Source organism: Mesorhizobium sp. WSM4815 (genome assembly GCF_055811575.1).
Genome location: NZ_JBVVQS010000066.1, coordinates 1 through 41,812 on the forward strand (window position 1 = coordinate 1; position 41,812 = coordinate 41,812).

At 62.3% G+C, this 41,812-nt stretch carries 39 protein-coding genes and 1 pseudogene; 22 read left to right on the forward strand and 18 right to left on the reverse strand.

Annotated features, from left to right (window positions below; translation table 11 throughout):
• Positions 1–103 precede the first annotated feature (103 nt).
• Entirely contained in the window at positions 104–838 is a 735-nt protein-coding gene (locus tag AC0L2B_RS01250; RefSeq protein WP_473743854.1) for a 16S rRNA (uracil(1498)-N(3))-methyltransferase, read from the reverse strand.
• A 31-nt stretch (positions 839–869) separates the two neighbouring features.
• The gene (locus tag AC0L2B_RS01255) at positions 870–1,547 is read right to left on the reverse strand and encodes a hypothetical protein (protein ID WP_473743809.1); all 678 of its coding nucleotides are present in this window, start codon (positions 1,545–1,547) and stop codon (positions 870–872) included.
• 87 nt (positions 1,548–1,634) lie between these two features.
• Between AC0L2B_RS01255 and AC0L2B_RS01260 the strand changes: the two genes are divergently transcribed.
• Positions 1,635–2,333, forward strand: a complete 699-nt coding sequence (locus AC0L2B_RS01260; RefSeq protein WP_473743856.1) for a type 1 glutamine amidotransferase — start codon at positions 1,635–1,637, stop codon at positions 2,331–2,333.
• A 284-nt stretch (positions 2,334–2,617) separates the two neighbouring features.
• Positions 2,618–2,749 (forward strand): hypothetical protein, encoded by a 132-nt coding sequence (locus tag AC0L2B_RS01265; RefSeq protein ID WP_258124092.1) that lies wholly within the window; start codon positions 2,618–2,620, stop codon positions 2,747–2,749.
• 5 nt (positions 2,750–2,754) lie between these two features.
• Here the strand turns inward: AC0L2B_RS01265 and AC0L2B_RS01270 are convergent, their stop codons facing one another.
• The 3 genes from AC0L2B_RS01270 to AC0L2B_RS01280 are packed head-to-tail and all read right to left on the reverse strand — an operon-like array spanning position 2,755 to position 5,553.
• Positions 2,755–3,528, reverse strand: a complete 774-nt coding sequence (locus tag AC0L2B_RS01270) for a metallophosphoesterase (RefSeq protein WP_473743858.1) — start codon at positions 3,526–3,528, stop codon at positions 2,755–2,757.
• A gap of 35 nt (positions 3,529–3,563) precedes the next feature.
• The gene (locus AC0L2B_RS01275) at positions 3,564–4,700 is read right to left on the reverse strand and encodes an alpha-hydroxy acid oxidase (protein ID WP_473743811.1); all 1,137 of its coding nucleotides are present in this window, start codon (positions 4,698–4,700) and stop codon (positions 3,564–3,566) included.
• Positions 4,701–4,749: 49 nt separating this feature from the next.
• On the reverse strand, positions 4,750–5,553 hold the full coding sequence (locus tag AC0L2B_RS01280; protein WP_473743812.1) for a FadR/GntR family transcriptional regulator: 804 nt from the start codon (positions 5,551–5,553) through the stop codon (positions 4,750–4,752).
• A gap of 198 nt (positions 5,554–5,751) precedes the next feature.
• Between AC0L2B_RS01280 and AC0L2B_RS01285 the strand changes: the two genes are divergently transcribed.
• The 4 genes from AC0L2B_RS01285 to glcF all read left to right on the forward strand — a co-directional run bounded on the left by AC0L2B_RS01285 (position 5,752) and on the right by glcF (position 11,557).
• Positions 5,752–7,083, forward strand: a complete 1,332-nt coding sequence (locus AC0L2B_RS01285) for a DUF3422 family protein (RefSeq protein ID WP_473743813.1) — start codon at positions 5,752–5,754, stop codon at positions 7,081–7,083.
• A gap of 157 nt (positions 7,084–7,240) precedes the next feature.
• A complete protein-coding gene (locus tag AC0L2B_RS01290; RefSeq protein WP_091597500.1) occupies positions 7,241–8,737 on the forward strand; it encodes an FAD-linked oxidase C-terminal domain-containing protein in 1,497 nt (498 codons plus the stop codon).
• Positions 8,738–8,958: 221 nt separating this feature from the next.
• Positions 8,959–10,164, forward strand: a complete 1,206-nt coding sequence (locus AC0L2B_RS01295) for an FAD-binding protein (protein ID WP_473743815.1) — start codon at positions 8,959–8,961, stop codon at positions 10,162–10,164.
• 10 nt (positions 10,165–10,174) lie between these two features.
• Complete coding sequence (gene glcF, locus AC0L2B_RS01300; RefSeq protein ID WP_473743816.1) at positions 10,175–11,557, forward strand: glycolate oxidase subunit GlcF; 1,383 nt, start codon at positions 10,175–10,177, stop codon at positions 11,555–11,557.
• Here glcF and AC0L2B_RS01305 read toward each other — a convergent pair.
• Complete coding sequence (locus AC0L2B_RS01305) at positions 11,524–12,444, reverse strand: bifunctional 5,10-methylenetetrahydrofolate dehydrogenase/5,10-methenyltetrahydrofolate cyclohydrolase (protein WP_287246565.1); 921 nt, start codon at positions 12,442–12,444, stop codon at positions 11,524–11,526. The two genes, glcF and AC0L2B_RS01305, sit on opposite strands and share 34 nt — an antisense overlap.
• 260 nt (positions 12,445–12,704) lie before the next feature.
• Positions 12,705–13,448 carry a L,D-transpeptidase gene (locus AC0L2B_RS01310; protein WP_473743818.1) on the reverse strand — a complete coding sequence of 248 codons (744 nt, stop codon included), beginning with the start codon at positions 13,446–13,448 and terminating at the stop codon, positions 12,705–12,707.
• A gap of 213 nt (positions 13,449–13,661) precedes the next feature.
• Between AC0L2B_RS01310 and AC0L2B_RS01315 the strand changes: the two genes are divergently transcribed.
• Entirely contained in the window at positions 13,662–14,297 is a 636-nt protein-coding gene (locus tag AC0L2B_RS01315; RefSeq protein WP_473743820.1) for a DNA-3-methyladenine glycosylase I, read from the forward strand.
• A 53-nt stretch (positions 14,298–14,350) separates the two neighbouring features.
• Here the strand turns inward: AC0L2B_RS01315 and AC0L2B_RS01320 are convergent, their stop codons facing one another.
• On the reverse strand, positions 14,351–14,602 hold the full coding sequence (locus tag AC0L2B_RS01320) for a hypothetical protein (protein ID WP_473588026.1): 252 nt from the start codon (positions 14,600–14,602) through the stop codon (positions 14,351–14,353).
• Positions 14,603–14,805: 203 nt separating this feature from the next.
• On the opposite strand from AC0L2B_RS01320, the gene hisS reads away from it, so the two are divergent.
• From hisS to AC0L2B_RS01340, 4 genes are all read left to right on the forward strand, one after another.
• Complete coding sequence (gene hisS / locus AC0L2B_RS01325) at positions 14,806–16,338, forward strand: histidine--tRNA ligase (RefSeq protein WP_473743822.1); 1,533 nt, start codon at positions 14,806–14,808, stop codon at positions 16,336–16,338.
• A gap of 178 nt (positions 16,339–16,516) precedes the next feature.
• A complete protein-coding gene (locus tag AC0L2B_RS01330; protein ID WP_473743824.1) occupies positions 16,517–17,638 on the forward strand; it encodes an ATP phosphoribosyltransferase regulatory subunit in 1,122 nt (373 codons plus the stop codon).
• A complete protein-coding gene (gene hisG, locus AC0L2B_RS01335; RefSeq protein ID WP_473743826.1) occupies positions 17,635–18,336 on the forward strand; it encodes an ATP phosphoribosyltransferase in 702 nt (233 codons plus the stop codon). The genes AC0L2B_RS01330 and hisG overlap by 4 nt, the downstream gene beginning before the upstream one ends.
• A 193-nt stretch (positions 18,337–18,529) precedes the next feature.
• Positions 18,530–20,302 carry an AMP-binding protein gene (locus AC0L2B_RS01340; RefSeq protein WP_473743828.1) on the forward strand — a complete coding sequence of 591 codons (1,773 nt, stop codon included), beginning with the start codon at positions 18,530–18,532 and terminating at the stop codon, positions 20,300–20,302.
• A 60-nt stretch (positions 20,303–20,362) separates the two neighbouring features.
• On the opposite strand, the gene AC0L2B_RS01345 is transcribed toward AC0L2B_RS01340, so the two are convergent.
• The 5 genes from AC0L2B_RS01345 to AC0L2B_RS01365 all read right to left on the reverse strand — a co-directional run bounded on the left by AC0L2B_RS01345 (position 20,363) and on the right by AC0L2B_RS01365 (position 25,693).
• Positions 20,363–20,887 carry a hypothetical protein gene (locus AC0L2B_RS01345; protein WP_473743831.1) on the reverse strand — a complete coding sequence of 175 codons (525 nt, stop codon included), beginning with the start codon at positions 20,885–20,887 and terminating at the stop codon, positions 20,363–20,365.
• 388 nt (positions 20,888–21,275) lie between these two features.
• The gene (locus AC0L2B_RS01350; RefSeq protein ID WP_473743834.1) at positions 21,276–22,697 is read right to left on the reverse strand and encodes a TRAP transporter large permease; all 1,422 of its coding nucleotides are present in this window, start codon (positions 22,695–22,697) and stop codon (positions 21,276–21,278) included.
• Positions 22,694–23,341, reverse strand: coding sequence for a TRAP transporter small permease subunit (locus tag AC0L2B_RS01355; protein WP_473743836.1), 648 nt, complete (start codon positions 23,339–23,341; stop codon positions 22,694–22,696). Before AC0L2B_RS01355 ends, AC0L2B_RS01350 begins: the two co-directional genes overlap by 4 nt.
• 70 nt (positions 23,342–23,411) lie before the next feature.
• Entirely contained in the window at positions 23,412–24,542 is a 1,131-nt protein-coding gene (locus AC0L2B_RS01360) for a TRAP transporter substrate-binding protein (protein WP_473743838.1), read from the reverse strand.
• Positions 24,543–24,784: 242 nt separating this feature from the next.
• Positions 24,785–25,693: a hydrogen peroxide-inducible genes activator gene (locus tag AC0L2B_RS01365; protein WP_027152430.1), complete on the reverse strand. Its 909-nt coding sequence runs from the start codon at positions 25,691–25,693 to the stop codon at positions 24,785–24,787.
• 159 nt (positions 25,694–25,852) lie between these two features.
• Here AC0L2B_RS01365 and katG point away from each other — a divergent pair, with 159 nt between their 5' ends.
• Positions 25,853–28,054: a catalase/peroxidase HPI gene (gene katG / locus AC0L2B_RS01370; protein ID WP_473743840.1), complete on the forward strand. Its 2,202-nt coding sequence runs from the start codon at positions 25,853–25,855 to the stop codon at positions 28,052–28,054.
• Between the two features lie 72 nt (positions 28,055–28,126).
• On the opposite strand, the gene AC0L2B_RS01375 is transcribed toward katG, so the two are convergent.
• Entirely contained in the window at positions 28,127–28,804 is a 678-nt protein-coding gene (locus AC0L2B_RS01375; RefSeq protein ID WP_027152432.1) for an MIP/aquaporin family protein, read from the reverse strand.
• 288 nt (positions 28,805–29,092) lie between these two features.
• On the opposite strand from AC0L2B_RS01375, the gene AC0L2B_RS01380 reads away from it, so the two are divergent.
• The 5 genes from AC0L2B_RS01380 to AC0L2B_RS01400 all read left to right on the forward strand — a co-directional run bounded on the left by AC0L2B_RS01380 (position 29,093) and on the right by AC0L2B_RS01400 (position 34,825).
• Positions 29,093–30,382: an RsmB/NOP family class I SAM-dependent RNA methyltransferase gene (locus tag AC0L2B_RS01380; protein ID WP_473743843.1), complete on the forward strand. Its 1,290-nt coding sequence runs from the start codon at positions 29,093–29,095 to the stop codon at positions 30,380–30,382.
• Positions 30,383–30,478: 96 nt separating this feature from the next.
• On the forward strand, positions 30,479–30,937 hold the full coding sequence (locus AC0L2B_RS01385; RefSeq protein ID WP_473743844.1) for a PaaI family thioesterase: 459 nt from the start codon (positions 30,479–30,481) through the stop codon (positions 30,935–30,937).
• Positions 30,938–30,941: 4 nt separating this feature from the next.
• Positions 30,942–31,604 (forward strand): 5'-methylthioadenosine/S-adenosylhomocysteine nucleosidase, encoded by a 663-nt coding sequence (locus AC0L2B_RS01390; protein WP_287053078.1) that lies wholly within the window; start codon positions 30,942–30,944, stop codon positions 31,602–31,604.
• Positions 31,605–31,660: 56 nt separating this feature from the next.
• Complete coding sequence (guaA, locus tag AC0L2B_RS01395) at positions 31,661–33,253, forward strand: glutamine-hydrolyzing GMP synthase (RefSeq protein WP_023800374.1); 1,593 nt, start codon at positions 31,661–31,663, stop codon at positions 33,251–33,253.
• Positions 33,254–33,571: 318 nt separating this feature from the next.
• A complete protein-coding gene (locus tag AC0L2B_RS01400) occupies positions 33,572–34,825 on the forward strand; it encodes a tyrosine-type recombinase/integrase (protein WP_473743847.1) in 1,254 nt (417 codons plus the stop codon).
• Here the strand turns inward: AC0L2B_RS01400 and AC0L2B_RS01405 are convergent.
• Complete coding sequence (locus AC0L2B_RS01405; RefSeq protein ID WP_473493420.1) at positions 34,806–35,165, reverse strand: helix-turn-helix transcriptional regulator; 360 nt, start codon at positions 35,163–35,165, stop codon at positions 34,806–34,808. The genes AC0L2B_RS01400 and AC0L2B_RS01405 overlap by 20 nt on opposite strands.
• A 951-nt stretch (positions 35,166–36,116) precedes the next feature.
• On the opposite strand from AC0L2B_RS01405, the pseudogene AC0L2B_RS01410 reads away from it, so the two are divergent.
• The 4 genes and pseudogenes from AC0L2B_RS01410 to AC0L2B_RS01425 form a co-directional block, all read left to right on the forward strand.
• Positions 36,117–36,230: pseudogene (locus AC0L2B_RS01410) on the forward strand (IS3 family transposase); the annotation flags it as partial.
• Positions 36,231–36,270: 40 nt separating this feature from the next.
• Positions 36,271–36,534 (forward strand): hypothetical protein, encoded by a 264-nt coding sequence (locus AC0L2B_RS01415; protein WP_473513792.1) that lies wholly within the window; start codon positions 36,271–36,273, stop codon positions 36,532–36,534.
• A 561-nt stretch (positions 36,535–37,095) separates the two neighbouring features.
• Positions 37,096–37,272: a hypothetical protein gene (locus AC0L2B_RS01420; RefSeq protein ID WP_473513790.1), complete on the forward strand. Its 177-nt coding sequence runs from the start codon at positions 37,096–37,098 to the stop codon at positions 37,270–37,272.
• A 49-nt stretch (positions 37,273–37,321) separates the two neighbouring features.
• Positions 37,322–37,825: a hypothetical protein gene (locus AC0L2B_RS01425; RefSeq protein ID WP_473513788.1), complete on the forward strand. Its 504-nt coding sequence runs from the start codon at positions 37,322–37,324 to the stop codon at positions 37,823–37,825.
• Positions 37,826–38,048: 223 nt separating this feature from the next.
• Here the strand turns inward: AC0L2B_RS01425 and AC0L2B_RS01430 are convergent, their stop codons facing one another.
• Positions 38,049–38,714, reverse strand: coding sequence for a hypothetical protein (locus AC0L2B_RS01430; protein WP_473513786.1), 666 nt, complete (start codon positions 38,712–38,714; stop codon positions 38,049–38,051).
• Between the two features lie 324 nt (positions 38,715–39,038).
• On the opposite strand from AC0L2B_RS01430, the gene AC0L2B_RS01435 reads away from it, so the two are divergent.
• Positions 39,039–39,941, forward strand: a complete 903-nt coding sequence (locus AC0L2B_RS01435) for a DUF2971 domain-containing protein (RefSeq protein WP_473513784.1) — start codon at positions 39,039–39,041, stop codon at positions 39,939–39,941.
• Between the two features lie 198 nt (positions 39,942–40,139).
• Here the strand turns inward: AC0L2B_RS01435 and AC0L2B_RS01440 are convergent, their stop codons facing one another.
• Positions 40,140–40,946 carry a hypothetical protein gene (locus AC0L2B_RS01440; protein ID WP_473743850.1) on the reverse strand — a complete coding sequence of 269 codons (807 nt, stop codon included), beginning with the start codon at positions 40,944–40,946 and terminating at the stop codon, positions 40,140–40,142.
• Entirely contained in the window at positions 40,943–41,329 is a 387-nt protein-coding gene (locus AC0L2B_RS01445) for a hypothetical protein (RefSeq protein WP_473743852.1), read from the reverse strand. Before AC0L2B_RS01445 ends, AC0L2B_RS01440 begins: the two co-directional genes overlap by 4 nt.
• Positions 41,330–41,812 lie beyond the last annotated feature (483 nt).

Below are 41,812 nucleotides of genomic sequence, written 5' to 3' on the forward strand. Positions count from 1 at the left end.
CCCTTGCTCGATAGGATGGCAAACTGTTCGCGATGTCCTCGCACACCTGTTCGCGATGTCTCCGGTCCAAACAAAGGCCCACAAGGGGAGAAGGGAAGTGCCTTCACCAGTCCCCGACCGTCGCCTGTATCACCGCCAGCGCCGCCACCGCAGCCGTATCGGCGCGCAGGATGCGCGGACCGAGTGGAATCGCGGTTACGAAAGGCAGCTCCCGCAGCATCCTTCGTTCCTCGTCGGAAAACCCGCCCTCGGGGCCGACCAGCAGCCCGAGCTTCTTCTCCCGCACCGCCTGCAGCGCCGGCAGCGGATTGTTGGTGGAAGCATCCTCGTCGCAGTAGATCAACCGCCGCTCCTTGTCCCAGCCGGCCAGCAGGCGCTCGATTTTTTCCGCTTCGCGCACTTCCGGCACCGCAAGGATGCCGCATTGTTCGGCGGCCTCGACGACATTGGCGCGCAGCCGTTCGATGCCGGGCTTTGCCACCTGCGTGTGCTGGGTAATGACCGGTTGCAGGACGCCGGCACCCATCTCGACCGCCTTCTGCACCAGATAGTCGAGCCGACCCTGCTTAAGCGGCGCAAAGCAGTAGACGAGATCGGGCAGCGGCGGCTGCGGCCGCTGCAATGCCAGCACCTTCAGCCGCATCGTCTTTTTGGACCTGGCGGCGATAGAAGCCGACCATTCGCCGTCGCGGCCGTTGAACAACAGGATTTCGGCGCCCTCGCCGAGCCGCAGCACATGCATCAGGTAATGGCCCTGCTGCGGGCTCGCCTCGAACTCGATATCCGGTCCGAGGTCGTCCGGCACGAACAGCCGCTGCATCTTGTAATTGGCGCGCATCGCCGAGGAATGGGCGAGCCGGCTCTTGGCGTCAAGTCTCGGCCGACGGATGCCACACTGGCACATAGCCTTGCCTCAGCACGGCAACGGTGGTCGCCGGCGTGAGCAGGCGGATTGGACGGTCGGCAAAACCGCCGAACCCCACGGGATCGCCGTCCACCGGATCGCCCCCCACACGATCATCATAGCCTGCGAACGACCAGTGCAGCGCTTTGCCGCCGCGCATCGCATAGGCATTGCCGCCGTCCGCAACCATGGCGCCGTCCGGCAACCCGGCAAGCTCTTCTACGGATACGACCGGTGCCTGCCCACCCGACGCCAGCCGCTCCCTATGCAGCCGCTTGTCGACCTGTGGTGCGCGCGGCGCGGCAATGCCGAAGGCCATGCCGAAGCGCCGGACGAAGTCCCTGGCCCGCTCGCGCCGGCAGAAGAAGCAGGGCCGATGCCCGGCCGCGAGTGCGGTCACCTCGTCCAGGAAAAACAATTCGGTCCAGCCGGTCTTGCCACCGTTCCGGTTGCGGCCCATCGGCTCGCGCCGCACATTGCGGAATCCGCAGACGCAGATGATCCAGGCCTGCAGCGCCCAGCGTTTTTTCAGCAGCGTCTTCGTTTCGGGGTCATGGATGATGCCGCGATTGCCCATGAACAGGCCGCGCTCCGGCACGGCGTGGATGACGCCGAACGGGTCGACCCGATTCTGCAGTGGCATAGCTTTCTCCCCGAATACGTATCTTGGCCGGAATGACGGCGGCATGATATCGCTCGTCGCATCGTTTTCATGTCAGCAGGTTTTTCGATGCGGGTGCTGGTGGTCCAGAATTTCGACAGCGAGGGCCTTGGACAGATCGGCGCGGCGCTTGTCGAGGCAGGCGCCGATATCGACCTGCGCCGGCCCTATTGTGGCGAGATGCTGCCGCAGGACAGCGCTGCGCACGACGCCATGGTCGTGCTCGGCGGCGCCCAGAATGCGCTCGACGACGAGATCTGCCAGTATTTTCCTGGACTTCTCGACCTGACGCGCGATTTCGCCGGCAAGGATCGCGCCGTGCTCGGTATCTGCCTTGGCAGCCAACTGGTGGCGCGCGCCTTCGGCGGCGAGAACCGGATCGGCGGCGCCTCGGAATTCGGCTGGCACAAGGTCTCGCTCACGCCGGCGGCGACGGCCGATCCGGTGCTCGCTGCGCTGCCCGAAAATTTCCCGATCTTCGAATGGCACGACGACACCTTTGTCTTGCCCGAAAATGCCGTGCGGCTCGCCGGCAACGACGTCGCCGAGAACCAGGCGTTTCGCATCGGCCGCGCCGTCTATGGCTTCCAGTTCCATTTCGAGGCGGACCGGCCGATGGTCCGCGACTGGAGCGCATCTTTCGCATCGCTCATTGCCGAGCGGCACCCGGACTGGAGCGATCGGCTCGACGACGAAATGGCCCGCCACGGAGCGGCTGCCGATGCCGCCGGGCTGGCCATCGCCCGCGCCTGGGTGGCGACGATCTGATCAGTCAGTATCGACGTTGCATATTTGGCACGCCGGCAAAAATCCGCTGTGGACAGCATGTTTCGTGCTTGGCTTGTGGCCGCCCGCCACCCTAGAAGGCACCCGCTCTGCATCGTCCGTGCAACGCGATGAACCTTTTGGGTCACTCGCGCGACACATCGCCGATACAGAAAATGCCTAAAAGCAGCGAAATCGTCGAAACTTTGAGACGCTTTTTCCGTTTCAACCCATTCGTAACCCACCCCGTGCACAGATGCAGAAAGCCTAACCAAGAGATGACGTCCGTGAAAGCAGCGCTTCTGTCCTTTGTCATGTTGTCGGCCATAGTGTTGTGCGGCTTCGGCACCTACGCCGGCGACGCAGCCAACAACCACAACGCCGTCGACGGCTACGGCGTCACCGCCGCGCTTCGCTAAGCGCTTTAACCCCTCTCGCCTGACACCACCAGGATACGCTTGTCGGCACCGTCGACGACGAGCGCGCTGAGGTTTCCCGTCTGGTAGGCGAGCGTGTCGATATTGACGCGGTTGACCATCACCTCGGCCTCCGGCACCGGCGTGTGGCCATGCACCACGATCTTTGGATGCAGGCCGGAATGATTGTGGAAGACATCGCGGATCCAGATCAGGTCCTGCGCGCTCTGACTTTCCAGCGCAATGCCCGGCCGGATGCCGGCATGGCAGAAGAAGAAGTCGCCGAAGGTCAGTGAAAACGGCAGCGACTGCAGGAACTCGACATGGCTTTTCGGCACGGCCTCGACAAGTGCTGCATGGCCTTGCCGCAATGCCGCCTCGGACCTGCCGAACCACGCGCCGCCACCTTCATTGAGCGCTACGCCATAGGATTGCGCGGTCTGGATGCCGCCATAGCGCATGAAAAGCCCGTCCGCATCGGGAGTGTCGAGGAAGTCTAGGAAACCGATGTCGTGGTTGCCGGCGAGCATCAGGTGGCGCGGGTCGCGTTTTCGCACTTCGATCAGGAAATCGATGACGCCCTTGGAGTCCGGGCCGCGGTCGACATAGTCGCCGAGATGGACGACACGCCAGTCGGCCGGCCGCGCCTGGTGGATCTCGGCCGCAATCCGGCGGTACATGGCGGCGAGCAGGTCGAGCCGGCCATGCACGTCGCCGACCGCATAGATGCGCATGCCTTCCGGTCCGCGCGCGTCGAGAAAGTGGATGCCGGGGGCAGTCAATGCTTCCATCTCCGTGACCATGCCGCCACGGGAGTCTAACGCCGAAGCTGATCCTTGCCCATGTCGGTCACCAGACGCTTTCCGCACAGTGCCAGCGTTATGTCCATCTCCTTGCGGATGATTTCCAAGGCTTTGGTGACTCCTTCCTTGCCGAGCGCGCCGAGGCCGTAGAGGAAAGGCCGGCCGATATAGGTGCCCTTGGCGCCGAGACACAGCGCCTTCAGCACGTCCTGGCCAGAGCGGATGCCGCCATCCATATGCACTTCGATCGTGTCGCCGACCGCGTCGGCGATTTCTTCCAGCACCGAGATCGACGACGGCGCGCCGTCGAGCTGGCGTCCGCCATGATTGGAGACGATGATCGCGTCGGCGCCGGTCTTGGCCGCCATCAGCGCGTCCTCCTTGTCGAGGATGCCCTTCAGGATCAGCTTGCCGCCCCAGCGCTCCTTGATCCAGGCGACGTCCTTCCACGACAGATGCGGATCGAATTGCTCCGTCGTCCACGACGACAGCGAGTTGAGGTCGCCGACGCCCTTGGCGTGGCCGACGATGTTGCGAAAAGTCCGGCGCTTGGTACCGGCCATGCCAAGGCACCAGCCCGGCCTGGTCGCCACCTGCCAGACATGCTTCGGCGTGAAGCGCGGCGGCGCCGACAGCCCATTGCGGATGTCCTTGTGGCGCTGGCCGAGGATCTGCAGGTCGAGCGTCAGCACCAGCGCCGAGCACTTCGCCGCCTTCGCCCTGTCGATGAGACTGAGGACGAAATCCTTGTCGCGCAGCACATAGAGTTGGAACCAGAACGGCTTCCTGGTCACCGATGCGACATCCTCGATCGAGCAGATGCTCATCGTCGACAGCGTGAACGGCACGCCGAATTCCTCCGCCGCCTGCGCCGCCAGCATCTCGCCGTCGGGATGCTGCATGCCGGTCATGCCGGTCGGCGCCAGCGCCACCGGCATCGCCACATTCTCTCCGATCATGGTCGATTCCAGCGAGCGGTTGCTCATGTCGACCAGAACGCGCTGGCGGAACTTGATCTTTTGGAAATCCTCCTCATTGGCCCGGTAGGTGCTTTCGGTCCATCCACCGGAATCGGCATAGTCGAAGAACATCTTCGGCACGCGGCGGCGCGCCAGGTCCTTGAGATCGGCGATGGTGAGGATCATGCTCATAGGCTTCCCGCTGATGGTTCGCTAATTCGTCGCAATTCTTGGCCGGCGCTCACGAGCGTTTCCGTGCCGGCTCGCTGTCGCCGGCTTCTGAGCGCTGCATCAGCCTCAGACGCGACACGCGTTGCCAGTCGCCGCTGCGCTCGGCCTCGGCCATGGTGCGTTCGACATGGGTGATGTGGTCCATCGCAGCCTGCCGTGCGGCCGCCGGATCGCCGGCCTTGATCGCTGCGTAGATCGCCCGGTGCTGCGAAAGCAGCGCCTCGCGCGCGCCCGGCACGTTGAACACCAGGAGCCGGTTCTGGAACACGCCCTCCGACAGCAGCCGGTAGCACGAGCGCAGCGTGTGCAACAGGATGATGTTGTGCGCGCATTCGCAGATCGCGTGGTGGAACTCGACGTCGATTTCCGCCTCGTCGTCGAAATTGCCGGTCCGGTGCGCCTCGTCCATGCGCGCCATGATGCGATCGAGCAGCGCCAGGTCGTCTGATGTGGCGCGCCGCGCCGCATACTCGGCCGCCACCGCCTCGATCTCGCGGCGGTATTCCAGATAGTCGGTCGCCGCCTTGCGGTGCATGGAGATCAAGTCCGTCACCGGCTTGGTGAACAGCTGGCCGATGACGTCGGCGACATGGGTGCCGCCGCCGGCCCGGGTCGTCAAAAGCCCGCGCCCCTCCAGCGCCTTCAGCGCATCGCGCAGGATCGGCCGCGACACCTCGAACCTGCGCGCCAGCTCGCGCTCGCCCGGCAGCCTGTCGCCGGTGCGCAGAACGCCTTCGAGGATCAGACTCTCGATCTGCTGCACCACCTCGTCGGCGGTGCGGGAATGCTCGATCCTGGAGAAAATGTCGCTCAACGGGGATGGCCTGGGGAATGAACCGGTGTCGTGCAGGATAAAGCCTGTGTCGGCAACTGGTCAAATTATTTATCCAGTTCGCCCACTTGGCCGGGTCCGACGTCGTCCCGGCATATCGCTTTCGGCTAATTTGTCGTTTGCGTGCCCCGGCAATTGGCTCTAGAGGGACGCGAGTGCACCAGGCCCGGGGGACCAGCCGTGGCAGATGACCCGTCCAATCCAAAATTCCAGCCGCGCGTCGAAGGCAGCGTCATGGGCTTTCCCGCGCATGAGGGACGGCCTGGCGCGCTCGGCGAGGTTCACGCCCGTCCGCATCCGCTGGTCGAGAAGCCGCGCGTGCTGGTGCAGCTTTCGTTCATGACCGAAGCCGGCTCCGGCGTCGACCAGGCAGTGCTTTCCGAACTGTCGCGGCGCCTCGGCATCGCCGCGCCTGACCCTCATGCCCGCCACCACGCGATGAAGTGGGGCAAGGGCTCGCTGCGCTGGGAACGGCATACGGAATTCTCCACCTATCTATGGGAAGGACCGCTCTCCGAGAGCGGCCAGCGCCAGGAAGGTTCGCCTTTCGGCAACGGCTTTTCGCCGCCGGGAACGGTGATTTCCGGCATCAGGCTCGAAATCCGCAAATGGACGCAGGCGAGCGAAAGGCTGATCGCCGGCTTCGACCCGACCAGCCTGTGCTATTCGCTGGTCGAGCGCGGCAATGCCGCCATCGTCACCGATTTCCGCCAGGACGGTGACGGCATGACCCGCATGCTGGTGCTCGACCGCGGCCTGACGCCGGCACGCACCGGCGCGCTGGCGCAGCGGCTGATCGATATCGAAACCTACCGCACGCTGGCCATGCTTGGCCTGCCGCTGGCGCTGATGCTGTCCGGTCGCGCCCGCCGCATCGAAGACAGGCTGGCGCAGACCACATTGGAAATGAAGGTCGCCGAAACCCGCGACAACCAGACGCTGCTTGCCGACCTGACCGAGCTTGCCGCCGAACTGGAGGCCGATGCAGCCTCCAGCCTCTATCGCTTCGGCGCCAGCCGCGCCTATGACGGCATCGTCCGCGAACGGCTGGAGGCGCTGGAGGAAGAGGCGGTGCCCGGCTATGACACCTGGGGCGGCTTCCTGCAGCGCCGCGTCGCCCCCGCCATGCGCACCTGCCGTTCGGTCGAGGAGCGTCAGGCCAATCTGTCGACCAAGCTCACCCGTGCCACCACGCTGCTGCGCACCTGGGTCGACGTCGAGGTCGAGAAGCAGAACCGCGATCTGCTGGCGTCGATGAACAACCGCGCCCGCCTGCAGTTGCGGCTGCAGCAGACGGTGGAGGGTCTCTCGGTCGCCGCCGTCTCCTACTACGTCGTCGGGCTCATCGGCTACCTCGCCAAGGGCGCCTCGATCTTCGGCCATGCCGTCGCGCCCGAGGTCGTCACCGCCGCCTCGGTGCCGCTCGCCATCCTGCTGGTCTGGTGGGGCGTGCGCCGAGTGCGCCGCCTGCACTCCGAACCCGCCAAGCCGGCAGGCAATCTCCCACCTTGAGGGGGAGATGTCGCCGAAGGCGACAGAGGGGGGAGAAAGTCAGCGCTTCCCTCTCGCCGACCCGCGCAAGATCGTCCCGATTTCGGCCAAAGCAGGATTTGCAACAAGCGCCTGCCGCTGGTAAAAGATTTTTACCAGTCGATCGAAGGAACTGTCGATGTCCGGCCTGCTGATGCCGAAGCCAGACGACGCCACGATGCGCCGGCGCGACGAGATCGTCGCCGATATGCGCATCATCGTGCCCGGCGAGGGCGTCGTCGACGCTGCCAATTCGATGCGCGCCTTCGAGAGCGACGGCCTCACCGCCTATCGGCAGCTGCCGCTGGTCGTGGTGCTGCCCGAAACGGTGGCGCAGGTCTCGCGTGTGCTGAAATATTGCAACGACCGCAACATCCGCGTCGTGCCGCGCGGTTCCGGCACCTCGCTGTCAGGCGGAGCGCTGCCGCTGGAAGACGCCGTGCTGTTGGTGATGAGCAGGTTCAACCGCATTCTCGAGATCGATTTTCCCAACCGCATCGTCGTCGCCCAGCCGGGCGTCACCAATCTCGGCATCACCACCGCCGTCGAGCAGGAGGGCTTTTATTACGCCCCCGATCCATCCTCCCAGATCGCCTGCTCGATCGGCGGCAATGTCGCGGAGAATTCCGGTGGCGTGCATTGCCTCAAATACGGCCTTACCGCCAACAATGTGCTCGGCATCGAGATGGTGCTGATGAACGGCGAGGTGGTGCGGCTCGGTGGCAAGCATCTCGACGCGGAAGGCTACGACCTGCTCGGGGTGATGACCGGTTCCGAAGGGCTGCTCGGCGTCGTCACCGAGGTCACCGTGCGCATCCTGAAGAAGCCGGAGACGGCGCGCGCGCTGCTGATCGGCTTCCCGACCAGCGAGCAGGGCGGCCAATGCGTCGCCGACATCATCGGCGCCGGCATCATCCCGGGCGGCATGGAGATGATGGATCGTCCGGCGATCCATGCGGCCGAGGATTTCGTCCATGCCGGCTATCCCCTGGATGTCGAGGCGCTGCTGATCGTCGAGCTCGACGGGCCGGGCGTCGAGGTCGATCATTTGATCGGCCTGGTTGAGGCAATCGCCTATAGGAACGGCTCGACCACATGCCGCATCTCGCAATCGGAGCAGGAGCGGCTGAGTTTCTGGGCCGGCCGCAAGGCGGCCTTTCCGGCGGTCGGCCGCATCTCGCCGGACTATTACTGCATGGACGGCACCATCCCGCGCAAGGAACTGCCGCGCGTCCTGCACGGCATGCGGGAACTTTCCGAAAAATACGGGCTCGGCGTCGCCAACGTCTTCCATGCCGGCGACGGCAATCTGCATCCGCTGATCCTCTATGACGCCAACGTGCCGGGCGAGCTCGACAAGGCGGAAAGTTTCGGCGCCGACATCCTGCGGCTTTGCGTCAAGGTCGGCGGCGTGCTGACCGGCGAGCACGGCGTCGGCGTCGAGAAGCGCGACCTGATGCCGGAAATGTTCAACCAGATCGACCTCGACCAGCAGATGCGGGTCAAATGCGCATTCGACCCCAACCATCTGCTCAACCCGGGCAAGGTGTTTCCGCAGCTTCGCCGCTGCGCTGAACTCGGACGCATGCACGTGCATCGCGGCCAGACGGCGTTTCCGGATATTCCGAGGTTTTGAGTGGGCATGTTGGCGCTTGAACACCCCCCTCTGTCCTGCCGGACGTCTCCCCCTCAAGGGGGGAGATTGGCTGCTCGCGCGCCTCACCCTTCTTTCAACGTTGAAGATTGGCGAAGCCGGACGCGACATCTGATCTCCCCCCTTGAGGGGGAGATGTCCGGCAGGACAGAGGTGGGCGCGAAGGAACACAGCGTTCTCGAATTTGCACATGGCGCAACGCCATGACCACCTTCACCGCCGCCACCACCGCCGAAACTCTCGCCACCGTCGCCTGGGCGGCGGCGGAAGAAACGCCGCTCGAAATTCTTGGTCACGGCTCCAAGCGCGGCATCGGCCGTCCGCTGCAGACCGAGCACACGCTCGACCTGTCGAAACTGTCAGGCGTGACGCTCTACGAGCCGGCTGAACTGGTGCTGTCGGCGAAATCAGGCACGCCGCTCGCCGAGATCGAAAAATTACTTGCCGAAAACGGCCAGCAGCTGGCTTTCGAGCCATTGGACTATGGCCCGCTGCTCGGCGGCGAAAAGCGAACAGGCACGATCGGCGGCGTGCTGGCCGCGAACCTTTGCGGTCCGCGCCGGCTGAAGGCGGGGGCGGCGCGCGACCATATTCTTGGCATAGCAGCGGTTTCCGGGCGTGGCGAGGCGTTCAAATCGGGCGGCCGCGTGGTCAAGAACGTCACCGGCTATGACCTGTCCAAGCTCATGGCCAACAGCTGGGGCACGCTTGCCGTTCTTACCGACGTCACCTTCAAGGTGCTGCCCGCTGCCGAGACCGAAGTCACGCTGGCTGTGCGCGGCCTGCTCGACGATCATGCCGCGGCCGCTATGGCGCTGGCACTCGGTTCCAGCGCCGAAGTGTCGAGTGCTGCCCATCTTCCCGAACGCGTTGCCGCACGGGTCGCCGGCGGCGGTCTCGGCAGCACCGCCGCGACATTGCTGCGCGTCGAGGGGTTCGGCCCGTCGGTCGCCTACCGCATCGCAGCGCTGAAAGATCTGCTCGGAAATGCCGGCCCGCTCGAGGAAATCTCGGGCGAGGTCTCGCATTCTGTCTGGCGCGATATCCGCGATTGCGCGCCGTTTGCCGACGGCCTGGAAAAGCCGGTGTGGCGCGTGTCGATGGCGCCGGCGCAAGGCCACCAGATGGTGCTGGCGCTGCGCATGCAGGCGGCCGTCGATGCCTTTTATGACTGGCAGGGCGGACTGATCTGGCTGCGCATGGAGCATGGCGATCCCGAAGCCGATCTTCTGCGAGCAGTAGTGAGACAGTATGGCGGCGGCCATGCGACGCTGGTGCGCGCCGCCCCTTCGCATCGCGCCGCTGTGCCGGTGTTCGAGCCGCAGGCGCCGCACCTGGCAGCATTGTCGGCGCGGCTCAAAGCCGAATTCGATCCGAAGGCGATCCTCAACCCCGGCCGCATGGCTTAGGAGGTACGAGATGCAGACCAATTTCTCAGCTGCCCAGCTTGCCGATCCGCATGTCGCGGAATCGGAAAAGATCCTGCGCAAATGCGTGCATTGCGGCTTCTGCACGGCTACCTGCCCGACCTATGTGACGCTTGGCAACGAACTGGATTCGCCGCGCGGGCGAATCTACCTGATCAAGGACATGCTGGAGAACGGCCGACCGGCCGACAAGCAGATCGTCACCCATATCGACCGTTGCCTGTCCTGCCTCGCCTGCATGACAACCTGCCCGTCGGGCGTCAACTACATGCATCTGGTCGACCATGCCCGCGTCCATATCGAGGAAACCTACAAGCGGCCGCTGCCCGATCGGCTGACGCGCGCCATGCTGGCCTTGGTCCTGCCTTATCCCTCGCGGTTTCGCGCTGCGCTCAAGCTGGCAAAGCTCGGCCAGCCATTCGCCGGATTGCTGGAAAAGCTCCCGACGCTGAAGCCGCTGGGGGCGATGCTCAAGCTCGCCCCGGCGTCGGTTCCTGCGGCCTCGCCAATGGCTTCGCCGGGCATTCATGCCGGGCAGGGCACGAGCAAAAATGGCCGCGTCGCCATCCTTACCGGCTGCGCGCAATCCGTGCTCGATCCCGCCATCAACGACACGACGATCGCGCTGCTGACGCGGCTCGGCGTCGAGGTCGTGGTTCCCGAGGGCGAGGGCTGCTGCGGCGCGCTGGTGCATCACATGGGCCGCGAGGCGGCAGCCCTTGCCTCGGCCAAGCGCAATGTCGACGCCTGGACGCGCGCCATCGAGCAAGGCGGGCTGGATGCCATCGTCATCACTGCGTCGGGCTGCGGCACCACCATCAAGGATTATGGTTTCATGCTGCGCCTCGATCCCGCCTATGCCGACAAGGCGGCGCGGGTGTCGGCGCTGGCCAGGGACATCACCGAATATCTGGCAAGCATCGATCTGCCCGAGCCGGTGCGCAAGCCCGGCACCATCGTCGCCTATCACTCCGCCTGCTCGATGCAGCACGGCCAGAAAATCACCCGCCAGCCGAAGGAGCTTCTGGCCAAAGCCGGCTTCGTCGTGCGCGAGCCGCGCGAGGGGCATTTGTGCTGTGGCTCGGCCGGCACTTACAACATTTTGCAATCGGAGATTTCGGCTCAACTGCGTGACCGCAAGGTGAGAAATATCGAGGCGACCGGTGCTGAAATCGTCGCCACCGGCAACATCGGCTGCATCACCCAGATTGCGTCCGCCGCGAAACTGCCGGTGGTGCACACGATAAAGCTGCTCGACTGGGCCTATGGCGGGCCGCAGCCGGAGTGCGTTCCGGACAGCAGGCAGCCGTTGCAGCGGAGTGATCCACCGGCGCTGCCGGCTTATTCCGCTGCGAGCTTGTCCACCACGCCATAGGTCGCATGGTAGCGCGCGCGCTGGCGGCTGAGCGCCACCATCGTGTTGCGCAAAAGAATCGCCACGGTGATCGGGCCGACGCCGCCCGGCACCGGCGTGATCCAGGACGCCACATGCTTGACGCTCTCGGCGTCGACGTCACCGACGATGCGGCTCTCCCCGTCCGGTCCGATCTCGGAATTGATGCCGATGTCGATGACGGCCGCACCGGGCTTGACCATGTCGGCCTTGATCAGCCGCGGCTTGCCGACGGCGACGAACAGAGCATCGGCACGCCGCGCATGCGCGGCCACTGAGCGCGTCATGTGGTGGCACACCGTCACCGTCGCGCCCTCGCTCATCAGCAGGAAGGCGATCGGCTTGCCGACGATCTCGGAGTGACCGACGATGACGACCTCGAGCCCCTTGAGATCGAGACCGGTTTCCCTGAGCAGTTCGACCGAAGCGGCGGCCGTGCAGGGTGCGAGGTCGAGCTGGTTGTAGACGATGTTGCCGATCGACGCCGGATGCATGCCCTCGACGTCCTTGAGCGGATGCACCGCCGCTTGCAGCGTCTTGATCGGGATATGCACCGGCACCGGCCGCTGGATGATGATGCCGGTGACGCGCGGATCGGCGTTCAGGCCGTGGATCGCTGCTTCGAGTTCGCCGGCGGTGATGTCGGCGGGAAATCGTCTTTCCTCGAAACCGATACCGGCCAGTGCCGCCTTGGCGCGCTGGTTGCGCACATAGACATCGACTGCAGCCGTGTCGCCGACGGTGATCGATATCAGTTTGGCCGGAAAGCCTTCGGCGGTTGCGATCGCTGCATCCTCGCGCACCGAGGCGATGATGCGTTGGGCGACCGGACCGCCCCGGAGATAGCGGCTGTCGTCGGACAGGGACATTGTGCTTAAGCCTTTGTCTGGAAGCGTTGCAGCCGACATAGCAAAATACCGAGGAGAATGGCAGCGAGAATGCGAACCGCCATGCCGCGGGCGCGACGTACCACCCGATCCTGACAAACTAAACCATCCTATGGCGTCCCGGAAACAGAAAGGGCAGCGGCGGTTTGCCGCGCTGCCCTTTCGTGACCGACCGTATCCCCACACGGCCCGTCCCCCGTATTCCGATGGATCCCGAGACTTCTGGACAGACTCGGCAACAATTACATCACCACAACCGTCGTGCCAACATCGACCCGCTCATAGAGATCGACGACGTCCTCGTTGCGCATGCGAATGCAGCCCGACGACACCGCGCCGCCGATCGTCCATGGCTGGTTGGTGCCGTGGATGCGGTAGAGCGTCGAGCCGAGATAAAGCGCGCGCGCGCCGAGCGGGTTCTCGACGCCGCCGGCGACATAGGTCGGCAGATAACGGCCGTTGGCGGCCTCGCGCGAGATCATCTGCGCCGGCGGTCGCCATTCGGGCCAGACCTTCTTCTGCGAGATCTTGTGCTTGCCGGCCCATTCGAAGCCCGGCTTGCCGGTGCCGACGCCATAGCGCCGCGCCTTGCCGTTGTTCTCGACCAGATAGAGGAAATTCTCCCGCGTATCGATGACGATCGTGCCCGGCTTCTCCGGGCCGTCGTAGGCGACTTCCTGCGGCAGGTAGATCGGGTTGATCTGCGGGCGCGCGATGATGCGCTTCTTGGCCGGCGCTTGCATCGCGGCTGTGTGCAGCTGAGCCGGTTGCGCCTGCCGCTGAGAACGGCGCTGCGGCTTTTGCATCTCTTGCCGGTTCTGGCGGACGATGCCCGGCGCGCGGCCAAGCTGCAGCACCCAGGGCGCCGAAAGGTCGGGGCTCACCATCACTGGCGGCCTGTCGGCATAGCGATCATTGGCGCTGGAGGGCGTAGCGGCGGCCAGTACGGCAGCGGCGCCGAGCAGCGGGAACAAAAATGTCTTCATTGGAACGCACCCTGATCGTCGAACACGCCGGGGCGCACAAGCGTCCCCGATGTCGCGAACATTGGGCGCGGAGCAGCAACCGAAACATGAATCGGAATGCGTAAAATGCTGCATTGTCAGTAAAGCTTTCGGTGTGGTTACCGGCCGGTTCAGGAATCTGGTAAAGCCGCGGTAAAGGCAGCGCTGAGGCGCATTAACCAATGGAATTGTGCCATGGATGAGAAGACAGGCCTGCTGGCTGGACCCGATGGTATCGCGCGCTGCTTCTGGCACGGCAATCTGCCGGACTATTTGCACTACCACGATCACGAATGGGGCCGGCCGGTCGACGACGACCTCAGGCTGTTCGAAAAGATCTGCCTCGAAGGCTTTCAGTCGGGGCTGTCCTGGCTGACCATATTGCGCAAGCGCGAGAATTTTCGCGAGGCGTTCGCCGGCTTCGATATCGACAGGATCGCCGCCTTCACCGAACAGGATGTCGAGCGCCTGCTCGGCAATGCCGGTATCATTCGCCACCGCGGCAAGATCGTCTCGACCATCAACAACGCCGGGCGCGCGCGTGAATTGGCCGACGAGGCCGGCTCGCTGGCGGCCTGGTTCTGGAAGTTCGAACCCGGCCCGGACGAACGGCCCGAAATCGTCGATCTCGCCCATCTGCGCGCCAATCCGACCACGGTAGTCTCGGTGCGGATTTCGAAGGAGCTGAAGAAACGCGGCTGGAGCTTTGTCGGCCCGACCACCGTCTACGCCTTCATGCAGGCCATGGGGCTGGTCAACGACCATCTCGAAGGCTGTGTCTGCCGCGAGCAGGTCGAGGCGGAGCGCAAGGCGTTCAAAAGGCCGAAGTAGCGTCGTTCTTGCCTTCTCCCACAAGGGGAGAAGGCAAGGGGGCGCTCAACAACTCAAGCGCCGGCGCCGGCCAGAAAGAGCCCGGCAACGATAGCCGCTATCGTGGCAAACGCCGGATAGATCACGAGCAGGCTGGTCAGCAGCGCATCGCGCATGGTCGGCCCCGTACGCTTGTCTGCGGCAACCTCGAACGGTCCCGCCATTTGGGCTGCAGGTCCCGGTGCATGATGATCGGCCGGCCTCAGCTGGGCGGGCAGCTCGCGGGTGCGGCTGTCGTTGATGTCGAATTTCTGCGCCAAGGTCATGGCCCGAACCCCTTGTTTCGGCGCGCTTTATCGGCTGCGATTGTGTCGGCACGATGCCGCGCTTATGGCGGAATTGTTTCAGCTCCTTGCCTTCTCCCGCACGGGGAGAAGGCAAGGAGCAAACCCTTGCCGCGCCAAGCCCCATCGGTTAGGACACGCCCACTCGAAACAAGTCAGCTTTACCTAGCGAAAAGACCCATGCCATGGCCGACAAATCGGAAAAGATGAAAGCGCGGCTGCCGCGCGGGCTTGTCGATCGCGGCGCCGAGGATATCCGTGCCGTCGAGAAGATGATGGCGACGATCCGCTCGGTCTATGAGCTGTACGGCTTCGAGCCGGTCGACCAGCCGCTGATCGAATACACCGATGCGCTGGGCAAGTTCCTGCCCGATCAGGATCGGCCGAACGAGGGTGTGTTCTCCTTCCAGGACGACGACGACCAGTGGCTGTCGCTGCGCTACGATTTGACCGCGCCGATGGCCCGTTTTGTCGCTGAAAACTTTGAGCGCCTGCCGAAACCCTATCGCAGCTACCGCTCCGGCTGGGTGTTCCGCAACGAAAAGGCCGGCCCTGGCCGCTTCCGCCAGTTCATGCAGTTCGATGCCGACACGGTCGGCACGCCAGGTGTCGCGGCCGACGCCGAAATGGCGATGATGATGGCCGACGTGATGGAAGCGCTCGGCATCAAGCGCGGCGACTACATCATTAGGGTCAACAATCGCAAGGTGCTCGACGGCGTGCTCGAGGCGATCGGCCTTGGCGGCGACGAGAATGCTGGGCGCCGGTTGCAGGTGCTGCGCGCGATCGACAAGCTGGACAAGTTTGGACCGGAAGGCGTCAAGCTTTTGCTGGGCAAAGGTCGCTGGGACGGCGGTAAAGAGGGCGAGGGGGATTTTACAAAGGGGGCTGGGCTAGACGAAGTTCAAGCAGCGTTCATTGTCGCCGTCGTTCTTCACAACCAACACGTCGAGGCTGGGCTCAAAAACGATGTAGGAAAATGGAACAGGGTACTTGAGGCCAACCCCACCGCCGAAGCGGGATTTGCTGAACTCAAAGAGATTGAAGCGCTTGTCCTGGCTGCCGGCTATGGTCCGGACCGCATTCGCATAGACCCCTCCGTCGTCCGCGGCCTCGAATATTACACCGGCCCGGTCTATGAAGCCGAACTGCTGGCCGAAATTCCCAACGAAGAGGGAAAAATCGTCCGCTTCGGCTCGGTCGGCGGTGGCGGGCGCTATGATGGCCTCGTCTCGCGCTTTCGCGGCGAGCCGGTGCCGGCGACCGGCTTTTCCATCGGCGTCTCCAGGCTGATGACGGCGCTGAAGAACCTCGGCAAGCTCAATACATCGGACGTGATCGCGCCGGTCGTCGTGCTCACCATGGACAAGGACACGGACAGTCTCGGCCGCTACCAGAAAATGGTGGCCGAGCTGCGCGCCGCCGGCATCCGCTCGGAAATGTATCTCGGCGGCGCCGGCATGAAGGCGCAGCTCAAATATGCCGACCGCCGCGGCAGCCCGGTCGCCATCATCCAGGGCGGCGACGAGCGGGCGAAAGGCGAGGTGCAGATCAAGGACCTGATCGAGGGCGCCCGGATGTCGGCGGAGATTGTGGACAACGCCGAATGGCGCTCCGCGCGCCCGGCGCAGGTGACGGTGGCGGAAAGCGATCTGGTTGGCGAGGTAAGGAAGATACTGGCGGCGCAGGCGGCCGACCGTGCGAAGGGTGGCGCGTGAACACCCCCCTCTGGCCTGCCGGCCATCTCCCCCTCAAGGGGGGAGATGGGCAGCCGTACCGCCGGCACTTACCTTTCAACCTTGAAAATAGGGCGAAGGCTGCGACGAGACTAATCTCCCCCCTTGAGGGGGAGATGGCCGGCAGGCCAGAGGGGGGTGCCTCGCACCCAACCGATCAATGACCTCCCGCTACCCCGCCATCGCATCAGACATCACAAAACTCTTTGCTGCGCGAAACACGCATGCGGTCGAGGTGGCGGTGCTGCAGCCGGCCGACCCGTTCCTGGACATGGCCGGCGAGGATTTGCGCCGGCGTATTTTCCTCACCGAAAGCGAGACCGGACAGACGCTTTGCCTGCGGCCGGAGTTCACCATCCCGGTCTGCCTCGACCACATTGCCAGCCAAGCCGGAACGCCGCGCCGCTATTCCTATCTCGGCGAGGTGTTTCGCCAGCGCCGCGAGGGCGGAAACGAGTTTTTCCAGGCCGGCATCGAGGATCTCGGCGACGGCGACATCGCACAGGCCGATGCCCGATCGCTGGCCGATGCGCATGCGCTGCTTTCGCTGGTGCTGCCGGGCCAGGAACTAACGATCACGCTCGGCGACCAGACTGTTTTCGAGGCGGTGCTCGCCGCACTCGGCCTGCCGCGCGGCTGGCGCATGCGGCTGGCCCGCGCCTTCGGTTCGGCGGCGATGCTGGAGGCAGCGCTGGCAGACCTCGCCAACCCGCCGCGCAACGGCCAGCTCGCCGGCGCGGTCGCAGCCCTTGTCCTCGACGGCAATCTGGAAGCGCTTTCCTCGCACATCGCCGGCGGCATGGAACAGGCGGGTCTGTCGGCGTCGGCCGGACGGTCGCCGACCGAGATTGCGCGGCGCTTGATCGAAAAGGCCGAGCTGCGCAGTGTCAGGCTGTCGAACGAGGCATTTTCGGCGCTTAAGGATTTTCTGGCGATCGATGTGACGCTCGACGGCGCGGCAAAAGCGCTCGAAACCTTCGCAGCCGGCGCCGGCGTTTCGCTGGGCGCGGCGCTCGAGAATTTTTCGGCTCGCGCCAAGGCGATCGAAGCGCTTGGCCTGTCCACGGCAAAAATCCGCTACGACGCCGCCTTTGGCCGTCCGCTCGATTACTACACGGGCCTGGTCTTCGAGATCGCGGCGGAAAACGGTGACCGGCCGCTGGCCGGCGGCGGCCGTTACGACCGCTTGCTGACGTTGCTCGGCGCGAAAACGCCGATCCCCGGCGTCGGCTTTTCCGTCTGGCTCGACCGCATCGAAACGTTGCGGGAGAAGGCGCAATGATCACCCTGGCGATTCCATCGAAGGGCCGGCTCAAGCAGCAGGCGCTGGAGGTGCTGGCCGAGGCCGGGCTTGCCGTCAGCCTGCCCGGCGACGAGCGCAAATACCGCGCCCGCATCGAAGGCGTGGAAGCGGTCGAGGTGGCGTTCCTGTCGGCGTCAGAAATCGCAGGCGAAATCGGCCAGGGCTCGGTCGACCTCGGCATCACCGGCGAGGATCTGTTGCGCGAAAGCGTCGCCGACTGGGAGGCGCGCGCGGAGATCGTCGCCCGCCTCGGTTTCGGCAATGCCGATGTCGTGGTGGCGGTGCCCGACATCTGGCTCGACGTCGATACGATGGCCGACCTCGACGATGTCGCCGCCGATTTCCGCCAGCGCCACGGCAGGCGGCTCAGGATAGCCACAAAATACTGGCGGCTGACGCAGCAGTTTTTTTCGCAAAAGCACGGCATCCAGGTCTATCGCATCGTCGAGAGCCTCGGCGCCACCGAAGGCGCGCCGGCGGCGGGATTGGCCGATGTCGTCGTCGACATCACCACGTCAGGCTCGACGCTGCGCGCCAACCATCTGAAGGTTTTGGCGGACGGCGTCATCCTGCGATCGCAGGCCTGCCTCGTCGCATCGCGGAAGCCGCGTGCGGCGGCCGACGAGGCTGTCATGCGCGGCATCGCGGCGAAGATGGGTGCCTTCCCTCCCCCTTGAGGGCAGGGTGGACAGCCGCCGAAGGCGGATGGACGGGTGGGGTCGTTGCGGCAGTGCTCGACGCGAGACACCCGCCTCGCTTCGCGAGGCACCCTGCCCTCAAGGGGGAGGGGATTGCGCTCCAAAACCATCAACGGGATTTCCACCACCCCGGCAGGCTGATAGACTCGGGTCGCCTGCGGAGGAGACGGCAATGCCGATCAATCTCGACGAGTTGAAGAATGCCACCAGCCTGCGCGGTCGCCGCCCGGGCAATGGGGCCACGTTTGTCGCGCCGGTCGACGGCAGGGCGCATGTATCGGGCGAGCGCACCGTGCCGCTGCTGCAGCAAACGATCCCGGCGCTGCTTTCGGACACCGTCAGCAAATACGGCACGCTCGATGCCGCCGTCTTCGTCGACCAGGACAAGCGCTTCACCTGGAGCGAACTTTCAGACACGGTGGACGCGCTGGCCGCAGGCTTCCTGGCTCTCGGCCTGGCAAAAGGCGACCGCGTCGGCATCTGGTCGCCGAACCGCTGGGAGTGGCTGGTGACGCAATTCGCCACCGCCCGCATCGGCCTGATCCTGGTCAACATCAACCCGGCTTATCGGTTGGTCGAACTCGACTATGCGCTGAACAAGGTCGCTTGCCGAGCGCTGGTCACGGCCGTCAAATTCAAGAGCTCCGACTATCTCGGCATGATCGAGACGCTGGCGCCGGAGATCGCGACGGCGACACCGGGCGAGCTCGATGCGAAAAAATTGCCGGCGCTAAAAATCGTCATCCGCATGGGTGAGGAGCATTCGCCCGGCATGCTCAATTTCACCGACGTGCTGGCGATAGGCGGGCGCGACGAGCATGATAGCCTCGACCGGATCTCCGAGGGGCTGAAGCCCGGCGATGCCATCAACATCCAGTTCACCTCAGGCACGACAGGCGCGCCCAAGGGCGCGACGCTGACCCACAACAACATCGTCAACAACGGCAATTTCGTCACCTCGGCGATCAGGCTCACCGTCGACGACCGGCTGTGCATCCCGGTGCCGCTCTATCACTGCTTCGGCATGTCGATGGGCACGATCGGCTGCGTCACCAAGGGCGCGACGATGGTTTTCCCGGGCGAGGGGTTTGATGCCGGCGCCACGCTGAGAGCGGTGGCGGGCGAGCGCTGCACCGGCCTCTATGGCGTGCCGACCATGTTCGTCGGCCTGCTCGACCATCCGGATTTCGACACCTTCGATCTCACCAGCCTGCGCACCGGCATCATGGCCGGCTCGCCGTGCCCGATCGAGGTGATGAAGAAGGTGGTGTCGCTGATGCACATGGCGGAGGTGACAATCGCCTATGGCATGACCGAGACCAGCCCGGTGTCGTTCCAGAGCAGCGTCGACGACCCGCTGGAAAAGCGCGTCTCGACCGTCGGCCGCGTCCACCCCCATGTCGAGGTCAAGGCGATCGATGGCGATGGCGCGACCGTTGCGGTCGGCGCGCCGGGCGAACTCTGCACGCGCGGCTATTCGGTGATGAAGGGCTATTGGGACGACGAGGAAAAAACCCGCGAGGCGATCGATCCCGACGGCTGGATGCACACCGGCGACCTCGCCACCATCGACGCCGAGGGTTATTGCAACATCGTCGGCCGGGTCAAGGATATGGTCATCCGCGGCGGCGAGAACGTCTATCCGCGCGAGGTCGAGGAATTTCTCTACCGCCACCCCAAGGTCAGGGAAGTGCAGGTGTTCGGCATCCCCGACCCGAAATTTGGCGAGGAGCTTTGTGCCTGGATCGTGCTCAAGCCGGGCCAGACCGCCACCGACCAGGAGATCAAGGCCTTCTGCGCCGGCCAGATCGCCCATTACAAGATCCCGCGCCACATCCGCTTCCGCACCGAATTGCCGATGACGGTGACCGGCAAGCCGCAGAAGTTTCTCATGCGCGAGGCGATGGTTGACGAACTCGGCCTGGTGACGCCGAAGACGGCTTGAAGCGGGGTGTGAGCACTCTTTCCGCTTCAATCCGACTGTGCCAGCTCGGTGCTGGCAAGGCTAAACCGCCGGTCCTTCGAGCCCGCTTCTCTCGTGCGACTTCCACAGGTACCAGCCGAGGACGGTACCGAAGAAGAATGTGTGGGCAATGAACTGCACGACCGGGCTTGCTTGCAGGAACCAGGGGAATGCGATCGGCGCGATCACATAGAAATTGACGAGCCACAAGGCGAGGCCAAAGATACTGCCGAGACCGATGAAGGCTGCTCGCCCTCGCAGCATTGCGGCAATCTCCCCGAACACGATCCCATAGGCGATGGCCAGGATCAAATGTACGACCACGCCGGCGATGCTGGCCGTCAAGAGCGGGTAGCCGGGATCGAGGGCTTCCGGTCCAAGCGCGATGGCGCCGATCATGCGCAGGGGCATGAAGAACGCTTCCGCCCCCATCATGAACGCACTCGTCGCCATTTCGAAGGCCGCAAAGACGATGCCTGCGACAATGCCCGCGACGGCCCCCTGCTGGAGTCCCCATCGGATGTCGCGTGGCGTCACCGGCGTATGGATATAATCACGGTAAGCCATAACACTGCTCCCTATTCTGGACGCAGATTCCTCCGCAAAATCAATGCCGGGAACGCGTCTGCGGTTCCGAGCGTCGGGTATAATTCACGAGGATTTGATTGAAGTTGATGTTTCTCGGCCGAGCTGACGGTTCGGCTCTTTGCCCGCATCGACGCTGCAGCCATGCAGCTTTCCACGACCGCCCCAAGCCGGCTGTTACCTCGCGCGAGACCTCAACTGGCTCCATAGATCGTAGCCCGCAAGGAGGACGCCGATGCCGACCGCAACGCCCAGATCGGGATGTGGGACGAAACGGACTACGACGCCGAAAAACGCCAGAAAAGCTACAAACGCCAGGACGGCCAGGAAGCGGCTCAAATTCACCTGTTGTCCTCCATTCGACCCGTCCTCAGCCCCCGTAGATCAGGTTGGGCAGCCCGTACACGATCTGCGGGAAGACGTAGATGATGACCATGCACAGGATAACGATCAGCATATAGGGCATCATTCCGCGGAAAATATCCGAAAGCTGAACATGCGGCGGCGAAATGCCCTTGAGGTAGTAGGCCGACATCGCCATGGGCGGCGACAAAAAGGCCGTCTGAAGGTTGACTGCGACGAGCACGCCGAAAAACAGCGGATCGATCTCGAAATGCGCCAATAGCGGCAGGAAGATCGGAACGAAGATCACGATAATCTCCGTCCATTCCAGCGGCCAGCCCAGGATGAAGATGATGATCTGGGCGACGATCAGAAACATCAGCGGCGACATGTCGAGGCCGGTGACGAAATCGCTGATCAGTTGCTGGCCTCCCAGATAGGCAAAGACCGAGGCGAAGGTCGCGGAGCCGACGAACAGCCAGCACACCATCGCGGTCGTGCGCGCCGTCAAATAGACGGACTCCTTCAGGCGTTGCCACGTCAGGGCCCGGTAGGCGGCGGCCAGCACGACGCCGCCGAGCGCGCCGATGGCGGCAGCCTCCGAGGGCGTGGCAAGGCCGAACAGGATAGCGCCGAGCACCGCGAGGATCAGGGCCGCCAGAGGGACGAAGGAGGTCAGCAGCATCCAGCTGATTTGCAGGACCGAATAGTGCCCAACCTCGTCTCGGGTCGGCTTCGGCGCCACCTTCGGCTGCAGCACCGCCACCGCCACCACATAGATCAGATAAAGGCCGGCAAGCAGCAGTCCTGGAAGCAGGGCTGCCGCATACATGCGGACCACCGACACACCCGCCGTCGCGCCATAGACGATGAGCAGAATCGACGGCGGAATGAGGATGCCGAGGGTTCCGCCCGCGCAGATCACTCCCGAGGCGTAGCTGACGTCGTAACGCGCCTTCAGCATGGCGGGAAACGCCAGCAGGCCCATCAGTGTCACGACCGCGCCGACAATGCCTGTGGCCGTAGCGAAAAGCGTGCAGGTGATGAGGGCGGCAACCGCCATGGAGCCAGGAACGTGCCTGGTGGCGATATAGAGGGTGCCGAAAAGACGCTCGATGATATTGGCCCGCTCGACGATATAGCCCATGAACAGGAACAGCGGGATGGCAGTCAGCACGTCGTTCGAAATCACGGAATAGGTCTGGTTCACGAACAGATCGAAAATTCGGTTGTTGAAGAAGCCGCCGATCCAATGCTCCGCAAGCGTCCAGCCGTCGGCGCCATCCTCAACCGCCCGTTCGTAGGCGCGCCACATCCGTCCCGGATTTAAATAAGCGTAGTAGCCGAAGGCGACCCCGAGCGCCATCAAAGTGAACGCAACCGGGAAGCCAAGGAAGATCGCCAGAAGCAGAATGAGCAGCATCGCGACGGCGACCTGGGGATCGCTCATCTGTCTTCTCCGTCGCGGTCGGGTTTATTGTCGGGGTGGAGGAATGGGAGGTCGACTGCTTCTGAACCGTGATGCAGAACATCGAGCGTCTTGGCTTCCATCAGCACCTTCTCGGTCTCTTCCAGGTCTTCGGCCGCGCGCGGCCATGTTCCGGTTCGCAGACAGACGACGCAGCGGAACACCTGGGCAATCCCCTGCACGAAGAGCAGGATGCCTGCCGCCACGATGACGGCCTTGAACTGGAAGATCGGAATCCCGGCCGGACTGTTCGAGCTTACCTCGAGATAGCGGAAGCTGCGCGCGGCATACTTCCAGCCGGCCAGAATCAGCGCTGTGACGCCTGGGAAGAAGAAGATGATGTAGAGGACAAGTTCGACCGCCGCTTGCACGCGCGGCCTCCACAGACGGTAGATGAAATCGCCCCGCACATGCCCGTCCCGCGACAAGGTGTAGGCGCCGGCCATCATGAACATGGTGCCGTAGAGCATGTAGCTGAGGTCGAATGCCCACGCGGTTGGCGCGCTGAACAGGTATCGCACGACAACTTCATAGCTCACGCCGAGCGTCATGACGACGACGCTCCAGGCGAACACCTTTCCAAACCATGCCGAAAGTTCATCGGCGAATGCAATGTAGCGGAGCATGTGCAGGGTTCCGTCAGGTGCAATCCGGCGGCCCGCAAGACCGCCGGATTTGCCAAAGCGGAGGCGCGAATTAGAGCTTCAGCTTGCCGGGGAAATGATGTTCGTAGGCCAGTGTCAGGTCGGCTGAATTCATAAGCTCGTAGTAGACGACGCGTTCGACCCATTGGCGCTGGCTGTCGAGCACCCGCTTCATGAACTCATCCGCCTCCAGCGTCGGGATGATCTTGTCCCAAGCCTCGAGTTGTGCGTCGAGAATCTCCTTCGAGGTGCGGTGCACCGTGACACCGTGCTCGGTCTGCAGCTTCTGCAGGTCGGCCGAATAGTTGTCGAGGGCGAGCGCGGTGTTCGCGGTGCTGGCCGCCTCCACGCCATATTCGAGAATGGCCTTCAAATCATCGTCGAGGTCGTCGAACACGTCTTTATTGAACAGGAATTCGAACGACTCGCTCGCCTGATGGTAGGATGACAAGGTGTAGTGCTTGGCGACGTCCTGCGAACCGAAGCGAAAGTCGGATGACGGATTGTTGAATTCGAAGGCGTCGATAACCCCGCGCTCCATAGCCGGCACGATTTCACCGCCGGGCAGCTGCGCCACGCTGAGGCCAAGGTTCTGCATGAGATCGGCGGCAAGACCGACCGTCCGATACTTGAATCCCTGCAGTTCAGCGGTGGTCGTGACAGGCTTCTTAAACCAGCCGAACGGCTGCGCCGGCATCGGGAAGCCATAGAAGCCGACGACGTTGAGGCCCATGATCTCCTGCGTCAGCTCGCGGTAGAGATCCTTGCCGCCGCCCTGGTGGAACCAGGCGAGCATGGTGGTGGCGCTGCCGCCAAACACAGGGCCAGTTCCGAAAAGCGACGCGGCCTTGTGCTTGCCGTACCAGTAGACGGGGACGGTATGCGCGGCGTCGATGACGCCGTCATTGACGCCATCCAGCACCTGGAACGCGCCCACGACCGCACCCGCGGGCAGGAGCTCGAACTTCAGCCGGCCGCCGGACATCTTTTCGACGCGCTCTATGTATTGCCGCGCGAAATCCATCCAGATGTCCGAAGCAGGCCAGGAGGTCTGCATCTTGATAGTGACCGGCGACTGCGCCAGTACGGCCGGGGCCGAGAGCGTCGTCGCTGCAGCCGCACCGGCGGTGATGGCTGTGGACTTTTCCAGGAACCCGCGACGCGAGATTTTCTTGTCGGACATTTACTCCTCCCATGTTGTAAACGCTTCTGCCACAACCAGAATATGCGAACTCGCCCCTTGCGCAACCAGTTTCGCTGCCGGTGACATCGGCATCGGGCTTCGGTCTGGCACAAGCGACAATATGTTTCCGCATTCGACGATTTTTTAGTCGGCGCTTATCCTTGTTCTGGCCTACATAACGAATGTAGGACTGCTGCGCGGCATGCCAAGGCGGTCGGACCCTCTGGCCGACATCCCCACCCTCACGCCGCCAGCACCGCCTCGTCCAGGGCGCGAATGATCTTGGCCAGTTCGACGCATTCGTCATGCCGGACCTTGTTGCGCCGCCAGGCGAGGCAGATCGTGCGCTGCGGCATCGGTTCCTGGAACGGCACGATCTTCAAATCGCGCATGGCGCTGGCCGGCCCTGCCGCCATTTCCGGGATAAGCGTGACGCCGAGCCCGTGCGCCACCATCTGCAGCAGCGTCGTCAGGCTGGTCGCGCCATAACTTGCCATTGCCACCGGTCGCACGCTGCCGCAGACGGCAAGCGCCTGTTCGCGCAGGCAATGGCCTTCCTCCAGCAGCATCAGCCTTTCCAATGCCGGGCTTTCCGGCGGAACCGGCGGCGAGGCGAAGGCGGGATCGCCGGCCGGCACGGCAAGGAAGAACCGGTCGGAGAAAAGCGCCTCGGTGATCAGCCCGGACTGATCGAGGGGAAGGGCCGCTATGAAGGCGTCGAGCTTTCCCAGGGCGGTGTCCTCGACCAGCGACGCAGTCACCGTTTCACGCAATTCGAGCTGCAAGGCCGGGAAATGCCGTTTCAGCTCCGGCAGCACATGCGGCAGGAGATAGGGCGCCACCGTCGGAATGATGCCGAGCCGGAAGCGACCTTCCATGGCGGGGCGGCCGCGCCGGGCCGTGGTCTCGATCTCGCGGATGTCAGCAAGAATACGCTCGATGCGCGGCAGCATGGCCAGCGCCTCGTCGGTCATCCGCACCGATTTGCCGCCGCGCTCGAACAGCCGGCAATTCAGCCGCAACTCCATCTCCGCTATCTGCGACGACAGCGCCGGCTGGCTGACGCCGGCCAGCTTCGCGGCACGGCCGAAATGCAGCGTCTGTGCTAGCGCCTCGAAATATTGCATCTGCCGGACGGTGAGACCTATCATAAGCAAAACCTATCGCAACAAACAGGAAAGGCAATTTGTTTTTATCGGCAAGGCGGCCTAGTCTGGAACCATTCCAGAATGGCGTGGCTCAGGGCCCGTCCGGAAATCAACAATCCCGGAAATCAACAAATCCCGGAAATCAACAAGTCGGAGAGAACGATGGACGCAAAGACCGATGACACCAGCGCCGGCAAATGCCCGGTCGCGCATGGGTCGGCCGGCAGGACTAACCGTGACTGGTGGCCAAACCAGCTTGACCTTGCCGTTCTCCACCAGCAGTCGAGCGTCTCGGACCCGATGGGCGAGGACTTCGACTACGCCAAGGAGTTCAAGAGCCTCGATCTCGATGGGGTGATCAAGGACCTGCACCAGGTGATGACCGATTCGCAGGATTGGTGGCCGGCCGATTTCGGCCATTACGGCCCGCTCTTCATCCGCATGGCCTGGCACAGCGCCGGCACCTATCGCATCGGCGATGGCCGTGGCGGCGCCGGCGCCGGCCAGCAGCGTTTCGCGCCGCTCAACAGCTGGCCGGACAACGCCAATCTCGACAAGGCACGCCGGCTGCTGTGGCCGATCAAGCAGAAATACGGCAGGAAGATCTCCTGGGCCGACCTGTTGATCCTCACCGGCAACGTCGCGCTGGAATCGATGGGCTTCAAGACGTTCGGCTTCGCTGGCGGGCGCGCCGATGTCTGGGAGCCCGAGCAGGACGTGGATTGGGGGTCGGAAACCAAGTGGCTCGGCGACGAGCGCTATTCCGGCGACCGCGAACTTCGGGGCCATCTCGGCGCCGTGCAGATGGGGCTGATCTACGTCAACCCGGAAGGGCCGAATGGCAAGCCCGATCCGTTGGCCTCGGCACGCGACATCCGTGAAACCTTCGCACGCATGGCCATGAACGACGAGGAAACCGTGGCGCTCATCGCCGGCGGTCACACCTTCGGCAAGACCCACGGCGCCGGCGATGCATCGCTGGTGGGGGCGGAGCCGGAAGGCGCCGGCATCGAGGCGCAGGGCCTCGGCTGGTCGAGCAAGCATGCCACCGGCATTGCAGGCGACGCCATCACCTCGGGCCTCGAGGTGACCTGGACCACGACGCCGACCAAGTGGAGCAACAACTTCTTCGATAATCTGTTCAACTACGAATGGGAACTGACCAAGAGCCCGGCCGGCGCCCATCAGTGGACGCCGAAGGGCGGCGCCGGTGCAGGCTCCGTGCCGGACGCGCACAATCCGTCGAAGCGCCGCGCGCCGGCGATGCTGACCACCGACCTCGCCCTGCGGGTCGACCCGGCCTATGAGAAGATCTCGCGGCGTTTCCATGAGAATCCGGATCACTTCGCCGATGCCTTCGCTCGCGCCTGGTTCAAGCTGACCCATCGCGACATGGGTCCGGTTGTCCGCTATCTCGGCCCGCTCGTGCCGAAGGAAGAGCTGATCTGGCAGGACCCTGTCCCGGCCATCGATCACGAACTGATCAGCGAGCTGGACATCGCCTCGCTGAAGGCGAAGATCCTGGCCTCTGGCCTGTCTGTTTCCGAACTGGTCTCGACCGCCTGGGCCTCGGCCTCGACTTTCCGCGGCTCCGACAAGCGCGGCGGCGCCAACGGCGCACGCATCTGCCTGGCGCCGCAGAAAGACTGGGACGTCAATCAGCCGACCGAACTGTCGAAGGTGCTTGCGCAGCTCGAAGGCGTCCAGAGCGAGTTCAACGCCGGGCAGACAGGCGACAAGAAGGTCTCGCTTGCCGACCTGATCGTTCTCGGCGGCGTCGCCGCGGTCGAGAAGGCAGCGAAGGACGGCGGCCATGACGTGGAGGTGCCTTTCACGCCAGGCCGCATGGACGCCTCGCAGGAACAGACGGATGTCCAGTCCTTCGCCGCGCTCGAGCCAAAAGTCGATGGCTTCCGCAATTATGTCCGGGGCAAGCAGCCGATGTCGGTCGAAGCGATGCTGGTCGATCGGGCGCAGCTGCTGACCTTGACGGCGCCGGAGATGACGGTGCTCGTCGGCGGGTTGCGGGTGCTCGGCGCCAACACCGGCAAGTCGAAGCACGGGGTGTTCACCGACAGGCCGGGCACGTTGACCAACGATTTCTTCGTCAACCTGCTCAGCATGGACACGGTCTGGGATCCGGCCGCCGGCTCCGATGAAGTCTACGAAGCGCGCGACCGCAAGACCAAGGCGGTCAAGTGGACCGGCACCCGCGCAGATCTGATCTTCGGCTCGCACGCGCAGTTGCGTGCGCTTGCCGAGGTCTACGGGTCGGCGGACGCCGGGCAGAAGTTCGTTAGGGATTTCGTCGCTGCCTGGACCAAGGTGATGAACGCCGACCGCTTCGATCTTGCCCGATCCTGAGGCGGCAAGTGATTCTCTAACAAAAAAGCGCGGGCCTTGACCCGCGCCTTTTTGTATTGAAGCCTTGGAAAATCAGTCCTTCTCGAAGATACGGGTCTTGGCGACCACGCCGGCGATGGCGCCGCCGATCAGCGGTGCGACGATGAACAGCCAGAGCTGGCCGATCGCCGCACTTCCCGAAAACAGCGCCGGGCCGATCGAGCGGGCCGGATTGAGCGACGTGCCGGTCACCGGAATGATGGCGAAGTGCAGTCCTGCCAGCGTCAGGCCGATGACGAGGCCGGCAAAGGCCGTCGCGTGGCTGCCGCTGGTGACGCCGAGGATGACCGTGACAAAGGTGAAGGTTCCGATCAGTTCCCACAGGAGCGCCGAGCTGACACCCCACTTCGTCGCATCCCAGCCGTTGGCGCCGAAGCCGCCGGTATGGCCGCCGACCTGCCCGGAGACGATGATCCACAGCGCCAGCGACGCAATGATGGCGCCGATGACCTGCGCGATCCAGTAGGGGATGACGTCCTTGGCCTCCATTCGGCCGGCGAGGAACACGCCGAGCGTCACCGCCGGGTTGAGATGCGCACCCGAGATCGGGCCGATCGCATAAGCCGCCGCGATCAGGCCGATGCCGAATGCCAGACCGATGCCTTCCTGGCCGAGCGGCAGCGCGCCGCCGAAGCCGCCCGTCACCACCGAAGCCGTGCCGATGAACACCAGTAGAAATGTGCCTAGAACTTCCGCCAGGTAAGTCTTCATTGCCCTCTCCTTGTAATTTCCCGCCGATCCGCTTGCAGTTCTTGGCGAATCACGCAGCGGAAGACTATCGCAACTTCAAAAGTTTGAAAGCATAGCAATGCGAGGGCCGCTGATATCAAGAGAGCTGCGTTTGATCTGGCGTTCTCACGGGGAGAGGGTCAGGGTGAGGGGGCAGCGCAAACCTGAAGCGAGCGCCCTCTGCCCGCAAGACTCTCCCCGCTTGTGTGCGCCGGTCGCGCGCTTTAGAGCAGGACCCGGAATTGATTTGCTGAGTAACGGAATAACAAGATGCGACTGGGCGGACGGCTGGCAGCAGCCATCGAAGTGCTGGAGGATATCGGCCGGCGACACCGGCCGGTCGCCGATGCGCTGAAGGATTGGGGCCTGTCGCACCGCTTCGCCGGCGGCGGCGATCGCGCCGCGATCGGCAACATCGTCTATGACGCGCTGCGGCGAAAGCGCTCGGCCGGCTGGCTGTTGGGCGAAGATACGCCGCGCGCCATCGGTTTTGGCGCGCTGCTGCTCGAATGGAACCAGACGGCGCAGTCGTTGAACGAAGCGCTCGACGATGACAAGTTTGCGCCGCCGCCGTTGAACGACGATGAACTGAAGGCCATCGCTGACCGCCAGGTAAACGATGCGCCGCCGGCGGTGCGCGCCGATATTCCGGATTGGTGCGAACCGTTTTTCGAGCAGGCCTTCGGCGTCAGCTGGGTCGATGAAGGTGCGGCGCTGGCGACCCGCCCGCCGCTCGACCTTAGGGTCAACACGCTGAAGGCCGATCGCAACAAGGTGCTCGCCGAACTGGCCGAGACCGGCGCCAGGGCTGCACGAATTGCGCCGCACGGCATCCGCATCCCGCCGATCGCGGGCGACGGCAGGCACCCGAACGTGCAGGCCGAACCGGCCTTCCAGAAAGGCTGGTTCGAGGTTCAGGACGAAGGCTCGCAGATTGCCGCCACGCTGGCTGGCGCCGAGGCCGGGATGCAGGTTCTCGACTTTTGTGCCGGAGCCGGCGGCAAGACGCTGGCCCTGTCGGCGGCGATGGACAATCGCGGCCAGGTGTTTGCCCATGATTCCGAAAAAGCGCGGCTGGCGCCGATCTTCGACCGCATCCGCCGCTCGGAAAACCGCAACGTGCAAATCGTCACAAAGCCGACGGAACTCAGCCCCCTCGCGGGCCACATGGACATCGTCGTGGTCGACGCGCCCTGCACCGGCAGCGGCACCTGGCGGCGCCGGCCCGATGCCAAATGGCGGCTGACGCAGAAGCAGCTCGATGCGCGCAAGGGCGAGCAATCGGCGATCCTCGATGTCGCCAAGACCTTCGTCAAACCGGGCGGGCTGCTGGTCTACATCACCTGCTCGGTGTTCGACGAGGAGAATGGCGAGCAGGTCGCTGCCTTCAGGGATCGTAACAGCGGCTTTGTCCCGGTCGATCATCGCCAGCTCTGGGACAGCCGCTTTCCGGGCCACGAGGCGGCCGCACGCATCGGCGCAGCAGGCGGCATTGCGTTGTCGCCGGCGTTGAGCGGTACCGATGGGTTTTATGTCTGCGCACTGCGCAAGGGTGGCTGAACCTTGCCGGCGGGCTGATTGCTGCAGTGCAGCAATAGCGATTGCCTGCCGCTCATACCTCTGCAATAAGCTTTTCTGACAGGAGCGTGACAAGCTATGGCAGCAGAGATCGTACCCGCCCCCAATTATGAGGATCGTGTCAGGACGTCCTTCGCGCGCCAGAACGCCATGATGACGATCGGCGCCGAGCTGACGTTGGTGACGCCGGGCATCATCGAGATCGAGATGCCCTATTCGGCGGCGCTGACTCAGCAGCATGGCTTCCTCCATGCCGGCGTCATTTCGACGGCGCTGGACTCGGCCTGCGGCTATGCCGCGTTCTCGCTGATGCCGGAAAGCTCCAGTGTGCTGACCATCGAATTCAAGGTCAATCTGCTGGCGCCGGGCCGGGGCGAGCGTTTTCTGTTCCGCGGCTCGGTGACCAAGCCCGGCCGCACCATCATCGTCGCCGACGGCCAGGCCTATGCCTTCGCCGTCGACGGCGAGGCCAAGCTGATCGCCACCATGACTGGAACGATGATGATGGTGGTCGGGCGCGATGGCATTGAAGGCTGATCCGATGCGCAAGGCCGTCAGAATTGCCGGCAGGGACGTTCTTTTCGTGATGGCGGCGCAGGCCGAATACGGGCCGCATCTGCAGCGGCTGTTCACGCCTGTCATGACAGGGGTGGGGCCGGTCGAAGCGGGTGTCAGGCTGGGCGCGGAACTGTCATGGCTCAAATCTGAAAAGGCGCTGCCGGATCTCGTCGTCTCGCTCGGTTCGGCCGGCAGCCGGACACTGGAACAGACGGAAATCTACCAGGCCGTTTCGGTCGCCTACCGCGACATCGACGCCTCGCCGTTGGGCTTCGAGAAGGGCGCGACGCCGTTTCTCGACCTGCCGGTGACGGTGCCGCTGCCGTTCAGGATTCCAGGCATAGGCGAGGCGACGCTGTCGACGGGCGCGGCGATCATCTCCGGCAGCGCCTATGATGCGATTGGCGAGGACATGGTCGATATGGAGACCTTCGCCTGCCTGCGTGCCTGCCAATTGTTCGGCGTGCCGCTCGTCGGCCTGCGCGGCATTTCCGACGGGGCTGCCGATCTCAGGCATGTCGGGGACTGGAAGGAGTATCTCCATGTCATCGACGAGAAGCTGGCGGATGCGGTGACGCGGCTGGAACAGGCGATCGGCTCCGATGCGCTGCAGTTTGGACCATCGCATGACGCGGAAACGGAGTGAGGGAGACGCCTTCGCAACCCATTGCGCCGACTCGTTTCTTTCTCTAAACGCTCGCCATGAAGATAGCCAATCGTCCCGACACCGTCCTGCCCGACACCGTCCTGCCAGACACCGTCCTGATTGTCGATTTCGGCAGCCAGTTCACGCAGCTCATCGCCAGGCGCATCCGCGAGGCCGGCGTCTTTTCCGAGATCGTGCCGTTCCAGTCGGCCGAAGCGGCGTTCAGGCGCATCAATCCGAAGGCGGTGATCCTCTCCGGCGGCCCGGCCTCGACCGGCGACATCGGCAGCCCGCGCGCGCCGCAGATTGTCTTCGACGCCGGCGTGCCGGTGCTCGGCATCTGCTATGGCCAGATGGCCATGTGCGTGCAGATGGGCGGCGTCGCCGAAAGCTCCGACCATCGCGAATTCGGCCGTGCCTTCGTCGAGATCCAGAAGGACAGCCCGCTGTTCGAGGGCCTGTGGGCGCCCGGTCAGCGCCATCAGGTGTGGATGAGCCATGGCGACCGCGTCATCTCGCTGCCCAAGGGATTCGAGGTGTTCGGCAAATCGGAAGGCTCGCCCTTCGCCATCTTCGGCAATGTCGAGCGCAAGATGTACGGCATCATGTTCCACCCCGAAGTGGTGCACACGCCTGACGGCGCCCGGCTGCTGCAAAACTTCGTCCACAAGATCGCCGGCATCGAAGGCGACTGGACGATGCGCGCCTACCGCGAGCACGCGGTCGAGACGATCCGCAAGCAGGTCGGCAAGGGCAAGGTCATCTGCGCGCTTTCGGGCGGCGTCGATTCCTCGGTCGCAGCACTCCTGATCCACGAGGCGGTCGGCGACCAGCTCACCTGCATCCTTGTCGACCACGGGCTGATGCGCAAGGACGAGGCATCAGGCGTGGTGGAGATGTTTCGCCAGCACTACAATCTGCCGCTCATCCTGGTCGACGCCTCGGACCGCTTTATCGGCGCGCTCGAGGGCGAGTCGGATCCGGAAAAGAAGCGCAAGACCATTGGCCGGCTGTTCATCGAGGTGTTCGAGGAAGAGGCCGAGAAACTCGGCGGCGCCGATTTCCTGGCGCAGGGCACGCTCTATCCCGACGTCATCGAAAGCGTCTCCTTCACCGGCGGCCCGTCGGTGACGATCAAGTCGCACCACAATGTCGGCGGCCTGCCCGAGCGCATGAACATGCAACTGGTCGAGCCGCTGCGCGAACTGTTCAAGGACGAGGTTAGGGTGCTCGGCAAGGAGCTCGGCCTGCCCGACAGCTTCGTCGGCCGGCACCCGTTTCCCGGACCCGGTCTTGCCATCCGCTGCCCGGGCGGCATCACCCGCGAAAAGCTGGAGATCCTGCGCGAGGCCGATGCCATCTATCTCGACGAGATCCGCAAGGCCGGCCTCTATGACGCCATCTGGCAGGCCTTCGCCGTGCTGCTGCCGGTGCAGACCGTCGGCGTCATGGGCGACGGCCGCACCTATGAATTCGTCTGCGCGCTGCGCGCCGTCACCTCGGTCGACGGCATGACGGCGGATTTCTACCACTACGACATGGCGTTCCTCGGCGCCGCCGCCACCCGCATCATCAACGAGGTGCGCGGCATCAACCGCGTCGTCTACGACGTGACGTCAAAGCCGCCGGGCACAATCGAGTGGGAATAAAGGTGAACCATTCGCGAGCTTTCGGTAACCATCGATCAGAGTTGTATAAGCCTCTGAAGCAACTTAGTTTTCCTTACTCCATTTATCGCCATCTATCGCCTCGAAGCGGAATCAATTGGCGGTAAATTTGACGGCATGCGTTTCTGCCTTCTCTTTCATGCCATGCGATACCGTCGTCCCGCCGATTGCAAAGCGCACTCCCTTCTTGCCCATCAAAGCATTGAAATTGAAAGATTATTCCTAAACAGTTGACGGTAAAATCAATGACGGTAAAATTGGCGTCCGAGAAACCCAAGTTGTGATCCGATCCTCGTCATTATGTTAACAGATATTGCCCTTAAGCGACTGAAACCAAAGCACAAAATGTACAAAGTTGCCGACCGTGACGGTATGTACGCGGCGGTGTCTCCGACTGGGCAGATTGCGTTTCGGTACGACTACCGGACGAATGGTCGGAGAGAGACTGTGACGCTGGGCCGATATGGGAACGGAGGCCTCACGCTGGCAGAGGCGCGCGACCGCTGCCTTGCCGCGCGAAAAATGGTGGCAGCCGGAAAGTCGCCGGCGCATGAAAAGCAGCGCGACAAGCGTCGCCTGTCAGCCACGGCGAGTTTCGGGGATGAAGGCAAGCGCTGGTTCAAGGAAGCGAAGATGGCGGATAGCACCCGCTCGATGCGCGAGGCCATTTTCGATCGCGACATTCTGCCGATTTGGGAGAAAAGACAATTAACCGAGATAACACCTGACGACTTGCGGGCGCTCTGCGCAAAGGTGAAGGACCGTGGTGCGCCGGCAACCGCTGTTCATATCCGCGATATCGTGAAGCAGATATATAGCTTTGCCATTCTGCACGGGGAGAAGATCGCCAACCCCGCGGACGAGGTGGGACCGGCCTCAATTGCCACGTTCGAGGCGAAAGACCGTGCTCTGTCGCCTACAGAAATCCGGATAATGCTGAAAGAGTTGGAAAGCGTGCCGACGCTGCCGACCATTCGGCTCGGCCTAAAGTTCATCCTGCTCACGATGGTCCGGAAGAGTGAACTACTCGAGGCGACTTGGGACGAGGTCGATTTCCAGAACGCCGTCTGGAGCATCCCAAAAGAGCGAATGAAACGGAAGAAGCCGCATAACGTCTACCTGTCACGCCAGTCCCTCGACATCATGATCGCGCTCAAGACTTGCGCGGCGAACTCCCGATATGTGCTGCCGTCCCGCTACGATGCCGACGAGCCCATGTCGCGCGCGACCTTCAATCGGGTAACCACGGCGATTGTCGAGCGGGCAAAGAAGCAAGACTTTCCGCTCGCGCATTTCACGGTGCACGACCTTCGGCGCACCGGTTCAACACTCCTGAATGAGATCGGATTTAATCGCGACTGGATTGAGAAATGCCTGGCCCACGACGACAGCCGGTCCTCTCGAGGTGTCTACAACAGAGCTGAATATGAGCTGCAGCGTCGTCATATGCTGCAGGAATGGGCGGACATGATCCATGCGTGGGCGGCAGGCAAAAAGCACACCCCCACACTTCAGCCCCCTGCGGAGGCAGCGATTATCCTTGATCCGACTTGACAGGTCGCGTCTTTCGGAGTCTTACGTCAGGAGCAGGGCTGGTCTCGATTTTTCCGGCAGATGACGCATTCCGCCGCTCCTCGATCCAAGCTTCGACTTCTGCCAAGTCCCAGACAACGCAGCGGGGAGTGAGATTGAAGCGTCGTGGGAACTCGCCACGCTGTTCCATCTCATAAACAGTCGTATCCGATAGCGGAACGATTTCTCGCAGCTGCGACCGGCGAACAGTTCGCACTACTCGACACGACCCGATGTGTGGCAGAACCGGAAGTGGGTCCGGCTGCCCAATTTCGATGCCCTTGAATTTATCGACTTCGGAAGACGGCTGCCGTTTGATCATTTGCGTGACCGGGATGGGTTGCCTTGCTGGCCAACAATCGCGCAACTTTTCGAGGTTTCGTACAGCCCTCAATTGCGACCACGTATCCTTGCCTACTGACGTGAAGACTCAAGGGCATTCCACTGCGGATTATGTCGGGACCGCACCACCAATGGGATCCATCGAGCAGGCTCTCCATAAGATCCGACAGGCGATCCTCGCTGCCGGCTTGTCGAGGCCCGAATATCTCAAGCTGCGCGCTTACAATGACCTTGCGCCAATTGACGCGTTAATCGGCCGGCGCGGATAGATCGCAGCGGAGGGGAAGCGCCGCGAGATTACGCTCACAGCCGCGAGAACGCGAAGGCCGCCGGCTTCGCAGTTATGCCGTCGCCGATCTCACCAATAATGAGAGATGCCGACATGGACAGCGAGACTTGGTCGTTGGTTCAACGGCAGCAGGCTCGGCGGTCGCAACGGCTACCTTGGCAAATGCTGGGATGAGAAACGTTGCATCGCCAACATCTTCATCGAAGATGTGCGCGCATACTTCGAATTCCTGCGTGCCAGGCGTGGCTGATCGCGGAGAACTACAGAACAGCCGATGCCGACCGCCAAAAGGAAAGACAATGAAGGCGAGCATAGTTCCCGCTCCGCTTGGTTGTCTGCGGAACCGGACCGAGTGTTGGAAAATGAAAGTTGGGGACAGTGCTCTCCGGCAGTTGATTGCAGACGTATCACAATGCGTATTACGCCAACTCAACCACGCGGGGAAAATCGATGGCAAAGAAACCTAATGAGACTACGAGCAAGAAAATTGCTTCTACGGCATCCAAGTTGCTTCGTTCTAAGAGCTCCTCAAAGGCAGTCAAATCGGTCGCGGGATCCGCTCTTACGCAAAGGGTGAAAAAGAAGAAATAGCGCCGGTTTGACAGACATGAAGCAGTTCTTTGGCCTCATTCAGAAGCGCGCCAACTGTCAGACGCCCGTCGCCTGAAGGCGCTGAAGGACGAGAACGCGCGGCTCAAGAAGCTGCTGGCGGAGCAGATGCTCGACAATGGGATTCTGAAGGATGCCGCCGCAAAAATGTTTGGGCCCGTCCGGGCAAGGTGTCGCGAGATCGCGAATGACCTATGAAAGGGCCGATACGTGGCCAGCGCATTGCGCCGATCAACATCTTCGCCGCCAGCATCGAACATCACCTGGGGAGCGGGGGTTGTGGAAGTTCAACGGCGTCAATCCAAAGGGCATTCGACCCGAGACCGACGCGAAGATCTCTGATTTGATCGGGATGCTTGAAACATTCGCGTCAACCCCGTCAGCGGGAGACGAGCGCACCCTTCTTCAGACATGGTGCAATGCGGCCGTTTTGCATTGCGATCAGGAATGACATCGCTCACGGCGTGCCACCAACTTGGGAGATACGCTGAAATTTATGAACAATCCTCGCTGGCATGGCGAGACGCGCAAGAGACCGTCCAGCGACTATGGGCCGACACTCTGTCGATCTCGTTCGCCGCGCGTTCGCCGTTCTTCTGCGCGTCACTATTGGCGTTTCGACAGAGAAGATGGCGTTGATCGAGCTTGCGAACCCATCTCTGCTACGTGCCCTGCGCCGCGAATTATTCTGAGCGAGATGGCCTGCAAAGACTATAATCCGACCTTCGAGAAATACTAAATCCGCAGCGATGGCTTCCTATTTCCCCGCGAGCGCTACACTGGTCACCTTAAGAACGACTCGGAAGGCGTGCAAGCAGGAAGGCATGGGGCCCGGCGACGGCCTGGTACAATGGCGATGAGATTAATTCCTATGCAGCAAGCTTGAGCGCTGGCGTCCCTATGTGAAAAAAGGAACGCCCGAGTCGGGCAGTACGGCAAAAGTCTGGTTCGATAATGTTTTCCACGACCTTGTTGTCGAACTGGAAAACGGTGATTCGTTGCAAAGCACACTATGACCAGCGTGATCTCGGACGACGAGACGATACTGTTTGCTGTTCTAGCACGGGATCCCCAAGAGCCGATTCAGAAGGTTATTCGCCGCGGGAGCAACACCTTTAAGGAGGAGTTGCGCTCGGTGAGCAAGAAATTATCCGCTGGGCAGCATGGCAAGGTGGAATCCGCCAAGTAGTGTCGGTCAGAATGAGCAGATAGGCCGTCGGCTCTACGAAGAGCCGATGTTGAGGGGTACGGCCGGCCAGCCGAACTTCTCCGGCCTTCGGCTCAATCACTTTGAGGAGTCGCGCGGCAGCGAGGTATCGCTCGATCGCCTTGGCGCTTCCGGCATCGATCGCAAGGTTTCAAGCTATCTGGTCCCTCGCGCTCAAACGGCCGGCGAAACCTTCGGCAAGCCGAAGACGTTTGACGGATGGGCCATCGTGGCGGCCAAGGAACTCGTCCAGGCAAAGAAAGAGCCCAAGCTTCCGGTCCACGCCTCACCGGTCGATGATGAAGAGCCCAAGGACAACGTCTATCACGCTCACGTTGTACGGCCCGACGCGCTGAACTCCTACCTTATGGCGCTCCACTTGAAGCACATCTTCACGAGCTACGGGAAAGTCCACTCGGTCGACGCGCCAGACGAGGATTGGCTGGGATATCTGTCCAAACTACCAATGATTGGCAAAATCTTCGCAAAGCTCGGCAGAGCCTTTGGCAAAGGTAACTCAGACACACGCCGGTAGCGTCCAGCCGTTGGTGAGATTTTGCCTGTGTACATCAGCAAGACACCTCAGTTCGCTGCTTCGCAGTGGGGCATCGCCTTTTGGACGCAAAGAGCTGCCGGTCCGCTGTCGGCCCGCTGTAGACAGACAGCAAGGCGCCGCACGTCGGCCGTCGGGTGGCACCAAACCGTTCCCAACAGCTGCCACACGTTCGTGCGGCAAACATCGCCAGTGAATGGCGCTGCTAAACAGAATCCCCTTGCCTTTGACGTCGAACCTGCTCTTCGCGAGCTTGCCTTTCGGCCTCCCGGTCTGCGGCGTCGTACGTCTCTACGCGCATGCGTTGAAACCCGGTGAAGCCCTGCAGTGCATCCACGATGTCCTTGAGGCGCCGAGCCACGTCGTCGATGCTGTAGATACGCCAGTGAGAGTGGCCTTCGACACTTTCCACGCGCAATGCATCCTCGAAGGAGAATGGTCGGCCGTCGATGCCCGCGAATCGTATCGACATCCTGAACTCGGCGGGAACATTTTCGCGAAAGAGGTCCGGTCCTATGCCGAGATCGAACTTCAACACCTCATGAGGCCGCATGAACGATAAATCGCGCAGGATTTTTGAGTCCTGTAGGTCGAATCTTTCTGGCCATTCTGTTGTCTTCTTGATTGAGGCAGAGACTTCAGTCGCAGCTGCCCCGGAAAGATTGGCCACGTGCAGCTGCACGATGTTCGAGTGCACCTCGTTGACCCGTAGGTAAGCGACGACGCGCGGTCGGTTTGCAGATAGCCGTGACTGCTTGGTCTCGCCGAGCAGCTGGTAAGTAACCCAGGCGTAAAATGCGGTCACCATCAGCAGTGCAACAGTCGCAAGACCGGTGACTGCTCCAGCATTCTGATTCAGTGCTTCAATCAAGATGCCGCTCCGTCATTACTTTTGTGGTCAAAGGAGATGACTAGGTCAGTGTCGACTAAGCAGCTACTATACCGAAGCTAGGTCATGTTGTCTTGGCAGTTGCTGCCGAGCAGCTAAGCGCCTACTTTCTGCAATCTAGGGCGCGTTCAGCGTTAACTGAAAGCTGACGTTGCCGGCGGATGTCCGGAAAGTCGCATTCGCGCGGTTGGCGTCCACTATGTGAGGGCCTCCTGTGGGGTGTGTCAACATTTGTTCTGGCGTTGGCGTTGATGTAGGTCCACGAGTTGCATAGCATCTAAACCACAAGTCATGAACCGGCCGCGAATGAAATCGGATCAGTTTCTGTACCATTACTGTTCCAGCCCGACCGCCTTTGCGATCCTGCAGTCTCGGGCATTTCGCTTGTCGGCGTTGTCAGCGGCCAACGATACGCTGGAAGGACGCGTCCTGGGCAAAGTCTTCTCTGAGATGCTCTCCTCCACCACGCTCGCGAAAGGGGTGGTGGATGTTGCATCGGTGATTGCAGAAGGTTTCCCGGACTCCACAGAAGGATTCGCATTGTGTCTTTCCGAGGATGGCGACCTGCTCAGCCAATGGCGGGCATACGCTCGTGATGGCACGGGGGTATCGATCGGTTTCGCTACCGACGATCTGACTGCGGATTATGGAGCCGTCAATTTCGGGGCCCAGTACTTCGAGCTGACGAAGGTGGAGTATGGCGAAGAAGGTCTCCGCGAAAGCCTGCTCCCTGTTGTGGAAGCCGTTCAGGAATCGTTCTCTGAATACGGCGAGTTCGTCACCCTGAGCGAAGGCATCACGAAGGAACGCGCTTTGGCCGCTTTAGCGGATCGCGATGGCAACGTTCAGGGCCTGTTCAGGGGGCGGGAGAACAGCGCGGAACTTGTGTCGCAATTGATAGCGCTTCTTACGCCCCTGCACTTCCGTATCTACTCAACCAAGCCTCGGTCCTTTCATGAGGAAAGGGAATGGCGTCTCTTGCGCTATCGCCATCGCGTCCCGCTCACCGACGTGGAGTATTTCGCTGACGATTTCTCAGTCCGTCCGTACATTTCTTGCCTGATCGCTGATCCTGCGAAGAATGCCGTTCGAGAGGTCGTACTGGGACCGAAGCACAGGTCGAACATTAACTGGATGCGCGCCTTCTTGGCATCGGCAGACCTCTCTCATGTGCATGTCCGCCGATCCACAATCGCAAGCTATCGCTAGCCGATGGTTGAGCCGAGTGTGGGCGCCGCTCAGGCCCGTGCCATCGGATTGATCGCATGCCGGACGGTCGAGGCCGGTAGGCCCTCACGAGTGCTTGTCACCAGGATGGACGCAAGGATTTAGAAGGCTCTAGCAGGCCCTTGGACAGCCGACGGATAGCTCTTCTTCCTGACGGTGCATCCGGGATGTAAGGAGAACTCATACAACTATCCCCAGCCACCTCCGGTTGACGTCGAATCTCAGGAAAAGCTCTGCTTCTGGCTTGAATAGGAACTCCACCCATTTTCGCCTTGTATCGAAGACGTTTGCTCCATCACCGCCATTCTTGACGATGAATTTTGCAAACTTCCCCGACATATCAAAAATCAGAGACACTTCATCATTCGCGCGAACAACAAACCCTTCTTGGTTTAGCTTCGTGTCATATACGAACGGACCGCCATAGTACCGATTCCGTCTTGGGTCGATCATCATGTTTCTACGAGGATCGATCGACATATTCCGGTTTGGATCGATCATCATGTTCCGATTTGGATCGATCATCATGTTCCGGTTGGGGTCGATCATCATGTTCCGGTTGGGGTCGATCATCATGTTCCGGTTGGGGTCGATCATCATGTTCCGGTTTGGATCGATCATCATGTTCCGGCGGGGATCGATCGACATGTTCCTATTGGGGTCGAGCATCATGTTTCGTCTTGGATCATTGGTGGTGGGAAAGGTGGTCGCTCGGCCTGACTCGGATTCCTCGGACGAAAGGTCGAGCAGGAGAAGGTATTCCCCTTGCTGGTCGCTTTCGAGGCTCGTGAAAACCGTATACTCGCCCACCTCGAAGGTTATAAATCGCTCGCTTAGGGTGCGAACACTGACGCTATCAGATCCAACAAGAACGTCCGATTTTTCCTTCGTCTCGATGAGCTCTATTGCAGCTCCGAGTTCCCGAAGCCCACTAGCGGAAACTTGGGTAAGTTTCGTGGTAAACTCGGGGGTTACGACAAACCTCACTTCATGATCCTCTCGAATTCTTCCATAGCGCTCGTGAGCTCGCCTACGTTCCCGCTACGAATGAGCTCTCTATACCTGTCGGCAGCCTCAGGGAGACACTTACTCCTCATATACGCGCGACAATAATCATCACTCAAAAACATCTCAATTTTGCGATCATGGATGTAAAGAGCGCGGTGATAGAGGAACGTAATTGCCGCCAAGAACAGAAGACCATAGAAGCTCTTGGATTGGTAAAATTGTGACCAGAGAAAGTCTCCTACAGAGGAGATTTCCGCTACAAATGTTCCTGATAAAACTCCGGCGGCGATAGGAACTACTACTCCGAAGAGCGTCTTCCAGCCGGGAGATTCTAATATCTTTTCGAGCGTCTTGGAGCTCAAACAGTTTCCTCGGTCCACCTACGCAATCCGCAGACGGCATCCAAACCTGTATATTGTCAACGGGCGCTTTGACAGAAGTGCCGAAAACAAACGATCGCTCGAACGAGCGCGGAGCTTTCCCGAACCAAGACTGGCCCGCTAGCGCATTCGAATGTCCACTATCACTTCCGGGAAGCCGTCAACGGACCGTCTGCTGTCGGCCTAGCTGCCGACTAGTCCCCTTTCGCTTCCCTTCCGGCCAATGGTGCCCGAAGGAGAAGCACGATGGGACATTTTCCAGCACGATCCTGCGATGCCGGAGCGCAAAGCTTGGAATGCTAGCCGGAACGGCGCTCGCGCGATCGAGCGCTCTTTTTCGTCATCCAACGCATCTCTTCGCAACGAACCTCAGGTTCAGGTCCCACAACAGGTTCAGGTCCCACAAAAGGTCTTATAGACGCGGCCATCGCGCGGTGGTGGCTCGGCATAGCTCGCGAAGCCTGG

Bases quoted from the DNA above. Each gene is read 5' to 3' on its own strand.
- AC0L2B_RS01250 (WP_473743854.1), bottom strand. From the start codon at position 838: ATGCGCGCCAATTACAAGATGCAGCGGCTGTTCGTGCCGGACGACCTC.
- AC0L2B_RS01255 (WP_473743809.1), bottom strand. From the start codon at position 1,547: ATGCCACTGCAGAATCGGGTCGACCCGTTCGGCGTCATCCACGCCGTG.
- AC0L2B_RS01260 (WP_473743856.1), top strand. From the start codon at position 1,635: ATGCGGGTGCTGGTGGTCCAGAATTTCGACAGCGAGGGCCTTGGACAG.
- AC0L2B_RS01275 (WP_473743811.1), bottom strand. From the start codon at position 4,700: ATGAGCATGATCCTCACCATCGCCGATCTCAAGGACCTGGCGCGCCGC.
- AC0L2B_RS01290 (WP_091597500.1), top strand. From the start codon at position 7,241: ATGTCCGGCCTGCTGATGCCGAAGCCAGACGACGCCACGATGCGCCGG.
- AC0L2B_RS01295 (WP_473743815.1), top strand. From the start codon at position 8,959: ATGACCACCTTCACCGCCGCCACCACCGCCGAAACTCTCGCCACCGTC.
- glcF (WP_473743816.1), top strand. From the start codon at position 10,175: ATGCAGACCAATTTCTCAGCTGCCCAGCTTGCCGATCCGCATGTCGCG.
- AC0L2B_RS01305 (WP_287246565.1), bottom strand. From the start codon at position 12,444: ATGTCCCTGTCCGACGACAGCCGCTATCTCCGGGGCGGTCCGGTCGCC.
- AC0L2B_RS01310 (WP_473743818.1), bottom strand. From the start codon at position 13,448: ATGAAGACATTTTTGTTCCCGCTGCTCGGCGCCGCTGCCGTACTGGCC.
- AC0L2B_RS01315 (WP_473743820.1), top strand. From the start codon at position 13,662: ATGGATGAGAAGACAGGCCTGCTGGCTGGACCCGATGGTATCGCGCGC.
- AC0L2B_RS01320 (WP_473588026.1), bottom strand. From the start codon at position 14,602: ATGACCTTGGCGCAGAAATTCGACATCAACGACAGCCGCACCCGCGAG.
- hisS (WP_473743822.1), top strand. From the start codon at position 14,806: ATGGCCGACAAATCGGAAAAGATGAAAGCGCGGCTGCCGCGCGGGCTT.
- AC0L2B_RS01330 (WP_473743824.1), top strand. From the start codon at position 16,517: ATGACCTCCCGCTACCCCGCCATCGCATCAGACATCACAAAACTCTTT.
- hisG (WP_473743826.1), top strand. From the start codon at position 17,635: ATGATCACCCTGGCGATTCCATCGAAGGGCCGGCTCAAGCAGCAGGCG.
- AC0L2B_RS01340 (WP_473743828.1), top strand. From the start codon at position 18,530: ATGCCGATCAATCTCGACGAGTTGAAGAATGCCACCAGCCTGCGCGGT.
- AC0L2B_RS01345 (WP_473743831.1), bottom strand. From the start codon at position 20,887: ATGGCTTACCGTGATTATATCCATACGCCGGTGACGCCACGCGACATC.
- AC0L2B_RS01350 (WP_473743834.1), bottom strand. From the start codon at position 22,697: ATGAGCGATCCCCAGGTCGCCGTCGCGATGCTGCTCATTCTGCTTCTG.
- AC0L2B_RS01355 (WP_473743836.1), bottom strand. From the start codon at position 23,341: ATGCTCCGCTACATTGCATTCGCCGATGAACTTTCGGCATGGTTTGGA.
- AC0L2B_RS01360 (WP_473743838.1), bottom strand. From the start codon at position 24,542: ATGTCCGACAAGAAAATCTCGCGTCGCGGGTTCCTGGAAAAGTCCACA.
- AC0L2B_RS01365 (WP_027152430.1), bottom strand. From the start codon at position 25,693: ATGATAGGTCTCACCGTCCGGCAGATGCAATATTTCGAGGCGCTAGCA.
- katG (WP_473743840.1), top strand. From the start codon at position 25,853: ATGGACGCAAAGACCGATGACACCAGCGCCGGCAAATGCCCGGTCGCG.
- AC0L2B_RS01375 (WP_027152432.1), bottom strand. From the start codon at position 28,804: ATGAAGACTTACCTGGCGGAAGTTCTAGGCACATTTCTACTGGTGTTC.
- AC0L2B_RS01380 (WP_473743843.1), top strand. From the start codon at position 29,093: ATGCGACTGGGCGGACGGCTGGCAGCAGCCATCGAAGTGCTGGAGGAT.
- AC0L2B_RS01385 (WP_473743844.1), top strand. From the start codon at position 30,479: ATGGCAGCAGAGATCGTACCCGCCCCCAATTATGAGGATCGTGTCAGG.
- AC0L2B_RS01390 (WP_287053078.1), top strand. From the start codon at position 30,942: ATGCGCAAGGCCGTCAGAATTGCCGGCAGGGACGTTCTTTTCGTGATG.
- guaA (WP_023800374.1), top strand. From the start codon at position 31,661: ATGAAGATAGCCAATCGTCCCGACACCGTCCTGCCCGACACCGTCCTG.
- AC0L2B_RS01400 (WP_473743847.1), top strand. From the start codon at position 33,572: ATGTTAACAGATATTGCCCTTAAGCGACTGAAACCAAAGCACAAAATG.
- AC0L2B_RS01405 (WP_473493420.1), bottom strand. From the start codon at position 35,165: ATGATCAAACGGCAGCCGTCTTCCGAAGTCGATAAATTCAAGGGCATC.
- AC0L2B_RS01415 (WP_473513792.1), top strand. From the start codon at position 36,271: ATGACCTATGAAAGGGCCGATACGTGGCCAGCGCATTGCGCCGATCAA.
- AC0L2B_RS01420 (WP_473513790.1), top strand. From the start codon at position 37,096: ATGACCAGCGTGATCTCGGACGACGAGACGATACTGTTTGCTGTTCTA.
- AC0L2B_RS01435 (WP_473513784.1), top strand. From the start codon at position 39,039: ATGAAATCGGATCAGTTTCTGTACCATTACTGTTCCAGCCCGACCGCC.